Raw genomic sequence first — 57,671 nt, 5'->3', positions numbered from 1 at the left:
GCTGGGCGCCGGCACTGCCGATGCGAAAGGTGGAACTGCAGCGGAGCCTAAGCAAGCCGCGCCTGCGAAGGAATTCCCGATCGCATTTTTTCTAGCGCCAGATCTTATGCAGGCGGTCGATCAAGCCGAATTGCAAAAACATATTGGGCGCGTTTCGCTCCTGGTCACAGCCGATCTGGGCATTATCGTTCCTCGCATCCCTGTCTTGGTTGACGAGCAGCTGCCTGCATCGCAATTCCGGATTGATGTCGAGGGCGTGCCAGTCGAACAGGACGCCTTAGATCCAAACCAGATGACGCTCCGAGCCGATGTAGCGCACGTCGACTCGAGCGGTGTCCCCCTTAGACGTGAGCCGAAAACGGACAGACTCCCGGTTGAACATACCCCTGCAAAGGCCCTTACGGGCGCCGGCACGGAGCATAGGGCTCCCGGCGAACTCCTCGCCTTGCGCGTCCATGCAGCGTTGACCCGCTACGCACCGCGATTGGTGGGCATCCAAGAGACCCGACATTTCCTGGGCCGAATGGAGCAGGAATATTCTGAGCTTGTGAAAGAGGTGCTACGCACGACGCCGATTCCTCGGATTGCCGATGTTCTGCGCCGCCTCCTGGAGGAAGGTATCCCAATCCGCCACACCCGTCTCGTGTTGGAGGCATTGGCCGAATGGAGCGAGCGTGAGCAAAACGTTGCCCTGCTGACGGAATATGTCCGTTCTGGTTTGAAGCGACAGATCTGCCACCGCCATGCCAACACGGAGGGCATCGTGTCCGCCTTGGTCGTCGAGCGCGAGAGCGAGGATGTGATGCGTGGCGCGGTTCGAGATTCGGATGCAGGCCCCTATCTCGCACTGGAGGATCGGCAAAGCGAAGCGATGCTATCACAGATACGTCAGGTCCTTTCGAACGCAGAACCGGGTCAAACCCGCCCTATTCTGTTGACGTCGATGGATGTCCGACGTTTCGTCCGCGGCTTTCTGACGCGAAACGGGATTGATCTCGCCGTGCTGTCTTATCAAGACCTCGCCTCCGACTTTACAATTCGCCCCGCAGGATCCGTCACACTCCCGCACGGATCGAACAGCGGATTGTTAGAGTAGTCCCACCTTTCCTAACTGAACGCCACGCGCCTCCCCGATAACTGAGAGATAATATGAATAGTAATACAGTTTCTCCATCGCCTATGTTTCTGCGCCGGAACTCACTTCTTTTTGCCCTACTCGCCATTCTGCCTTTGGGCGGTTGCGCCAGCTGGCAAAAGCCGGCTCTTTCCGTGCAGGAGACATCTTCCCCCGAGTTGCTCAGCGCCGATCAAATCGATCCGGCTATGCGCGAACGCATTTTGCGCGAAGTTGGTCAGGATGTTCAAGAGCGGGCTTTGCGGGATGAGGTGAAGCAGCACCCGGACAATGTTGATGCGGCGATACGACTTACAAATGCCTTGGTGGGCCAGAAGCGCCCGCACGAAGCGGTTGAGGTGCTCGACAGCGTCTTGGTTGCAGCCCCAGGAAACGTACGTGCATTGAATGCGAAGGGCGTGATTTTGGACATTGAGGGGCGGCATGACGCGGCACAGGCCCTGTATCGGCGAGCTCTCGAAAACGAGCCAGGCAATCAGATGGTGCAGCATAACTTCAATCTGTCGCTTGCCTTTAACGGCAAGTCCGAACAACCAAGGTTAGCACGATCGCAATAGGTGGGCACAGCGCATGTGCAGCCTGTTCCCCCGCTCGAACACGCGCTCGGCTCCCATCATAGATGGCCCCCTGAAGAGAGCCATATCTATGCAAAACAGTTGCTCCAGATCTGGCCGGCAGAGATCGGCAGGAGAGCCGGATGACATCACGCGGCCACCCGCAAGGCCACCCGCCTCGCTTCGTTGCCAGAGCGCCCTCTCCCTCGCCGGTCACCGTCTCGCAATGCGGCGACCTGGCTTAAGGCGGTCGACCGAGCGCCCGATGCAGTAGCCATGAATACGTAACGCAGCGATGGACCCGCCGGATCGTGTCGCGCTTGTGCTGGCCGTCCCTGCCATTACAGCACGGTGATTGTAGCTGGATCCTATTCTAGAGGCATCGATGGTGCGGATGCCTTCGATCCAAACAATCGATTTGTTGAATTCGTCCGCCTGAGGAAATTAGCTGCGGCGATCCGACTTCCGACGCCTGCAGGCGCAAAACCAACAGCGTGAGCGCTGCGGGTCCGGAGGCAGGCTGCAAAGTGCAATCACCAGCGCTGATAAGCGGCAAGTGAAGAATGTATCGCTCGGGCGACTCCTGTGTTGTGCACGGTTGCCCCGCGAGGTGAACTGTAGCAGCTTGGCAGCTCAGCGTTCACGAAAGGAGAAAAGATTTGGGGCCAAGCAAAGACCGGCTTTTTTGATTGTCTTGCTGTATCGCTATGGTGGGGCGGGCGCGACCGCTCCCATAATTCAATACGCTGCCTTTAGCGATGGACGATGACGGGATGCGTCGCCGAGACTTCAATGGTGGAGGAGCAGCGCACCCGTCGATCCATTTGCTTTCAGCGGCAACCGCCACTATGTAGCGACACTTCGCCCAACTGTGTTTCAAGCTGCCCGGAGAAGTTTATGACAGAAGAACCCCACAAGACCGACATCCTCATCGAGCTCACTGCCGATGTTGTATCAGCCTACGTCTCCAACAACCCCGTCCCGGCGGGGGAGCTTCCTGCCCTGATCGCCCAAGTGCACGGGGCTCTAAACGGCACGGCTGGACTCATACCGGCAGAAGAGCCTGTGCCTGTAAAAAAACCTGCTGTCCCGATCAAAAAGTCGATCGAACCGGACTACATCATTAGCCTTGAAGACGGCAAGAAATTCAAATCGCTAAAGCGCCATCTGGCGACGCACTATGGTCTGACCCCAGACGAATATCGCGCCAAATGGGGTCTGCCGTCGGATTATCCCATGGTGGCGCCGAATTACGCCGCTGCGCGCTCCGCCTTGGCCAAGACCATGGGACTCGGCCGCAAACCGAAAGAGCCGGAAGCCCCCGCCCCGGCGCCGGCGAAACGGACCCGCAAGAAGGTCGCAGCCTAAATCCGTATCAACAGTCGTTCCGGACGCGCAGCAGCCGTAGGCCCAATCTGCGCGGAATCAAAGGGCGGGGATGAGCCCCGCCTTTCCCGTCCAAGAGCCTCATTTCCAGAGTAATTAATGATGGCTCCAGCAATCCCTGCCGCGGCATTAACTTGCATGCTCCGGCCCGGGTTTCGAGCCGTCAATGCGTTCCGGCGATGACGAAACCTTGCCAAGGCTTTCCCGGACCGTTAGCCAGCCTTGCTGAGGCTGCCTGCAGAGGACTTTCCCGTGCGGCGATCCTGTTCCACCTCGTAGTTGATCTTCTGGCCCTCATTAAGGGTCGACAGGCCGCTCGTTCAACAGCGGAAATGTGGACAAAGACATCCTGACCGCCGTTGTCAGGCTGAATAAAACCAAAACCCTTCGTGCTGTTGAACCACTTCACCGTTCCAGTCGCCATATCCATTCCTTTGTAATAAGTCGCACTTAGGCAGGCCATTCACGCCAGCCTGATTTGTACACGAGACTTTAGGCGCAGCAAAATCGGAAAATTGCAAGGCCCACTCGATCGCCTGATCTCCAGCAGCAACTGCAACATATGCGAGGCTCGTGCCAGACGAGGCGTATGCCAGACGTTTCGTCGTGCGCTGTCGCTCGAACGTTGACAGAAACAATGACACACCTTGCAAACTCGGCACATCTTGTGGACGTGCTCGGGTCGCTTCTCGACTGCGATACCCGCTCCTGACCGGGTATCGTCGGCCAAAATGAGGGTTTTTGTCATGTGCCGCCAGACCGAAAGATCAGGCGCGCAGCGACCTGCACACTCAAACCGGAACCCGCGAACCTCGATTAGCTTTTGCCTGCTCCGAAGGGCGGTAGCCTGCTCTGAGGCGGGCCACTGTCGGGTTGAAAACCAACTGTCGGGTTCGGAACCCCAGATTGTCGGCAAGGTACGCGCCGCCCACTGGTTGGCCAAAGGGGCACTGGCTCCTGATCCTGCCGCCATGCTCGCCCGATCTCAACCCGATCAAGACAGGTCTGCTCAAAACTCAAGGCGCGGCTGCGGAAGAAGGCGGCCAAAACTTTCGACGCTCTCTGCGGAACTCTCGGCGATATCTGCCAGCTGTTGGAGCCAAATCAAAAACCATTAATTGCGACAGGTGATTTTATGACATTCATTGCGAAGAGGCCAGAATGAACAGCGGAAGAGAGTAGCAGCTCTCTGGTCGCGGCGAGGTGGATCGTCGACACGATCGGCACCTGGCCCGTGCGGGGATCGCACCGCAGCCAGCACCAGAGCCAGACCTTGACCGCTTGCCTTGCTCAGGCGCCACAACAACGAGTGGCTGGAGCAGATCCACGTGAACTCAGCGATATCGATCAGACGATGCTTACCCTCATGAAAGCCGATCCCGACGCTGTCCAGCGCCGCGAAATCCTGACCAGCATATGGCGCCTCGGATGCCACCGCCTGCACACTCACCATCGACATGCCGGAACTCGGAACCAAAGGCCGCAAGCCTCGCCGGCCTCGGCAAAATGGAGCGGCCGCGCCTTCATCCGGGGCGGCCGGGCCAATGTTCGCCAGGCCCTCTACATGCCCGGCCTTCGCCCTGCGCTTCAACCCCGACCTCAAGGCAAAATACCAGGCGCTAAAGGCGGCAGGCAAACCCGCAAAGGTCATCATCTTGTTGCGAAAGCTCCTCATCCTAGCAAACGCTCTCCTCAAGGCGCAGCGAAAATGGCCCCTAAAACCCTTGACCGAAACGGATACCTTAGCCTTTCAGGTGAGGCGGGCCGACATAGACCAACCGCGGGTTTAACTTCGCGAGTTTAAGCTGATTATGCCGATGCCAACTCTAGCGCCTGCGCGACCGTTTTAGCTTCCATCAACAAGGCGGCAGGGTGGGAGGAAGTACCCTCCCCTGCCGCGAACAAGCTTTGGACAAAACCCCACCTTTTTTGTCCGTAATGTGATCGGGAGGCCGGGGCGCGGCGGTGCTCAGCGGATGTGACGCGCGAGATCTGCGACCCTACCCATCAGCACTTCCATCGGTCCTCGCTGGAAGACGCGCAGCCAAAGCACCGCAAAAGTGCTGATAACCACAACGAAGCCAAAGAGCGTGGACAGGCTCTCGTCTTTGAAAATGTTTATCTTCATAAGATAGGCTATTCCCGCAATGTGCAGCACATAGGCCGTCAAAGACATCGAGCCGACTGCGATTATTGGCCAGACCAGCTTTCGCAGACGCGGGAGCGCATCCACAGCGAGCATGCAAGCCGCCAAGATGATCATTGCGCAACCGGTGCTGCCCACGATCGAAAGCGTCGTTTCGCTATGAGGTGCGGCTATCCATGACGACTTGACTATCAATGACGACTTGGAAGGCTCAAAAACGCCGTCAACGTCAGACCACCACAAGGAGGTTTCAGTCAAAGCGCGGGAACTCAGCGCGAGCAAGGATCCCCCATGGCCCAACACGGCCAGCGCGACCCCCGCCAGACCAAGGCGCCAATGCGCTGCTAGCGTATTAAGATTAAGGCGCGCGATGGCCATGCCAGCGATGAGGAAAGGAACCCAGGTCACCGCGGGATAGTAGCCGTTGACCATGAGGTTGAAGACCGGGTCGAGGAGGTTGGGGGCAACCGACAGAAGGGAGGAACGGACTTGCGGGAGAACTAATGCCGTAGCGGCAGCGATCAAGCCCAGCTGATATGCGCTGAGCCGATGGAGCGGCAATACCAACAAGAAGCAAATTCCGTAGTATTCTAGGATGACTTCGACCTGGGTACCGAGGCAGCCCAGGATTGAGCCAAGCGCGAGCAAAACAAGGGCACGAATTGCGACTCTGGCGATGGCCTGTCTACCGGCTATCCCCGACTTCGGCGCCTTGCGACCTGTAATCAGGAGGATTGAAAAACCGGCCAATACGGCAAACAGGGCCGACGGCCGCCCATGGGTTAGTTCCATCAGAAACCCGACTAGTCCTCCTTCGCCGGGGTCGGGACCGAGATGGGCGGCATACATCCCGAAGACAGCCAGGCCCCGAGCGAGGTCGATGCCGACCAGCCGATCTACTACCGACCCATTCCTAGCGTCGGCAACCGGTGCCTTCATTACCATGGTAGATTCCCTTGTTGGGTGTGTGGATCGCGGGAGCCGCGATAGGAGAGCCGGTCGGCTGCTGCCGTCGCCTCGTGAAAGGGTTCAAAACATCGCGCCATCTGGCGCATCGAGCCGGCGACAGAGCTGTTCAGCCATTAGCCTGGGGTAAGAACAACAGATCGGCTCACAAAGCCTGTGTCACGGACCTGAAAAGTGGTGTCGCGGAACCGTCGTTTTTTGCATGATGGCTAAGCCGAGAGATCCACTGCACCGACGAGAGACTCAGCGACGTTGGATATCCGATCAGTACGCCGCGGCTCCGCCGGTGACGATCACCCCGGGTGTCAAGGCCAGGGCGTAAACCTGCCATAATCTGTGGTGGTGCGCCCGCGACCAATCCGTTCGACAAAGCTCGGCGCATGGTCGAGCCAATCATATTCTTCCATGTGGCTGTTGCCTGAAAAACCGAAGACGCCGTTCGCTGGTCCAGCTGTTCCAGACCTCGGCCTGCGTCGGTCGTTAGAACCGGCGCGCCTGTTTCCCAAATCAATTTGCTGATGCAGCCGCCGGGGGTCACATTGAGCAAAAGTGCCGAGGTCAGGACGGGTTTCATAGGGGCTCTTCGTTTGGCTTTGTTAACGACCCCTTTCTTGCAAGTTGTAGCTGACAGCAGCCTGAAAGCTCCCCAAATAATTCGCTGCCGCCGGTTCAGCCTATTGTCAGCTTCGACCAATAAGATGGGAGCCTTGCCCTCATACCGGAGCTCGGCAGCATGATGCGAATACTGCTCACTGAAGACGATAAGGACCTTGGAAGTGCTATGCACGATCATTTGGTGGCTGGTGGCCACGCGGTCGACTGGGCCAAGAACCTGTCCGAAGCGCGCGATTATGCAGCTGTGGTCGGCTACGACCTTATTTTGCTCGACGTTCACCTGCCGGACGGCAATGGGATCGACTATCTGCGGGAGCTGATCAAGGAACTTGAATCGGCACCGGTCATCATTCTGACAGCCTGCGATCGGATTTCGCATCGCATCGAGGGCTTCAACGCTGGAGCCGACGACTATTTGGTCAAGCCGTTCGATCTGGGGGAACTCTCAGCGCGTATCCATGCAGTGGCACGTCGCCATGGGCATTTTCCGGAGCCGCAATTTTCGGTTGGGACGCTTTCCATACAGGCAGCCGAGCGACGCCTCTTCCGCGACGGGCAGGAGGTCTACCTGACTTGACGCGGATGGGCGGTGCTCGACTACCGTCTGCCCCAGCCCTGCACGGTCGTTTCAAAAGGGAAGATCGTGGACGCGCTTTTCGGCAGACGGCGCTGATTCATACTCTAAAAGAAAATTCGGCTTCCAGTTGCCTTGGCCATGACTGCCCTTCCCGAGAGATGGGTGACATTTCATTCCGGATAGATGGGTTACACTTTCGGCCCTTTGCAAGGAGAGCAAGGTGCCTTGGAAGGAGTGTAACGTCATGGAAGAGCGGCTGAAGTTCGTCGCCCGGCTGCTGGACGGCGAGAAGATGGCGGTGCTTTGCCGGGAGTTCGATATCTCGCGCAAGACCGGCTACAAGATCCTCACGCGCTACAATGATAGCGGCCTGGAGGGGCTGACGGACCGATCGCGGCGGCCCTATCGCCACGCCAATCAGCTTCCGTTTCAAATCGAGAAGCTGATTGTGCGCCTCAAGCAAGACAAGCCGACATGGGGTGCGCCGAAGATACGCGAGCGGCTGGCCCGGCTGTATCCGGATGTGCACCGGCCCGCGATCTCGACGGTGCATATGCCGTGCTCGACCGCCACGGCATGGTCGAGCGCCGCAAGCGCAGGCGCAACAGGGCGACGGGGACACCACTTTCAAACGGCTGTCGCCCTAACGATCTTTGGTGTGCCGACTACAAGGGCGAGTTCGGCAGAGAACACGGCCGGGACAGGGGATCACAAACACTTGACCGTTCCAGACCCTGGCAGTGGCGCATCGATTGACCGTTGGCTCTGTTCGTGGGCACCGAAAATAGGGCCTTCTTGGTCCTCGGCAGAGAATATGGCCCGGACGGGGGATAACAAACACTTGACCGTTCCAGACTCTGGCAGTGGCGCATCGATTGACCGTCGACTGTGTTCGCGAGCGCCGAAAATACGGACGACCCCTATGGTCAAAGTGCACTTCTGACCTGCTAGGCACTGTTCGATAACTGGAGGCACCCGCTACGGTGCCCTCGTATTTAAGACACCTGTCAGTTTCAAGCCTGGACATTGACGCGTGGCGCGGCTGCCATTCGTTGACCGCCACGTCGAATTGCCCGCCAACCAGTGTACAGCCGCCGGTGGTCACATTGAGCAAAAGTGCCGAGATCAGGAGGGGTTTCATAAGGCCTCTTCGTTTGGCTTTGTTAACGACCCCTTTCTTGCAATTGTAGCTGACAGCAGCCTGAAAGCCCCCAGATATTCGCTGGCGCCGGTTCAGCCTACTGTCAGCTTCGATCAATAAGGCAGGAGCCTTGCCCTCATACCGGAGCTCGGCAGCCTGATGCGAATACTGCTCATTGAAGACGACGACGACCTTAGAAGTGCTGTGCACGATCATTTGGTGGCTGGTGGCCACGCGGTCGACTGGGCCGAGGACCTGTCCAGAGCGCGCGTTCATGCAGCTGTGGCCGGCTACGACGTTATTTTGCTCGACGTTCACCTGCCGGACGGCAATGGCATCGACTATCTGCGGGAGCTGATCAAGGGGCTTGATACAACGCCGGTCATCATTCTGACAGCCCGCGATCGGATTTCGCATCGCATCGAGGGGCTCAACGCTGGCGCCGACGACTATTTGGTCAAGCCGTTCGATCTGGGGGAACTCTCGGCACGCATCCGTGCAGTGGCACGTCGCCAAGGGCATTTTCCGGAGCCGCAATTTTCGGTTGGGACGCTTTCCATACAGGCAGCCGAGCGACGCCTCTTCCGCGACGGGCAGGAGGTCCACCTGTCTGGACGCGAATGGGCGGTGCTCGACTGCCTTCTACGCCAGCCCGGTTCGGTCGTTTCAAAGGGGAAGATCGAGCACGCGCTTTATTCATTCAATTCGGAGTTCGAGAGCAACACAGTGGAGGTTTATGTCAGCCGGCTCCGCAAGAAGATCGGCGGGGATAGAATAGCAACCGTGCGTGGCTTCGGATACAGGCTCGTGGTCACATGACGAACTCGAACAGCATGACGAGAAAGCTGATATCGTGGTTAGGCGGGGCAACGCTCCTGGTTTGGATCGCCGCCCCAACCATTGCTGCGTTCATTTTTTGCAATAATGTAAACGAAAGTTCGGATGACTTGCTCCAGGCGAGCGCAAAGTACAGACAACCAGAGCTGATCAAGGTCTTGAATGGAAAACACGTTGATCAATACAATAACCACTTGCCAACTTATGAAAAGTACTGGACCTATCGTGAGCAGGTTATTAATAAGTACGGGGTAGTGCTTATTTCTGAACCGGAAGAGGGTCAGCAGCCCTTCCCTGATGCTCCCCTGAGTAACGGCTTTTGGGGAAACGCTGATTACCGCGTCTACACAGAGCAGATCCAAGACGGCGTGTATCATCAGTTGGCCGAACCGCTTGATGGCCGCCGTACCACAATCGCGAAGGGCGCACTTTTTGTCTTCCTTCCGACACTCGTGCTCCTGCCCTTTAGCTTAGCTGTTTGGTGGATCGTGATCCGGCGCTCGCTGCGGCCAATCGAGGTACTGCGACAGCAGATCGGATCGCGCGACGGCGGCAATCTGTCACCAATGGACTTGAGCGATTTCCCGGCAGAGTTGGCTCCAATCGCGGCATCCGTCAATCGGCTTCTCGATCGTCTGCGGGCGGCTCTCGAGGCCGAACGCGAGTTCGCCGCAAACAGTGCGCATGAACTGCGCACGCCGATCGCAGGTTCAATCGCTCAGATGCAGAGATTAGTGGCCGAGCTCCCCAATGGGTCGGCCAAAATGCGTGCGCGCGGCATCGAGCAAGCGCTGTCGAGCCTTGGCCGCCTTGTCGAAAAAGTGCTTCAGCTCGCTCAAGCTGAATCGGGGGTTGGCATGGCGGATCACGCGATCGATCTTGTCCGATCGGTTCGGCTGGAAATCGACGACCTGAGGAAAAAGCCGCAATATGCCGGACGCCTGCATCTTAACGTCGACGGCTGCCCCACTTTGATGCGCAAAGTGGATGTCGATGCGTTTGGGATCCTCCTTCGTAACCTGATCGAGAATGCGCTGATACATGGACTGGCCACTGTTCCGACAACAGTTTCCGTCCAAACTGATGGAACCATCGCTATTGCAAACGCCGGACCGGTGGTGCCCCTCCCCGACCTCGAAGGGCTTACAAAGCGATTTAGTCGTGGTGCTACTCCTGCTGCGGGCTCAGGCCTTGGTCTACATATCGCTAACATGGTTATCCAGCGGATCGGTGGCAGTCTAGAGCTTGCGTCGCCCGCCCGCGGTCGCAATGATGGTTTCGAGGCGATCATACGAATTCCTCAATGACACCGGTGAATTCGACGACAGTTGGACACAGGGCGGATTGCTGGCAAGGCTGCTGACATGGCGAACTGTACGGCAGTATGTATACGGCGTAGAAATCGTACTTCACACAACGCATTTCGGCCGCGGCAACAATGCCGCTATCATCGTCTGGGCAGTTCGATCGAAGCGACACGACATGATCGGCAAAATCGAAGGCTCCGCCTCACCGCTCGCTCGATTTCGCCCGGGGAGAAAAAAGGCCATCCGAGAAAGTGCAAGCCGCCGCGCAAAGGCGACGTGTCCAATTGTCTGGGTGCCCCTGTGCGCCGGCCCGATCGGGTTGGCGCAGGTCCAGTAAGGACCCGGACCAACCATTCCATTTAGACGACCGGCAGGTTTTAATCGGCGTCCGGGTGGCCGTCCCAAAATGCCCCAAGTATACGGCTAGAAAGGTTGCCAACGATCGAGCTTTGGTCGGAGGCGTGCTTGTCAGCGTCTTGGGTGCTTGACCGGCCTTTGCAATGGCCATCGCCATCGCAAGTATCGTGCGTGGCCAGTGAGACCGCAATTTCATCAGCCTGGAGCCGACCGTATCGGTGCTTTTTTCTGATTTAGGGATTTTTCGTTTTCCTCTTGGATCATCACGGGTTTGGAGAGGATCTGGTGTTAAGTGCCATTCGGAGCGCCGGCGAACCGCCCGAAATTAATGTGGTCGAGTCATGAAGCCTCCCGAATGTCGTTAAACGAGACCCTTTATGGCGGCCCTGGCTGACAACAGCCTGAAAGCTGCAAGCGGCATGCGAAAATGGGGCGATCCTGAATGACGACAGATGCTATCAACATGAAAGAGGCTCGCCCTGAAAGCTGAGCACGCTTTATGCTCAGGCTGCTGACAAGGCCAAAGCAGCGTAAGTGCGGAGTGAAATCCAAGGTCCACATGGGTCGTCGCGCGTCCCGTGCGCCTGGGAAGGCGCCGGCCCGGCCAAGCTTTCCCAGATCGTCCGCATGATGCTTCGCTGAGCGTCAATGGACGTTGGCGCGAGACCAAGGCGTCGTGCGTTGCAATCCGGACGGTCCAGGGTATCAGGAGTTTCACGGCCTCGGCCCGCTTGGCTGGCCACAGTTGAAGCTCCAACGTACCGGCTGGCACCGGGAAATTGGGCTCTGCGCTGCCTCAACGCTGGTGGCACGGTCAATGCTTGCCTACCGATGGGGCCGCCCATGCCGTGATGCTGTCGGTCGACGTTCGCAAACCAGACCCTCGCGAGACCCCGCGAAGGGGCTCGCCGGTACGACGAGGGACCTTACCTCTTTATGCGCGGCATCATTATCGAGGATGACATGTTGCCTTACACGTCGTCCCTCGCGCTCGGGGCTTTGTGGGGCGGATGAAGTCCATCGCGGTGGCACTGCTGCATGTTTGCGTAAGACCCATCCAGTCACGATCGCGCTGTCCTTCGATGTCGCGGTGCTGATAGGCGGGCAGATCGGTGTGCGCGGCGCCCGCCAAAGGATCGTCGTCACGCCGGAGGAGGCGAGCGTCATAGCCGGCGCGCCGGCGAAAGGCGCTTTCTGTCGGATGCCCGACAATGTCGGATATCGCAAGTATCAAGGTTGGATCAAACCTTGCGAATCGGGGCTTTCTTACTTGGCACGGGGCATGCTCAGGTATCCGCAAACACCCAATGGATAACGAGCAGACTTCCCATGGCCTCACCATGCCGAAAGTTTCCCGGACGCATCCAAAGATGAGGCTCGCGTCAGGCCCAGCAACACGCTGACGGCTCATGTGGCTCGGCGTCGCGTGCCGATCCACTTTCTCCCAATAGGCGTTCGGGAGACATAGATCCTTCAAAATGAGGAACAGATCACTTTGCCAGGAACGCAGCCCATAACCCCACTCTCCCTATCAGAACTACCAAGCAAGCCCCGCACTCATGGGCTTCGCAGGACGTCCGTTGCGTCCGAGTTGGTCGGCGCGGGGCCGGCTCCGATCCCCGTCGCATGGGAGGACGGCAAGGCGAGGGATTTCGTGCTCGACAACGGCATGGAGGTGGTCGTCATTCCCAACCACCGGGCGCCGATCGTCACCCACATGGTGTGGTACAAGATCGGCAGCGCCGACGAGCCGCCGGGCAAATCCGGCATCGCCCATTTCTTCGAGCATCTGATGTTCAAGGCGACGACCAACCATGCGGGCGGCGAATTCGACCGCGCAGTGTTCGAGATCGGCGGCTCCAACAACGCCTTCACCTCCTCCGACTACACCGCCTTCTATCAGACAGTGGCGCCGTCGGCGCTCGAGCTGATGATGAGCTTCGAGGCCGACCGAATGCGAAACCTCATCCTGACCGACGATGTCGTCAAGACCGAGCGCGATGTGGTCATCGAGGAGCGCCGCTCAAGCACCGACACCAACCCGCAGGACGTTCTCCATGAGGAGATCGACGCGACGCTGTGGCAGAACCACCCCTATCGCATCCCGATCATCGGCTGGATGCAGGAGATCGAGCAGCTGAACCGCGTCGACGCCACCGTCTTCTATGAAAAGTACTACTGGCCCAACAACTCCGTGCTGATCGTGGCCGGCGATGTCGAGCCGGAGACGGTGAAGGTGCTGGCCGAGAAGACCTATGGCAAGGTGGCGCGCGGACCTGACCTGCCGCCGCGCATCCGGCCGGTTGAGCCCGAGCAGAACACCAGGCGCACCGTCACGCTCTCAGACGCCCGCGTCAGCGTGCCCAGTTTTTCGACGCAGTGGGTGGTGCCGTCCTACCATACCGCCAAGCCGGGCGAGGCCGAAGCGCTCGACCTGCTGGCCGAAATTCTCGGCGGCGGTAACCGCGGCCGGCTCTACCAGGCGCTCGCTGTCCAGCAAGGTATCGCTTCCAGCGCCCGCGTCTTTTTCCAGGGCACTATGCTCGACGACACCAAGTTCGCCATCTATGGCGCGCCGCGCGGCGATGCCAAGCTGGCCGATCTCGAAGCGGCGGCCGCTGCCGAAGTTGCCCGCATTGCCGAGGATGGTGTCAGCAACGAGGAACTAGGCAAGGCCAAGGACCACTATTTGCGCAATATGATCTTTGCCGAAGACAACCTGGACTGGCTCGCCAGCATCTACGGCTCGTCGCTGGCCACCGGCGGTACCGTGAAGGATGTCGAGGAACGGCCGAATCGCATCCGCAAGGTTACCCCCGAGCAAATCAAAGCAGTTGCCGCCCACTATCTCGCGTTCGACCGTTCGACCACGGGCTATCTCTTGCCCAAGACGCAGAATCAAGAGATGACGCTCGGCGCTCGGCCCCATGCTGCGATGAACATCCAGGAGGTGAAGTCCGAAAAGGGCATCATCGCCTGGCTGGTGGAGGACCACACAGTGGAAATCGTCAACATCGGCTTTGCCTTCAAGGGCGGCACCAAGCAGGACCCGGTCGGGAAGGAGGGGATGGCCAAACTGATGGCCGGCCTGTTCATCGAAGGCGCTGGCCATTACGACAGCGATGCCTTCCAGGTGAAGGTCGACCATTCCGGCGCCGAAATGAGTTTGGACGCGCAAAGCGACGACATCTACGGATCGGTGTGCATGCTTTCCAAAAAGCAGGACGCGGCGTTCGGCCTGCTTCGGCTCGCGCTGAACGCGCCGCGCTTCGACCAGGGGCCGATCGATCGCGTCCGCGCCGAGATTGTCTCCCGCATCGTCGGCAGCGAGCGAGACCCTAACGCCATCGCTCAGCGCAAATGGCTGCGCGCGATCTATGGCGCGCATCCTTGTTCAAGGCCGGGAGAAGGCACAAAAGAGAGCCTCCCCGGCATCACGCCGTCCGACCTCCGCGCCTTCCACCAGGCCATTTTCGCTCGCGACGGGCTCCATATTGCCGTGGTGGGTGACATTGACGCGAACACGTTGAGGGAAAGGCTTGACCAGCTGTTTGGTGATTTGCCTGAGCAACAAACCCTCGTCCCCGTCTACGATGTCGCGCCGAAACTCGGTCAACTGGTGGAGGAGAACTACGACCTGCCGCAGACTTCGCTGACGTTGGCCTGGCCTGGCGTGAAGCCTAGCGCGCCGGATTTCTACGCGGCCGTGCTGCTGAACGACATCCTTGGCGGCTCATACTTGACTTCCCGCCTTTACGAGGAGGTACGTCAAAAACGCGGCCTTGCCTATCACGTCAGCTCTGAACTAACCCTTGACTCGCTTCTGGTTACGACAGAGACACGCTCGGACTGCGCTGCCCAAACACTGAGCATCGTGCGAGATGTGGTAAAGCAGATGGCGCAGCAAGGACCGACCGGGGCCGAGCTCAAGGCGGCGAAGAAGCACCTGATCGGCGCCTATGCCATCGACCAACTGGGCTCGACCCGCTCGATTGCAGACCGGCTCCTGGATTTGCAGATTCACAAGGCCGACGTCGACTACAACCAGCGTCGCGCCCGCAGCATCGGTCGGGTGACGCTCAAACAGGTCAAGGCGGCGGCCAAAAAGCTGCTTTCGGCCGAGCCCGCCATTTTGGTGGTCGGCCCGCCGCTGGGCGGCAAGGATGAGTAAAGAAACTCATCTCACCTTCCTTCTTCATCGGGGCTTCTCGTGGGAAGAGCGAATGTGGAGGCCCGTGGGCCAAGCAGATCATGCAGACGCGCGGAGTCGTTTTCGCCGACCTTGCGCGGCATTGGCGGTCCGGCGGCCTCTCGCCGAAATGGCGCTCCTCAGCATGTATGCCGCCTTTTGCAGAATACACTCGCACGCCACCAGCAGGCAGCGGGTGGATGAAGCAAACATCCGGCTGCTCAATCCATCAACTGATGAACCGCGGGCACTCAAACTAACGGAACTGTTGTCGTATGTTTGGTCTACCAACTGCTTTGCCGAGGCCCTAGGACGAACCCGCTGGTGCAGAATACACACCGACGGCCTGTCGACCTGGATGTTCGCTGCGTTGAGGAGGAATCCGGTATTGCCCCTGTGCCTGCCGATGATCCGCCGTCTGAAATCCCCGCACCTGTTTGGAGCCATCGACCGCCTGCCGGCACTTGGCAGACCGGTTGGCAATAAGACGTTCGAGGTCGTCAATCCGTCGACCGGCGAAGTTTTGGCAGAGCTTCCCGATATGGGCGTGGAGGAGACACGTGCTGCGGTAGACAAGGCCTATGTTGCGCAGTCGGGATGGGCCGCGTTGACTGCCCGAGAGCGCAGCGACGTTCTTTGGCGATGGCATCAGCTGATCATCGACCATGCAGGCGATCTCGCCGCGATTCTGACTGCGGAAATGGGCAAGCCGCTTGCCGAAGCCATGTCAGAGGTATCGCATGCGGCGGCGTATCTGCAATGGTATGCCGAGGAGGCCAATCGCGTCTATGGCGAGACGATCTCGGCACCCTCGACAGACCGCCGAATGCTAGTGATCAAGCAGCCCATCGGCGTTGTTGGCACGATCACGCCATGGAATTTCCCGGCCTCCATGGTGGCGCGCAAGATCTCGCCGGCCTTGGCTGCGGGCTGCACGATCGTGCTCAAGCCCGCTGAACAGACGCCGCTCGTGGCTGGCGCAATGTTCGCCCTTGCCCATCAGGCCGGCTTTCCCGATGGCGTAGTCAACCTGATCTATGCGTCCGAAGGTGATCGCGTCGGCCGTGAACTCTGCACCAATTCCAAGATCCGCAAGATCAGCTTCACCGGTTCGACCGAGGTCGGGCGGCTGCTGATGCGTCAGTGCTCTGACCAGATCAAGAAGGTTAGCCTTGAGCTCGGCGGCAACGCACCTTTCATCATCTTCGATGATGCCGACATCGACGCTGCTGTTGACGGTGCGATCCAGGCGAAGTTTCGCAATGCCGGCCAGACCTGCGTTTCGGCGAACCGTATTTACGTCCAATCGAGCGTTCACGATGAGTTCGTCGAGAAGTTCGTGGAGAAAGTCCGGCACTTGTCGGTTGGCGACGGATTCGGTGCCGGAGTAGACATCGGACCGCTCATCGACAGGCATGCTCTGGCCAAGATCGAGTCTCACATCGCAGATGCCATTGCGAAAGGCGGCACAATACGATGTGGGGGCCAACGTATCGGCAAGAATGGCACGTTTTTCGAACCCACGGTCCTCACCGAGATTTCCAGCGTCATGGCAGTCGCGCAAGAGGAGACATTCGGGCCGCTGGCGCCGATCATTCGCTTCAACGATGCGGACCAGGTCGTGCGCGAGGCCAATGACACGATCTACGGCCTCGCCGCATACTTCTATGCCTCAAACCTGAAGCGGGTCTGGCGTGTGGCAGAGGCTCTGGAATATGGCATGGTTGGCATCAACACGGGACGCATGTCCTCGGAGGCGGCACCGTTTGGCGGTATCAAACAATCCGGCATCGGGCGGGAGGGTTCCCGCCATGGCCTCGAGGACTATCTGGAAATGAAATATCTTTGCATGGGCGGGATTTGAAACCTGCTGCACTGTCTCTCCGCCCACCGGGGGGCGGCCTGCGGTCAATGCCGCCACCTAATTTGAAGTTCAAACGCCGTTGACCTGAAACACGGATGCCCGGCAGGAGACTGAGCTCGCTGCCGGGCCGGACATGCCTTGGGAGGGCATAAGTCAGCGCTCCTAGGGCCGATGGGCCACTCAGTACGTGCGCCTTTTGCCGATTGCGTTGCATGTGCCGTGCCAAGGCAAAAAGCATCGATAAACAGCCGATGGATCAGCTTCTGCCCTGTCCGCACTCTACATTGTGGGATATTCGACAATGCCCAAGCCGTTGAATCGTCGTGTTGCAGATCCCAGACGGGTCATGATTGCTACTCGTAGGACAGTGCGCAGCAAGCGCTACCCGCTGGACTCCAGGCACACCATTTCCATAATCAAGCGGTGGGTGCGATGTCTGACCGAGCTGTCGGTCCAGGGGACAGTGTTAAGCTTTAAATCCCTCCATACAGTTGCACCTTCAACGATCGCCGGTCCAACAGGTCTGCATGCCCGGACTCAAAGGATCTTGGCTGCTATGGCGACATTGCGGTGCACGCTGCTTTCCGACCACTGATGTGGGTCCAGGTCGAGGCCGACCCTAATGAACCACCGCCTTGGCACCCTCGCCGATTCTCATTTCGGCATCGACAAGCTAGACACTAGAGCGCACCTTGCAAGGCGCCATGCAGTCCTCCTGTCGGCCGGCGAACTGTTGGTGACGGGTACAGCTGCGAGCGAACGTTCATCCACCGACGCACAAGCGCGGACTGTCGCTTTTCAAATTAGGAAATCTCTGTAACCACCATTCATGAGCGCGCGGCCACGCGAGACGGCCCGACGGATGCGGTCGCGCAGATGATCGCGAGGATCCGCCCAGTCGGCATGGACGCGCCGTTGACCGATGAGAACCCCGGCGAGCTCGCGATGTGGTGCTCCGGCGAGCGAACCGTCGAGCGCACGAAGAACGAAGGACAAACGGACGCCGCGCTTTTCCGGCGCAAACAAGCGGGGGGGCAATTGTTGCCCTAGACTGAGAGCATTGAGGCACTCCAGTCCCCTCAGTCGATGCTTTAAAAGCACCGCGGGCCAGATGGCTTGCGTATGCAGGCAAACAGGGTGGAGGATATTCGCGCCCGAGACGGCGAGCTGCAGCGCGTGGTCCGCATTGCGAAGAAGAACATGCTGGCTCTTGTCGGGCGCCAGAAGGACGGTTGCACGACAGGGCAATGCCGAGAGTTCGAACGGCGGTGTCGGCGACGAGGCAGGCAACCATTCCGCAATGACCGGCAGCACATGGACGCACCAGAGCGGACACCAGAATACGACCGAAGCGCGGCCACAAGACTCCGCGAAACAGAACACCCCAGCGTGACAGGTCGCCGGCCGACGCGACCATATCGAGAAAGGGCTGGAGAGACCAAGTCTTGCAATGCTGGCGCGCAGCGGTCAGATCGCGCTGGAACGCCGGGTTGCGGCGTAAGAACTCCCAAGCCCACTCCCGCAGCGTCAGGCCAGCGGTGTAGTCGTATGATCTTTCATCCCGCCAATCGGCCTGATCCGCGCCAGTCAGGAGATTCATGACTGACACCCCCTGCCCGCGCCCGCGTGCGTCGAAACATTATGCCACTTCGCAAAGCACCGGCGAAGGCAGCAGACGTCGAAGGCACCTTTTTGTTGAAGCGTGCGGCATCGGCACTGGCGACGACACAAGATGTGCCCAAATTGCCACCAGACCGTCGAACGGGCACAGCGACGGCCAGCGCGACCTGGGCACGCCAAGGGAATTGATTCCGTAACGGTCATCGGCTCCTGCGTCGCGATCCAGACGTCCCTTGAAGGCGCAGTAGCGCGGCAGTGGATCGCACGCTGCTTGTCGGCAAGTTGTCGTAGCGGCGGCGCCATAGGCACGGTCATCGGAGGGTCTCCTGCGGCAAGTTTTCGCCATTGGAGGCCAATCTCCCCGCTATGGCAGCCTGTGCAGTTGCACAGGTGAAGCGGACCAATCAGGGGGGAGCTATGGCGGAAACTGGGTGATGACGGTTTGAGGAGAGCGGCGTATCGAGGCGGGTGATGAAGCCTGCCAGTACCTCTCAAGGAGAGCGATACGCCATGAACGAGACTATCAACATTGTTCGCCTTCGTCAGCCCGACGAAATCGGTGATACCCTGACGGATGTACTTCGCAGCGGCGCGCGCAAATGCTTGCGCAGGCGATCGAGATGGAATCCGAGGCGTATGCTAAGGCGGTCGACTGCCTGACGAAAGATCAGAATGCGTCGCTGGCGTTCTACGATTCCCCCGCCGAACACTGGGATCATCTGCGAACGTCCAATCCCATCGAAAGCGTCTTTGCGACCGTTCGCCACCGCACGGTACGTACCAAGGGCTCGCTATCCTGGAAAATCGCCCAGCTGATGGTCTTCAAGCTGGTCATGGCCGCGGCCAGGACGTGGCGACGATTGAAAGGACAAAATCAGTTGCCGAAACTCATCGCAGGTGCCAGGTTCCTGGACGGAATCGAGGTCATCGAAACGAAGCCGCAGAGCGCCGCTTGATCAGCCTCGTCACCCAAATTCCAGCATAGCTCCATCGGAACTGCCAGCCTTCCTTGCCGATCAGGCGCAGATCAGCGCTGACGATACCGAGGACGGCGACGGCGATCACCTCCAGGCCGCCGAGTAACGACCCTCAAAACACCGCGCTGGGCCCGGCCGTCCCATCGGGCCTTTTCTGTTTCTGGACAAGGAGCAAACATATGTCCGCAAGCGACATTTACGAGAATGCCCCACTCGGGAAGCCTGATCAACTATGGCGATCGTGCCCCAAACCGCTCGCCCGACAGGACCGTCTCATGAACGCCCTTCCCGCACGAGCCGCCGGCATTCCGGCTGGCTTCCCCGATCAGACCGCGTCCGACCGGACCAGCCGCGCCACCCGGATTCTGCATGCCGCCGACCAGATCACGCCCTTTCTCGAACGGGGTCGGCCGATCGGCGCGAATGCAAGGGAGCGGGCTTTGCAAAGACCGGCAAGGCAGAATGGGATTCCTGGGAACTGGTCGAGGCCAACCTGAACCGGTATCTTGTGCCTGCCCTCGGGAGTCGCTCTATCCACCATGTGACCGACACCGACATTGCTAACATCACCAAGAAGATCGTCGCCGGGGGTCACCCGCAAGCGGCTAACACGGCCTTCTGGTATATGCGGGCATTTTTCAACTGGTGTCGCAAACCGCCGCAACGGCTCATCGCGGTTTCCCCGCGAGGGATTGGAAAATCCGGTATCCGGCCCCGATCGTCAAGCGCAAGCGAGTGGTGAACGATGCCGAACTGGCGGCTATATGGACGGGCGTGAGCCCGAACCGGGCGATATCGGCTATTCGTTCGGCTCCATCGTCAAGCTGCTCATGCTGACCGGACAGAGGCGTACGGAAGTTGCCGCGATGCGTTGGTCTGAACTCAACCTTGAAGCCGGAACATGGGAACTATCGAGTGACCGCACGAAGAACGAAGAGCCTACGCTTATTCCGCTGTCCACACTGGCGGTGTCGGTCCCCCAGTCGGTACCGAAGACCAATGACACGTTTGTTTTCCCTGCGAGGGGCAACGAAAGAAGCCACTTCTCAGGCTACGCGAAGGGCAAGAAGGCTCTAGACGGCAAGGTCAATATTGACGGGGTGGCTTTGGAGAACTGGACCCTTCACGATCTGCGCAGGACGCTCGCGACAAATCTCGGCAGGCGGCAGGTATTGCCACACGTCATCGAGCACATACTGAATTACAAGGCGGCGTCCCTGACACACATAGGCGAAATCTACAATCTCTATACCTACGTCAAGGAGAAGCGCGAGGTGTTGCAGATGTGGTCAAATCACATCGAATGGCTGATCAAGCAGGCGGCGGAAATGGACCCTCTGGCGGCGTAGCTACTGGCTTGGGCGGAAGATGCGGCGCAACAATCGTCAGAGCCTCATCGAATTGGAGATCATGCTTGACCAGCAAATGCGCGGCCAATGCTTCGATGGCCGACCAGTGATCGAGTACTAGCCGGGCCGTGCGATCTTCGATCCGCTTCCAACCGGGGCGGCGCGGCATCAGGAACCGCAACTCACCATAGATTCGCTTGGCCTCCGCGTAGTCGCTGCTTCCCTCATTCGCGTCGGACGCATTCATCGCCATATCGAACGGGTCCAGATAGCCTTCGAATGCGGATTCTGCAAAAGGACCTGCCAGATACGCAACTATCTGCCGGATCGCACGATCGCGTTCCAAATATCGATCCATATCGTCCTCGAAAATCGGCTTTCGCTTCGAGGTGAATCCTTGCGCTGAATAAAAAGCCTTGCTCATGACAACACCAAGGTAATCTCCGTCACCGGGGTCGGGGTAAATACTAACACTTGAGAAAGCAGGGAATTCACGGTCGTCGTCGAACATCTGACGCTTCAAAACGATGGCGGCCACCGCGTGCCCGGCTTCGTGGTGCGCCACAAGCGGGAGAGGTTCGGAGGCTACATTCATGGGGTGCGGCTCTCAGGTCTAGTTTGCTTTTGCGCATAGGACCGCAACCGTCGTGCCAACTGGGAAAATCGTTTCGGACAATGCGATCGCTCCGATAGCGTTGTGTCTCCTGTCTGACATGGTTGGGAAGTCGACACGCGCCCGTCGCAATGCGGTCGACCTTCCGCGCGAGTTGGGTGACCCGTGAAGGCGGCCGACCAGGACGATGTTGCGCTGATCGGCGACGAAGGCGCCGCCGGGCGAGATCGCGCATCAGGGGTTCGGTGACCGGCGTGTCGGCGAAGTCGAAGTCGTCGATGTCCTTGGCCAGCGGCAACTTGGCGACGGCGAGTGGTATTTGATGGAGCGGGCCTGCTTCTCCGATATCTCGGCTTGCAAGAGATCACCGACGATCCTGGGCGGCTCGTGCCGTCGCTTGATGGCGACGCCCATGATCTCGTCATAGGCGCTGCGCATCCCGTAGAGCTTCAGCGCCCCCATCAGTTCCAGAACCTCGGTGCGTTTCCGTTTGTCCTCCTGAGACTGTCATAGCGGGCGCAGTCGGCGACCGGCTCGTGAGCCAGCGTCAGGGCCTGGGGAATGGAAAGGATCGTGCCCGGCGCCGGATCGCGGCTGCGGGCCAGGATGTTGAGGATCACCGCCGCCGAACAGACGCCATGCTCGAGCGCTTCCTGGCAGGCGCTCTCGACCGCGCTCAATCCGTCGGTCAGGACGCAGGTGAGGATCGACACCATCTGCCGGTCGCCGTCATCGGCCGCCCCTAGCTTGCGGCGCACCTTCTCCATGGCTGATGGCAGAACCCATTCCCGGAAAGGCGCGCCGTTGCGCAGGCCGTCCGGTTTGCGGGCCAGCACCGGCACGTAGTGCCAGGGATCGTAGACGACCTCGTTGCGGCCGAAAGAGCGTGCGTGCTCGCCGACGACCGCGCGATCCTGGCGGATGACGATGCGGTCGGCATAAGCATGGATCTCGACCGGCCGACCGACGGCGCTCGACAGCACCGAGTATTTGTTGTTGTCGAAGCGCACCGTGCAGGTCTTCGACACCGACGCGGGAATGCAATGGTAGCCGTCGAAGCGACCGGCATAGGGAATGAAGCTCGCGCGTTCTTCTTCGAATACGTCCCAGATCGTGCGCTCACCCTGTTCGGGATGCCGACGCGCCTTGGCATTAGGCAACGCATTTGTCGTCCAGCCAGCCGTTGAGATCCTCCAACGTCTTGAAGCGCAGCCTCGGTGTGAAGAAGCGCTCGCGCACCAGCCCGACCTGGTTCTCGACTTGCCCCTTCTCCCAGCCGGCCGCCGGTGTGCAGGCCTCCGGCTCGACAAGGTAATGCCCGCACATCTGCGCAAAGCGGCGGCTGTAGCGGCGGTCCCTGCCGATGAAGATCGCGTCCACCGCCGTCTTCATGTTGTCGTAGATGCCGCGCGTGCAGGCGCCACGGAAGAAGGCGAATGCCCGGTCATGCGCGTCGAACACCATCTCCTGCGTCTCGCGCGGATAGGCCCTCACGAAGAACATGCGGCTGTGAGAGCCGCATGTGCGCGACCTTCACTGTCACCGTCACGCCGTCGAGCAGGACGATCTCGTGACTCCAGTCGAACTGGTAGGCCTCGCCAGGTGCAAAACTCAACGGAATGTAGGCCTCGGCCACGGCGCTGCCGCGATCCGCCGCCGAGCTCTGCGCATGCCGCCACCCCGAACTGTAGCTGCCGTCATAGCCGAGGCCGCGAAGCTCCTCGAAGATCCGGATCAGCGTCAGCCGCTCCCGCTCCGGCTTGGCCGCATTCGCCGACAGCAGCCGGTCCAGCGTCTCACGCCAAGCTCCCATGCGGGAATAGGGCTGGTGCTTGCGCTCGTAGCGGAACTCCGTCTCCTCAGAACGCAGGACCTTGCGCACCACCTTGCGCGAGATCTTCAGCTCACGGCAGATCGCTTTGATCGACTTCCCCTGGACCAGCGACAGCCGACGTATCTTTGCAATCGTCTCCAAAACCAACATCCAAAACACAAATGTCTCCGATCAAACCGGAGGCATCTTGATGACCCCATCGTTAAGGGGTCCCGTTTGGACGAAAATCACCCCTTAAACAGCGTCCTCATTCCACGAAAAATCGATGCACTACCTTCCAAAGCTGAGAGAGATCGCCACCGACCGCTTTGAAGGGGCTTTCGGCGGTCTCGTCAGCGAGGTTGTGGCATGAAGAAACATCAATCCATCGCATTGGGCCGAAGCATGCCACGGGCTCATGCCGCGGAGAGCGGGAAGATATTCTTGAAAGAAGCGGTCTCCGACATCAATACCGACAGGATCGGCAGCTTTCTCACGTCACTTGAGGTCGAGCGTGGCAGTTGCGACCCGCAATGCAAGGCTGGCGGCGATGCATACCTTTGCGCGGTTCCTGATTTCGGAGCACCCCGAATATATGGAACGCTGCAACTGGTGGTGACACTTCCCTTCAAGAGGGCGCGCGGGTGGCACCTGTCGAATATCTCGATGAGCCCGGAAATCAAGAGCGTCCTGGCGCGTATCGACCGCCGCACGCCTTCTGGACAGCGGGATTACGCGCTGTTCTCGCTGATGTTCAATACGGATGCACGAGTTCAGGAATCCTGAATCTCGATTTTGTGACCTTCGTCTGGTATCGCCCTGTCCCGCCGAGCAAAGCAACGCCCCCCCCCACACTGCTGACCCGGTTCGGTGTTCGATACTTGCTGCGCAAACATGTTGATATGGCTGCGGGCGAAGGAACCACCCTGGCGGAAAAAAGCATCCATCACTCTTTGCGGCACACGACGGCCATCCACCTCGTCAAGGCGGGTGTTGACATCGCCACCATCAGTCAATGGCCAGGCCACTCGGGCTGAACTAACGATGCGCTACGCCCAGGCCGGTATCGATATGAAGCGGCAAGCGCTCGAACAAGTCTTCCCCGACGTGATGTCATCGGCAAAAGATCAGACGATCATCGCTTTGATGGCGGGATGTTTGGCTGGCTGCACCGCTTGTAGACGCTCAGTTATGGGGAGTTGTATCGCGGGAAGTCGCGCGGTTTTGCGGTGTCAACTCCACATCTTTCCGCAGTGCACGTTGTCACTGTTGAAGAGCCGTTTGTTCATGTCTTCGTCCTGGCACGGCAAGGGTTGTCCATATTGTGGGCGTCTTGCGCTTGCCGAGCTTGTCCGAAATCCAGCGCCGGATCAGGCGTGAACACTGTTGCGTAGTTCGTCAGCCAGAGCGCGGAGAACGTCGGCGCTTCCTTCCAGCGCCGTAAAAGCGTAGGGATTGAGGAACTGTCGGCCCCAGAACAGATTGCGATCTGTGCCGGATAGCGTAGCTTCCTCGCTGACACGCGGCCAATTCTCCGCAATGCATCGGAGCTGGCCTTCAACAATCGCAAGAGCTTCCGGCGCGCTGAGCAGGAAGTGATGCGCGGCTTCAAGGCAGGACGCGATCCGGCTCATGCGGTTATTGCCGCTGATGAGCATGGCCTGGCTGGCCTCCTGGCCACTGCGGGCCTGCGGACAAATATCGTAAGCAGGCGCGAGGGTGAGCTTAGCCCCGTCCCAGAATGCCGCATGGTTGCGGGCATGATCGTCGGTGTTGCCGCAAAGTATGTTGAAGACAATGCGGCTGAACAACTCGCGCAGAGTTTCCGACGGCGCGGTGAATCGGTGGCGAATGATCTCCGCCAAATCCTGGTAGCTGGCGTAACGCGCCATCATCTCATCGAGCGCGAGCATCGTCAGCGCTGAGACCATGGATTTGCGTTGCCAGCCGCCCGTGACCTTGATCCGGTCGAATCGCTCGACGAGCAACACGTCCTTGCCTGCGGCGCGAACGAGCGAGACGGATGCCGCTCTGATGCCGCACAAGGCGGCAAGCCGCATGGCTATGAATTCTCCTTTGACGACGCTGTAAAGGTCGGCAGACGAGGAAAATTTCGCGACATGCTTGATGGCGTCGTCCTCGATCAGCGCCTTTGGCCTTGCGCCGCCGATCGAGCTGCCGTGATGCAGCGCCTGGTCTAATTCGGGGGTGAGCGGAATACCTTTCTCTACCCGCTCCGCCGATTGGACAAGCTCTTCGAGAGTGGCATTGGCCAGTGCGCGCGGCTCGTAATTCGTGGGCGAAAACTGAAAATCGAGCGCGCCGATGCGGTCCGAGCCTGATTCCAGCAGGAACGTCAGTTCTGAAATATCGAGCCGCGCGATTTCATCGCCCTTCACACCGAATTTGCGGTTTAGGATAACCCGTCGTCCCCAGGCATCGGGGGCAGCATCGCGGATGCATCCCGGCATAGTTAGGCCAGGAAGCAAAGGCAATTCGCCTGCCTTCAGGGGCAGTTCCGGGAGATAAAGCGGGATCGCGCTGCCCAGTTCACGAAAGCTCCTGCCATAGTTGAAGCTGACGAGTCCGTCATGGGCATATAGCCGCCCGGCGACAACCGGCGCGGTCTCGCCCGGCAGCCAGACCCAGACATAGGCTTCGTCGTACTTGGGGACCTTAGAACTCATCGACGATCTGCTTGCTGGCCTTGTAGACGTGCTTCGGCAGCAGCGCGATGCGATCGTCCATGCGGCCTGTGAGGGCTGTGATGCCCTTGCCGTCGGCATCGAACAGCTTCACACCGACAATGGCAGCAGCTTCGAACATCAGTCCGATTTCGACTTTGGGATCGCCCTTCTCGATGCGCTGCAGGGTGCTGCGTGAAACACCGATTCTCTCGGCTAACTCCTGTGCGGTTAACCGGTGCTGCATCCGGCCCAGCCGGATGGTCTTACCGAAAAGGCCAAGCGCTTCCATCGCGTAGCGCGAATAGGTGCGTTTATGCGCTGCCGTCATTCGGGTCTCCGTGACCTATGCATGATCCATATCACCATCTTTCGACCTTTATATAGGTAATGTCGCAGAGCGAATGCCAAAGTCAAGACTCCGTATCGTATGACCCAATCCCCCTGATTCGACTTTATATGCAGCAAGAGTTCGCATCACGGCTACGTTCGGAAAGCGAGGTAGAATGCGACGGGAGACGCAAGCGTTACACGTCCGAACAAGGTAGGCGAATATTGCCTACGGCTCCTGCACAACCGGCCAGCTCTGCGCGCCTCGGGCGAGGCGGAGATCTGGCGCTGGATCGCGGACAGCCTTGAGACGCCTCGCATGAGTCATTCGATGGGCGGTCCCTGGTGCGAGGCCGAGGCGCTCGACTGCTGGCCGACATCCTCGGCGGCGGGACTCGCAGCCGGCTATACCAGCACTTTTCGACCGCATACGCGCCCAGCTTCTCTCCGAAATCATTGCCAATGAGCGCGAACCTCACGCGATCGCCGAGCTGGCCTGGCGGCGCGGAATCTACGGCGTATTCGAGACCGCCCAAGGGAGCCTGACCAGCGTAACGCCCTCCGATCTAAGCGCCTTCCACAAAGCCGCTTTCGCCCGCGACGGGCTGCATGTGGCGGTCGTAGGCGACATAGATGCCAAGGCCCTGAGAGCAAGGCTCGACCAGCTGTTCGGCGATTTGCCTCAGAAACAGGCGCTCGCCCCCGTACCTGATGTCACCCCGAAGCGCCGAGCGGACGCAGGTCGCATACGCCCTCCACCAGACTTCGCTCCAGCTGGCCTTTCCCGCCATTGGACGCAACGACCCGGAATTCTACGCGGGACAGCTGATGAACGATATAGTCGGAGGCTCACGATTTACCTCACGTCTGTTCCAGGAAGTGCGCGAAAAGCGCGGCCTTGCCTACGGTGTCTCGTCCAGCTTGGAAGGCTACCAGCATTCCAACATGCTTGTCGTGACGACGTCGACGCGCGCCGACAGGGCGGCCGAGACGCTCGACCTGATAACACAACTAATCAACGAGCTGGTGGACACAGGCCCAACAGCGGCCGAACTCGAAGCGAGCAAGAAGTATCTGATCGGCGCCTATGCTATCGACAATCTGGGTTCCTACAGGTCGATTTCCGCCACGCTTGTCGGGTTGCAGCTCGACAAACTCGGCATGGACTACATCCAGCGCCGCCCGGCCCTCATCGAGCAGGTGATCCTCGACCAGGCAGGGCGGCGGCGAAGAAGCTGCTTTCGGCCGGGCGTTGGCCCGTGACAGCGAATAATCCCACGCTCTACAATAGCTGAAGGACTCGCCGAACTACGTGTGGCTGATCCGATTATGGTGTGGCAGAATGAACGCCTTGAGACTGCCTGCGCGCCCTCGCAGACCAGGTTCTCTCCCGTGATTCGATTCCCGCCCCGAAGAATGCCGTCGTTCCGAGAAAGTATTCTAACTTTTGCGTATACCAAATACGGGAAAGTTAGAAACTCTTGAATATGATGATTATGCTAGCTTTCCCGTATCTCAGATACGGGAACTTTAGAAATGGCCCTTCACCTCGTTGGGAAAACATCGATAAAACCCGCAGCCACTATCAGGCTGAAACGGGCAAGCTCGTCCAGTTAATGCGCGGCATCTATCTCGATGCCGGGGAGGATATCGAGGCCATGATACTCAAGCACGCCATCGCCAAATACCTGTATCCCAACGCTTACCTCTCGGCGGCGAGCGCTGTGCTTCTCGGCCCGACCCGGGATGGCCGCCTGTTCCTGAGCGGGCGACGAATACAGCGCACGCGCTTGCGCTTGCTGGAAATCATTCAGAACGCAGCTCCCGACCACCCATCAGTCGCTCAAGCGGTTGTCGATGATGGAATGGGAGAATTCCGGATCGACGTCTCCTCGATGCGCCAGCGCTTCCTCGAAGCTTTCCGCCTGCGCAGCGAACACGCGGCATCCATCGGCGAGACGATGCGCGAGGCAATCGCGAACCGCCTCATAGAACAATACGGCAGCGCCCAGGGCGCTGCCGACGCGACATGGGCGCTTGCCGGCGCGAACCAGCGGTATCGCGAGGGCGAGCACGCCGAGCGCTTTTTCCTCCGCCCTCCACTGACCACAGAACCCGCACGCAACGAAGCCGCGCTCGATCTGATCGTGGCGTGGCACGGCTTCGCGCAGCAAGCCGGCTTTTCCTGACGTCGTCGTCAACCTGGTCTATGCGACCGAAGGTGGTCGCGTGGGGCCGCGAACTCTGCTCCAATGCCAAGGTCCGAAAGATCAGCTTTACAGGCTCCACCGCGGTTGGCCGACTGCTCATGCGCCAGCGCTCGGACCAGATCAAGAAGGTCAGCCTCGAGCTCGGCGGCAATGCGCCCTTCATCGTCTTCGATGACGCGGATATTGACGCTGCGGTTGACGGCGCGATCCAGGCGAAGTTCCGCAATGCCGGCCAGACTTGCGCGTTTCATCGAACCGGCTTTACGTCCAATCGAGCGTTCACGATGAGTTCGTCGAGAAGTTCGTGGAGAAAGTCCGGCACTTATCGGTTGGCGACGGCTTCGCTCCGGGAGTGGACGTCGGACCACTCATCGACATGCATGCTTTGGCCAAGATCGAGTCCCACATCGCAGATGCCGTTGCCAAAGGTGGGATAATTCGATGCGCGGCCGAACATATCGGCAAGGATGGCACCTTTTTCAAACCCACAGTCTTCACCGAGATCTCCAGCATCATGGCGGTTGCGCAAGAGGAGACTTTCGGGCCGTTGGCGCCGATCATCCGCTTCCACGATGCGGATCAGGTTATCTGTGAGGCAAACGACACGATTACGGGCTCGCCGCCTATTTCCATGCCTCGAACCTGAGGCGTGTCTGGCGCGTGGCCGAGGCATTGGAATATGGCATGATTGGCATCAATACGGGGCGTATGTCTTCGGAAGCGGCGCCCTTTGGCGGCTTGAAGCAGTCCGGCATCGGGCGGGAGGGTTCCCGCCACGGGCTCGAAGACTACCTCGGAATGAAGTACCTCTGCATGGGTGGAATCTAAATGACGTCGCCCCGAGTTTCTCCAGTTTTGGGTTCGTTTCCGGCGTGGGTTGTGCGCTGCTGGGCGGGTGAAGCGACGGGCGCTGGCGCGGAACCTTTCGCATAGCGCAGCGCGAGCGACCGTCGCGGGTTGAAGGTGGTGGCGAACTCGGCCGGTGTCTGCCAGGCGATTTGGGAGTGCGGCCGCGCGGTGTTGCAGTCGGCGCGCCACAGGCGATAGCGATGCTTGCCATGCGCATGGAATGCCATTCGACCGGTTCTGATCCGCGCAGGAGAGGATGGCGTTCGAGATGAACTCGCTGGCATTGTCACTGACCAGTGATGAGCCGGTTCAATTCCCGGGCAACCAAGTGCCCTCGACCGTGCTGAATAGCGCGCCTTTGCCATACCGGCGGATTAGCGCGGCCGACCTTACTTCGGCATGATGCGAGCAATTTCTGCACCAGGCGCGCAACGTATGCCACTCCCTCAGATCGCCCAGCGATACGTCTGGGCCTGCATGTTTGCTGCCTTCTGCGATGGCTTGCCGACACTTTCGGCTCGCCGGTGTGATGATCTTCTTCTGCGTCTTTCCCTCTCGGCGATATTGCCGTTCGGCCGTCCCGACCAAGGCCAAACCTCGGGCCGTTTTCCCGTTCCCGGGTCGAGCTTGAACGTCTCGTCGATGATGTCTCTGGCGTGCTGCGAGCTCAACGCCGAGGCGCTTGGCATCGATGCATGGCGCGACATGATTGCGGCGGTGTCGCACGGGTTCGACGGTTTGGGCTTCAGGATCGTGCGGATGGGCCACGCTTTTCTGGCGGCGCGAAACACGGGCAATGCGCGTTCAAAACCTGACAAAGGCAGAAATTTGTCAGGTTCAATCCAACCGCCATCCGGGCACTACGGAGGTTTTTCAAAGCATATTCATGCACTTGCGCGCTGAGCCCGCTGGCATGGACCTTGCAACGCTTGCAGCAGGACGGTATGCAATGGAGCAGACGAGGATGTTCTCTCCCCTGAACCGTGTGCCGTCTCTGAGAGGGAAATAAGCTCGTGCAGAAAATCCCACAACCTTTGACAACGGCTTTGGAGAACAACGTGGTGTTGCAGATCGAGTCCCCGGCTCCTTCGATTCAAGCGGAAACCTGGCTGCGTGGCGAGCCCCTCACCAGCTTCGAGCCTGGCAAAGTGTACATCGTCGAATTTTGGGCAACTTGGTGCGGTTCGTGTGTGGACGGGATGCCCCATCTGATGCAGCTGCAGGAGAAATACAGGGAAAGCGGCGTTGAGATCGTAGGAGTCGCGGCTAGTGAACGCGCTCCAACGGCCGATGAGGCCCGAAGCACGTTGGACGCTTGGTTGACGGAAAAGTTCCCGAATCTGAACTATCGGATCGCATTCGACTCGACAGGCGAAATGGACAAGCTTTGGATGGAGCCCAGCTTTTCTTTCTGGATTCCCACCAGTTTCGTGGTCGACCGAGACGGCTGCATCGCCTTTATTGGTGCACCGACGGAACTCGATGAGGTCTTGCCGAAGGTGCTTAACGGCAGCTGGCGCACCAGCGATAAAGCAAAATCCGCCGATGCGGAGCGGATCGCGGAAGGCGAACCCATAGCGCGCGAACAAGCGCTGAAGAAGCCGATCAATGACAGATATCGGGCGGCGGTGGAGAAAAAGAATTGGAGGACGGCGCTCTCGGCGATCGAAGAATGCATCGCCTTGATGCCGGACAACCTCGGTTTCCGCCGTTCTCATGTGAATCTGTTGCTTCACAAAATGAAGGACATGCAGGTCGGCTTGCCCGTCATGCGCCAATTCGTTCGCGACGCGATCAACAGAAACTCCGAGAATTGGATGGTTGCGGCGTTAGACGAGCTCTTCTTTCCGAACTATGACCATTCGCACTTTCCGTCTGCTGAGCGCTTGGCGATGGGAAAACAGCTGTCCGAACACATCCTGGCACTGAATCCCCCGGAAAGCGACAAACGTAAGCTCCTGCCCTATCGTTTGGCAGCCCTCTACTATCACGAGAGCGGCAACAAAGATCGGGCGATCGAGTTGATCGAGCTGGCACTGAAGTCGCAGGGCGGTCCGGAGCTTATCCGGGACGAAGATGAACAGCGCGAAATATCGCATTTGCTGCAGTTCCTGGCCTACTTCAAGGGTGAGAAGGTTTGTTACGGCGCTCTGTGTGCGGTTCCAAACAATGGCCGATTCGACAGCTGGTATACCGTTTGCGGCTGACCGCCAGCTTATGTGAGGGACAGAATTGGCCGGGCGGACAGCTCTTGATGCGAACGGCGCAAACCCCGCCCGGCTTGCGAAATCACCTGGGCCGCCCTTTTGGACCTAAGTCCGAAGGACTGCGGCCTTGTACGATGCCCGCCTTTGTTTAGGCGGGCTATGAGCTGAGCTACGGGTTTTGCCCGCTACTAACCGTTCGCCAGCCTGGCGCAGGTGCCTCTCAACACCTCCACCACACCAAGGTTTCATGCCGGTAGCGAATTCGATCTTGGCGGCATGGCCATTAAGCACATGGGAGGGCCTCGCTGGCGGCATGCCTGTGATCTGGTACTGCAGCCCACGCTTGCCTCCGCCAGCGGTTCGATGAGGCAGCCTGTCGCACAATTGATATGAGGACTTCAATGCCGGAACACCGGCGCCACCCTCAATTCAATAAATGAGGTGTCGCGTACCACGGTTGGCTGCTTGATCCAGGCAATTCAGGCCGCCGTCATCCTCAATGAGGTGACCTCGACCAGAGCCTCGGCCTTGAATGGCATGATGCAGGTGCATGGGATGCGGCCACCGTCATTTTCGTCTTGCGACCGCTTTGCGGCTTTATCCAACACGCCAAGGACCACACTGTCGACAGGCGGGCGCGAGCTTGGCGCCTAGGCGTCCACGTCAACAGATTCTTCTGACAATCGGGACTTGTACGATCACCCCAGGGGGGGCGAGAGCCCATGACGATCATCGTCGCGCCGGCCGCGATCTGAAGCAGGCGTCGGCGCGCCTCCCACCTATCTTCAGGCGAGGCTTCGGTGAAAGACGCCGATGGCGGAACGACAAGAAGGCGACGGATGTAGGGATCGCCTTGCTTGCTGATCCGCCCGAGCCGATCCTTTCCTCCCACAGCATTTCTAAGTTTCTCAGCTCGCCGGAACACGTCGGCGGCCGATGTCGCGCTCCGGGGGAGCTCTATTCCTTTTTCGAACAATATCAGATTTGTCGCAGAACTGAGTGAATAGGATCTCGTCCACAAATCCATCATCACTCTTCGCATCGGCGATCACTTGAGAAATCTTCTTTCTTCTTTCTTCTTTCGGCGCTAAGCTTCTCCAGCCAGCGGCCCGGCGTTTCGAAGCGTCTCCCTATCGCATCCGCCATGGACATCTCGAATGCTGTCACGAGAGCAAAGAGCGCTGCTCGCACTGGCAATTTCTGCATGTCTGAAATGCTGACGAGACCTTCGATCTGGCGTCAGGAAACAACTAGGGTCAGGACCCATTAAATTGTTGAGTTGAAGGAGCGATGATGATTCAAGGTGGCTGGAGGTGGCCACCATGGGTGATTTGTTACTGCTGTCGCCGACGCAGATGCGGCGGATCGAGCCATTCTTTCCACGCTCGCACGGGGTACCTCGGGTCGATGACCGACGGGTGCTGAGCGGGATTCTGTTCGTGATCCGTAATGGGCTGCGCTGGCGGGATGTGCCGGCCGGCTATGGTCCGCACAAGACGATCTACAACCGGTTCATTCGCTGGAGCCGGCTGGGTGTGTTCAACCGCATTCTGGCCGAACTCTCGGCCCGGGGCGGCGGCACAGACAAGCTGATGATCGATGCCACCCATCTCAAGGCGCATCGCACGGCAGCCAGCCTGCTCAAAAAGGGGCTCTACCCCGATGTATCGGACGGACCAGAGGCGGTCTGACCACCAAGCTGCAGGTGGTTTGCGACGACCAGGGACGTCCGTTGCTGCTGCACCTGAGCGAAGGCCAGGCCAACGATCACAGAACCGCCGCTGCCGTGCTCGACGAACTGCCACCTGCCCGCCATCTGCTGGCCGATCGGGCCTACAGTTCCACTGGCTTCCGCGAGGCGTTCATCGGCAAGGGCATCACACCCTGCATCCCGCCTCATGCCAAGCACCGTGTCCAGCACAGCTATGATCCGCTGCTCTACAGGCAGCGCCACAGGATCGAGAACATGTTCGCCCGCCTCAAGGACTGGCGACGCATCCACACTCGATACGACCGATGCGCGCACACATTCTTGTCAGCAATCGCCTTCGCTGCAGCGTTCATCGTCTGGATCAATGAGATGCTGTAACGGGGCCTGCGTCGTGCGCTGCCCGTTACCGATTGCATGCTGACCGGTTGCCGCCGACGCTCCCGTATCTGATTCTGACAGGAGGATTACGGGATGAAACTGTTCATTGGGTTGGATGTCTCACTCGCCGAGACTGCGGTCTGCATTGTCAGCGAGCACGGCAAGATCGTGAAGGAGGCTGAGGTCGGCAGCGATCCCGCGGCGCTGACGCAATTCGCGCTGGAGCAACAGGGCGAAATTGCGATGATCGGGATGGAAGCCGGGCCGTTGTCGCAATGGCTGCACCGTGGGCTGACCGAAGCCGGCCTGGAAGTGGTTCTGATGGAAACCCGGCAAGTGAAGGGTGCTCTGAAAGCCATGCCGATCAAGACAGACCGGCGCGATGCTGAAGGTATTGCCCGGCTGCTACATTTGGGCTGGTTCCGGCCAGTCCATTGCAAGTCGGTGTCTGCCCAGGAGATCCGCGCACTACTCGGGGCGCGCAAATCCATCCAGCAGGGCGTGATCGCTCTGGAAATGTCCTTGCGCGGGTTATTGCGGAACTTCGGCTTGAAAGTCGGCGCAATCTCCAAAGGACGGTTTGATGCTCGCATTCAGGAACTGGTTGCCAGCAACACTACGCTGGTGGCGGCAACCGAGCCGATGCTTCGCGCCCGTGCCACCCTCCGCCATGAACTGGCGCGACTGGAGCGGCATGTGCGCAGCCTAGCACAGGACGACCTGACCTGCCGCTTGCTGATGACCATAGCCGGCCGTTCGCGCGGTGGTCGCATTGACCTTCAAGTCGGCCGTGGATGATCCGGCTCGGTTCTCGTCGTCGAAGAAAGTCGGCCCGTGGGTCGGCCTCACCCCTTCACGGCAGCAGTCCGGCGAGCGCGACGTGACAGGCGGTATCACCGAAGCCGGTGACGCCCATTTACGCCGCGCCTTATGCCAGGCCGCAACCGTCATGATGAACCGGGGCCGTGGGTCGTGGTTGCGGACATGGGCCTCGCGGGTCGCGAAACGGCGCGGCACCAAGCGGGCCATGGTGGCCTTGGCGCGTCGGATCGGTGTGATCCTGCATCGGATGTGGCTGGACGGAAGAAACTTCCGCTGGGAAGGAGCGCCAGAGCCGATCCATGCATGAGCTAATCTCCGTGTTGATGTCTGCCTGAGCGCAGACCTGCGAGGTCCCCGACCCGGGACGTGGTCCCGATGACGCCGCGGTCTGGACTGATGCCGCCCCGCCGGGCGAGCACGCCAATGAGATGGGCGCATCGGAACCATATTGGACAAGCATCATGTTGGCGGCCGCCGCGCCGACCACGGACCGAAGCATGAACCCGGGCAGAACCTCATACGGCAGGAAAGCAGGCGATATAGCACAACCAAAATGCAATCACGCTCTCCGCACACCCGGATGGGCGATCCCTTCTTGCATCAAATTTGCCTTGACGAGGACGGCCCCGTTACCGAAGTCCTGACCCTAGCCGACACGGCCTTTGGTCGGCGTCTCGGATGAAGTCTAGAATGCTTGCGTCGGCTCCAACCAACGTCTCTTCTGGAGCGGAAACACGCTCAGAAATTTTTCCACTCGGCGGTGTCGCGTCGAAGAAGCGTTCTGCAAAGAATAGTCCCCCGAAACCACCGTCATGAACCACAGGGACATAGCTGTGACGATTGATATTTCGCGTAGTTACATCGGAAACCGACTCGCAAGTCATAAGATGAGCTCTAGGTGTCATTATCATTCCACCCGTAAGGCCTGCCTGTACGTGCCAATTTCCGGACTTACGTCGGCGAGTTCTTGATAATCGTTTTTCCGCACGAAACTTAAGCTCCCATGGGAGAAGGCGAGGAAATCAATGCACGGTAGCAACGACGAGCCTGTCTCTCGAGTAATTGTAGAAGCGAGAATCAATTCTGAGTTCCACGTTTGAAGGACGATTCCCAGTGCAGCGTCTGGACCCGGAGGCGTCTAGGAATCCAACAGCAGCATTCAACCAGAACCGAAATTCACCCACGTCGAAATGCGCAATGTTCGAGCGTATGGTCTCAGCGGCATGCTTTTCATGGACCCGCGCCAGCTTGCAGATTGTCATTGCCAGCATGATTGGCTGGTCGTTAGCCCGCTCCCACAGGAAGTCGTCGTCTAGAAATGATGCTTCGTCAGCATCCGAAAACTCGAATCCACTAATGTCCCGTACCTCGGCAAGATTTTCATAGGGATGACTGTGGAAATCACCGATGAGCGTCAAGTGTGGTGCCCTCGAACCATCAGTTCGCTCTTCAGGCGGACAGCCTGATCGTTGGGCTTCACGCTGTTCCGTGATCGCTTGGCTGAAATGCTGAGACTCATAAGATCGACATGGAAATGGGTCGTTCCTTTCGAGTCCTCGCGACTGAAGCCCCAAAGATACCCCAGCGTTTCCAGCTTTGTTCGGCGCGGACGACCATCTCCGAGAACATAGGCTTCCAGTGTGGCAAGCGTAATAGTGTGACGAGCTGCATCAGAAAGGGAAATGGTGAACTTCATCGTCCGTTACCTGAAGGTGCCTCCGATTCGTTTCCGATCAACGGCCAGCCACGATCCTCACTGGGGCTTCGCTGGTCCAAATCGCGATATATCCGACCTAGTCGGCCCGAATCCTGACCTTGATCAGGATCTCGCACGCGAAGTCCTGACCAAGAAGCCATCGCTGGTACGTCGGGGGCTTTATCGTTCCCGCCTACGACGGTGTTGCGCCTGTGATACCTGACGGCGAGGAAACCATCGAAGAAACCGCCGATGACCTTCTCGCCAGTGAGACGCTGGACTCCGCTGTCGAGGAGGAGCTCGATGAGAAGGATTCGACTGACCATCCACCGCGGGACAGGTTTCTTCCGTCGTCGATAGGGTTGACGGTGGTTCTTCCGGAAACGGTGAGTCAAGTCACGCTGCGCGCAACATGGGGGAACTATAAGACGGAGCCCCCATTGCCCGATGCGCTCCTCATTCCCGAAGAGTCGGGAAAGGGCAAGCCAAAGCCAGAAAAGCCCGAGAACCTCCGTTGGGTTCGGGTTCCGGCGAAGCCGCGATCGTCCTCGACGTCACTCGGAACCAGTCCGGGATCCCGCTGCCGGAAAGCGCTGCGCCTCACAGGCCGGGCGGCGGCATCGAAGTCGCCGTTCACACCGTGTGCTCCGTCAAAAGACTCCGGAAGGGGCTGAAGAGCGTCTGCGCGTCATCACCGTCTTCTTGGTAAACCGTCGACGGAGCACAAAGGCTCCGTACAAGGACGTGGCCTACGCGTTCCAGACCCGGATCGAGCTCGAATGTGCGGATGGATTTTATCCGCGCAGCGACCTGTCCACCTACCAGTCCGATGATTTCGAACTTAGGCTGGGCGATCTCCATTATCGCGATGTCCGCGAATATGCCGTTGGTCGCAACACATCTGCAGGCTGGCAAGAACGGCGTGACGCGACGAACGATCCGCTCCCCGTGACGCGTGTTTGGACCGATTTCCTTCCGCAGCAGGAGGTGGAGCGTGTCGTCCGGCAAGGAGCGATGGCGTCGAGTTCGGCATGGAGGCGCTCGCTCGGGCTGCCGTTTCCGGAGCCGAAGCGGTCAGTGCAGCCTTGGATTCACTGCCTGAACTTTACGCCGAGTGGCGGCGGGGTCAGGAAGGAATGATGACAGGGCTTGCGCCGAGACGGCTAAAGACGGGCCAGGCGCTTCTGGAAAATGTTGACACCGCCGGCAGCAGGATTCGCGATGGGATAGATCTCCTTAAGCGTGATACGGTGGCGCGTGAAGCATTCGGCCTGATGAATACGGCGATGGCGATGGCCAACCGCCGGCGCGAGGCAGTGATCCAGAAGAAGCTGCCGGGCGATGTAGACCCGCCAACATGGCGGCCGTTCCAGCTGGCCTTCGTCCTCCTCAATCTCGTTGGCGTGACCGACCGAAACAGTGGTGAGCGCGAGATCGTCGACCTGCTTTTTTTCCGACCGGCGGCGGCAAGAGCGTATCTTGGACTTGCCGCCTATGCGATTGTGCTGAGGCGGCTCCGCGGATCTGGCGTGCTGGGTGCGGGCATCAGCGTCATCATGCGCTACACGTTACGCCTGCTCACGCCGCTGGTCTCGTCTGCGCGCTCGAATTCCTGCGGACCCATGATGACAATGGCCGGAACACGCTTGGCGAATGGCCGATCGAGATTGGACTCTGGGTGGGCGGCGCAGCCTCACCGAACAATCCAGCCGCGAAATTCTTCCGACAAGGACGCCGCGACGACCTGGCTGAAGCGGTACCAGAGCAGACCTAAGACGAAATCCCCGGTGCCACTGAAGGCATGTCCGTGGTGTGGTGAGCCCTTCAAGCCAGAGAGCTTCCACTTCACGCCCAACAGGACGGCTCCGCAGAATCTAGTGCTCAAATGCGAGAACGCCGAATGCGACTTCACGCGGGATCGACACCTGCCGGTGCTCGTGGTGGACGAGCCAATTTACCGCCGTCTTCCCGCATTTCTCATCGCCACGGTGGACAAATTTGCCTCCCTTCCATGGATTGGCAAGAGCGGCGCATTCTTTGGACACGTAGACCGGTATGATCCGGACAAGGGGTTCTTCGGCGCGTATGAGCCAGGCGAAGGTCGCCCCTTCGGAAACGGGCATCGGCTCGATCCGCCGGATCTTGTCATCCAGGACGAACTGCACCTGATCTCTGGCCCGCTTGGAACGGTGGCCGCACTCTACGAAACAGCGATCGACCTGCTGTCGTCGCGGCCGGGTCTTCATGGACTCATTCGTCCAAAATCGTCGCTTCGACCGCGACCGTCCGAAGGGCGGAGAAACAGATCGCAGCCTTGTTCGATCGTTCGGAGACGGCCGTATTTCCGCCACCCGGCATCCACCGTACCGACAGCTTCTTCGCCAGGACTGTGCCATCGACACGAGAGCCCGCCCGCCTCTACGTCGGTGTGGCGAGTCAGGATCGCGGGCCTAAACTCCTCTTTCTTCGGAGCATGCAGACCCTGCTGGCAGGCGCGCAGGCACTGACTTCCAGCCCGACGCAAGAAGGGGAAGATCCCGCCGATCCGTATCTGACAGTGCTCACGTATTTCAATGCGCTTCGCGAGCTTTGGGGGCGCTCGTCGCATCTCCTCAGAACTCCGCTGCTTCCAGCTGGCGGCTGAAACCCACAGGCGCAGCCAGCTTGGTCGCTAACCGCATCGATCGCCTCATGGTGTCTGCCATGAATCCGTGTGCGTGAAGCGCTCCAGAGCGAAGATGTTGGGCGTCAACCAAGTTCACCAATGAGCTTCACTGCTCGAGTTCTGCACGGTGTCACCGACTGGCGCCGGAGGTTGATCCGGTGATTAGGAGGAGCACTCGTTATCGGATTCTCGACGATGTCAGACATGTGACACAACGCTTCCAGAGCGATCGCATTGTTCCGAAACGATTTTCCTAGTTGGCACGACGGTTGCGGTCCTATGCGCAAAAGAACTACGACGCCGCACCGACTGGAAGAACTCATCAATGATCACGCTTTTCGAACATGTGGGCGCCGCTACCAACACTGAGCGTTCCCGAGCCGACGGAAGCCTCTATCCCTTCTTTCTGAAGGCTGTCCGGACATGAACGCATTTGATGTCCGTCCAACGCTGGATGCTCCCGACGACGATCCCTATCTCTGGCTTGAAGATGTAGAGGGCGAGCGGGCACTTGCCTGGGCCGCCGGCGAGTCGGCAAAGACCCTGAAGCACTTCGGTGGAACGCAGTTCGAGCGCGACCGGGCGGCTCTGACAGCCATTTTCGACAATCGCGACAACCTTCCCCTGATCGCGCGCCGTGGTCAGTACCTCTACAATTATTGGCGAGATGCCGGAAATCCACGCGGACTGTGGCGCCGGACCACCCTTGCCGCCTACATGAAGGCGGATCCCCAATGGGAGCTACTGCTCGATCTAGATGCTCTCGCGGCTAGCGACGGAGAGGATTGGATCTGGGACGGCGCGTCCGTCGAGCCGGAGAGACGGGAAAGAGCCGTTCTGCGCCTGTCGCGCGGCGGCAGCGACGCGGTCGTGCATCGCGAATTCGACCTGATCTCTCTGAGCTTTGTGGCCGACGGTTTCAACCTCCCCGAGGCCAAAGGCTACGTTAGTTGGCTGGACCCTGACACGCTTCTGCTTTCCAGTGCGCTTGGTAATGGCATGGCCACCCGCTCCGGCTATGCGCGCACCGTGCGACTGTGGAAGCGTGACGCGGATCCCCTCACCACGCCGGTAATCTACGAGGCCGGGTTCCAGAGCCTCAAGGTGTCTGGTCATTCGGACCGCACCGGCCGCAGCGAGCGCCTTTGGTTCATCGAGCAGCCGGCCTTCTTCGAGAAGATCAGCTGGATCGGCGACAGGAGCGGGCCGAGGAGGCAGATCGATCTTCCTCGCGACGCGTCGCGGCAGGTCTTCGGCGACTGGCTGGCGGTAAGGCCGCAAAAGCCCTGGACGGTGGGAGGCACCACCCATCCCGCCGACGCGCTGATCGTCATCTCGCTTTCCTCTTTTCTCGCCGGCGGTCGCCGTTTTGAGACCCTGTTTCAACCAGGGGAAAGGCGCTCCCTGCAGTCATTCTTCTGGAATGACGGGAAGCTCATTATCTCTTACCTCGTCAATCTCGTACCGCGTTTCGAGATGTTCACTCCCGGCCACCAGGAATGGACGCGCCGAGTCCTGAACACCCTGCCCGCCGAAGGGACTGTCGACGTCTGGTCATTCGATGCGGCAGTTCACGAGACCAATGGAGAGGTCCTGGTCTGTGCTCAGGATCCGATCACACCGCCGCAGCTCTTGCTGTTCGATCTCAATGCCGCGCCGTCTCTCAGCGCTTCAGCAATCCTGAAGCGCAGCCCGGAGAATTTCGATGCATCCGGACTGGTGGTCACGCGCCACGAGGCAATCTCTATCGATCATGAGCTGATCCCCTATACGCAGGTTGGCCCGGCGAACGGGAACGGAGATGCTCCGATTCACCTTTCCGCTTATGGCGGGTTCGGCGTATCACTCCTGCCCTACTACAACTCCCCGCTGGGCAAGCTGTGGCTCGAGCGCGGCGGCACGTGTGTGGAGGCGAACATCCGCGGCGGCGGCGAGTTCGGCACCCGCTGGCATGATGCCGGGCGCAGGGAGGGCAAGCGTCTGGCCCATGACGATTTCGCCGCCGTTGCCGCCGACCTCGTGCGAAGGGGCATCACCCTGCCGAGGCGGATTGCCGCCGAGGGCGGCTCAAACGGCGGCCTGCTGATCGCCAACATGCTGACCCGCTATCCTGAGCATTTCGGGGCTCTGTTCTGCACAATTCCGCTTATCGACATGCGTCGCTACACCAAGCTCTTAGCGGGCGCGAGCTGGATCGACGAATATGGCGATCCGGACAAGGCTCACGATTGGGCTTTCCTGAAGGAAATCTCCGCCTATCACGCCGCGGCGCCGGGACAGCCCTATCCGCCTATCCTGATCGCCACCACGAAACGCGACGACCGCGTCCATCCGGGCCATGCGCGCAAGATGGCCGCAAAACTGCAGGCTCTTGGCTATCCCGCTTACTTCTACGAGGCCAGCGCAGGCGGGCACGGCTACGGCAAGGACAATCGGGAGCAAGCCGCATTCATCAGTCTAGGCACCAATTTTCTCCGCAGCGCAATCGGCTTCAACGATCACCTTCCGGAGATGGCGGTACGCGTTGCAACGCAAGAGGAGCATTTGAGCTCCATCAACGATTCATTCGAGCAGGAGACGAAATAGTGCAGTGCATCCTTTCTGAACATCAAGGAGTGAATATCATGGCGAGAACGCGAATGGGCGTAGCGCGGGCAATAGCAGCGGCGGTGGCCCTAATCATGGTGGGACAGCAGGCCGTCGCCGCGGAGCCTTCGCAAGCAGAGACCGTCCTGGCGGAGACGGGAGCCTCGGTCACCGAAGCGCCAAGCCCTTGGCAGGTCCGCCTGCGGGCGTTGGGCGTCGTTACGAAAGATCTGGGCTACGTTGATACGCTTCCCGGCTCCGGTCTTTCCTATTCGGACACGGTGACGCCGGAACTCGATATCTCGTATTTCTTTAACGACAACATCGCCGCCGAACTCATACTCGGTACCACCTATGCCAACATCGCGGGCCAAGGGACGATCGGTGGGTTGGGCAACATCGGCAAAGCTTGGCTGCTGCCGCCGACGCTCACGTTGCAGTACCATTTTACCGATCTCGGCGCGTTCAAGCCTTATGTCGGCGCCGGCGTGAACTACACGATCTTCTATAACCAGGACACCGGCAGCGCTGACGCTCTCAAGGTGAAGAACACGTTCGGCACGGCGCTGCAGGTCGGATTCGACTACATGGTGGACCAGCACTGGGGCCTCAACTTCGACGTGAAGAAGCTTTTCCTGAGGCCGGACTTCGACGTCACGGTGGCCGGCGCGAAGCTGACGGGGAAGGCGGAGCTCGATCCCTGGCTGATAGGCGCAGGTGTCACCTACCGCTTTTGAATATCAGAGTGAAGTCTGCTTCCCGACTGCCGGTTTAAAATGAAGGGCGCCTCGCGCGCCCTTTTTTACGGTCGACACTGCAGCGCAAGACCTCATGAAGCTATTGTCGGGCGGGGTTCTCTTCCGGCGGACCAAGAAGATGCACTGGCCAACCGGCCTTGCGCCTGAGGTGGAGTGCTTAGAAGCGCTTTGGATCGGGACGGGCTTTGGTATTGTGGGTGGAATGCTTCAGCCAGACCATTTGCCAGCATCGTCTCCCGGACGTCATGTGTGAGCTTCTTTGTCAGCGCAAGGCGAACACGGATCTCCTAGCAGGCCGTTGAAGAAGTGTCCCGTTTGGCCTTGAGGATTGCCTCGTCGCCGTTGTGATAGAGGAAGGTGATCTCGATGGAGCCGTCGTCGAGCAGTTCAGCATGGCCGTCGCCTGTGACCTCGTCCATTTCGTCGAATCCGACCCATGTGAAGAAGACCGTCGACGGGCCGTAGCCGAGTTCGAGGGTTAGATGAGCCAAACGCCAGTGGGGCGTCCTGGGGACGACGCGCGCGAGATTCTGGTCGTGGTGGCCAGCCCAATACGATGTGAGAAGTTGCTGCCGGTGCGGGTACCGGAGGTCGCCGATAGTGACAGCCGATGTTCGACAGCGGCAAGGACATGCTCAGCCGTCAACGCGCCGAGGGCTTGGCCGGGAATGGTGGTGATGGAACCAATCCAGAAAGCGGCGGCTGCCCAGGAGAACGCCTTCGCGGGACTTTGACTCCAGTCCGCACACCCTGCTCAGATAGTCCGAAAAAGAGGTCAGAAGCGGAGCATCCGGATTATTATCTACACTGGGAACAGAAGCAAGGAAGCGTTCTGGAGCCACTCGCCGCGCGTTTACCAGTGCCGACACTGCTCCAAGCTGACTATCTGCCATGACCACCTGCCGAACGTAGTCCGTTGACGCCACCGGTACCCTTCGCGGTCTGCTCCAGCGGGAAGATCGGGTCTGAACGACCCTGCTGACCTGTGCGGCGGCCTCTCTCGCTAGGGCGTCCCCCTTCCTGTCGTCCTCCTCCGCCGCTTTCGGCTGCTTTCGGCCCGCCGCCCTCGCCAAGGCGTCGTAGTCGGTAAGCGCGTCCTCCGTCTCCTTTAGGGGCTTCATCGCGTGACTAGAGTTTAGCGCGTGTTTGTAGGCGGCGGACCGAATGGTCGTCGAAATGCCACTCAGCGCCACCGCAAGATGCCCTAGGGCTTCCGCCTCATGATCTGACAGCGGCACGTCACGATTAGAGCCGATTGCCCTGCCTTCTTCCAGTTTCAGAATGTTTGTAGTCATTTCCTGCTCCATCGCGTTGACTGAGATACGATGGAGACGGAAGTGGAGAACAAATTGTTACAAGCAACTAAGATGATATTCTCGTCAACGGGACAATAGTGGACGTTGAGGGCGGCGAACAGGGTGGTGGTGCCGTTGCGCTTGTAGTCGTGCCTCATCGTACCGAGCCGCCCCTTCTTCATCGGCAGGCCGGGTGGGTGCGGTCGAGCGCCTGGATCTGGCTCTTTTCATCGACCGACAGAACGATGGCATGGGCCGGCGCATCGAGATAGAGGCCGACGACGGCGCGCAACTTGTCGACGAACTTCGGATCATTGGAGAGCTTGAACTGGCGCCAGCGGTGGGGTGCGAGACCATGCGCCTTCCAGATGCGCCTGACGGCGCTGGCGCTGATTGCGGCGGCTTGCGCCATCATGTCGGCGGTCCAGTGGGTCCTCTCGCCCGGCGGATCGGCAAGCGTCAGTGCCACGACGCGCTCGCCGACATCGGGACCGAGCGGCGGAATGCGCCACTGTCGCGTCTTGTCGCGCAGCAGCCCGTCACAGCCTTCCGCGGCAAAGCGCTCCTGCCAGCGCCAGACGTCGGTCTTCGACTTGCCGATGCGGCGCATGACCTCGCCGGTGCCGACGCCGTCGGCGGGCAAAAGCACGATCTCGGCGCGCCAGACATGCTTTTGCGGGGCGTTGCGATCCCTGATCAGCGCCGTCAGACGGACGCGATCGGCCGACGAAACGGTGAACGATCTTCCTGTGCGCATGCGCCAGACTCGCACGCGCAGGCCAGAAAGGGAATCTCTGATTGGACTCCCATGTCAGGCGGGAACCACTAGAGGCCGAGACCGCCGATGCAGACATGTTTGGTGTCGAGATAATCCACGATGCCCTGGAGGCCGCCTTCCTTGCCGAGGCCCGATTCCTTGACGCCGCGGAACGGCACCTCCGGCGTGGTGATCAGGCCTTCATTGACGCCGGTACTTCAGTCCTTCCATCACGCGGAAGGCGCGACCGAGATCGCCGGTGTAGAAGTAGGCCGCGAGGCCGAACTCGGTGTCGTTGGCGAGCGGCGTGCCCGACCTGAGACATGGGTGACGTTTTGTACCGGACACGGATGAAGTGCACCCCTCGGGTGAGCGTTTGCTCGATAATATCCACTGCAGTGAAGCAGTCGGTCTTAATGCTGGAACTCATGCCACCCGACCGACCCGGGAATTCGCAGCAGCGGCGCCGTCGAGCGCAGAACGAATGCCGTCAACCAAGGCGTCGATCTCGCTTTCGGTGATTATATAGGGCGGACAGATTGCAAGCACGTCTCCCATATTGCGGATCATGACGCCGTGCTCGCGGCACCGCCGCTCGACATCGCCGATCCTCAGCTCGGGCGCGAAGACGCGACGGGCGCACGATCCTCGACGATCTGAACCCCCGCGATGAAGCCGCGGCCGCGGGCTTCACCGACAAGCGGATGGTCGCCGAGCGCGTCCGCGAGGGCTCCATGCAAGTGATCGCCGAGACGACGCGCCTGGGTCACGAAATCGATCTCGCGGTAGATCCTGATCGCCTCGGCGGCGACGGCCGCTATCACCGGATGACCGGAGTAGGTGAAACCGTGACCGAACACGCCGACCTTGTGTGCCTCGTCAGCGGCGCATTGATAAATCTTGTCGAGATAATGACGCCGCCAATGGGCAGGTGACCGGATGAAAGCCCCTTGGCGATCGAGAGCATGTCCGGTTCCATGCCAAATGTCTGGCTACCAAACCAGTTCCCGGTGCCTCCGAAGCCGCAGACCACCTCGTCGGACAGCATGAGGATAATTTCTCACTTTCTTGCGAAGATCGGGGGTGTCCACGGTCATTCGTATTACGCGAGATCCGCGAGGCCAAAAACCATCATACCAGAGGAGGCGAAACTGCTATCTAGGTGTTTAGATGCAAGAAATTAATCCTGCATTGTTCCCGCACCAGGAACACCCGAGAGGATACCAAGCAGTATTGAACCTTGTTGAAAATGCTCTCGGCGCGCTGGGCGTTATAATTTCTCGAAGGCGATCACAAGGACGTCGCGATAAGCGTACGGCATTTTCAGGTTTTCGGCCACAATCGACGATACATCGTGAAAGGTTTCGCGGTCGTTGCAGATCACAAAATCATTCGGGGAGTTCATTTCGACCTCGCCGAGGAACTCCTTTGAGGCGTCGGTGATCATGCTCATGCCGCCGGTGACGTTGACCCGCCCAATCATATAGCAAGCAATGAAGTCCACCCCGTCCTGGTGAAGGCCCTCGGGTGCCGGTTTGCCGTTTACACCATCGCGCGCGACAATCCGGTAGGGATGGATCTTGATATTCCAACGATCATGTCGGGCGGCTTCACATAGAATTCTGCAGAAACCTGTCAGAATCTTTTCTAAGACGGGATGGTCTATAAAGGAGTTTTCAAGGGGCTCGAAGTGGCGCTTGAAGCCGCCATTCAGATGATTGACACCTTTTGATTGTTCGTAGGGGGCGTGGGGTAGGAGCCTAAAGATTCCGTCAGTTGCGTCATATTCAAAAGCGCTATAGCGCCGGTAACGATATGTTCCGCCGTCACGCATGTATTCATCGAGAAGAAGTCGATTCCAATGGTCAGCAAAGTTCTTCCAGGCTGCATCAATTTCGATGCCAAAGCAGGCTTCGGCGCGCTCGCCTTTTGAAAACCACCATCCATTTGTCACCAGACCGTCAGTGCATTGTTGACTGAGGTTGGCCGGCGCCTGGGGTGCGTTGTTTTCCACGGGTGTCTCCCTTTTGGCGACTTGGCGAGGACGGAACGCTTTGGACAACGCTATGTGGGTTGCGGCTTGGTATTCCCAAAGGTGGCGGTCCCTAATGTATCTCGGCGTCCTGGCTCGGATCGACCGAGGTAAAAAGCGTGTGTGATCGACTATGTAGCTGACGCTCCCGCTAACGCCCTCGAGGGCGGATGCAATGGCCCGTTCGCACATCTGGTGAATAGTACTGCCCCATGCACCTGAAACCGCCTCTTGGGACCAGGCTTGCTCAAGCCCTTGCTTCAAAACGATTGATGCCACGTCAAGAGAAGCGGTTTCGAGGTGACGCAGCGCGTCGAAGATAATGGCCGCCGCAGGGGCCTCGCGGACTTCGAGAACCTTTTGGCCGGTTGTGATGTGTTCAAGCCCGACAAAGCGGCCGTGCCCGAATTTGCCGACCGTGTTATTCAGGAACGGGATTGCGTCGACCAATGCAACATCACGGTCATCAATTGACACGAGACTTCCGTCTGCAAACCCGAGTTTGATCTCTACCGGCTGCTCTGCGGGAATGTTGCGCGTCCAAGCAAATGCCTCCTCGGGGATGGAAAAGTTCTCGGGATCTTCCAAAGGCCCCGACTCGAATTCCCGACACCAGAGGTTTTCGTCCGCGCTCCACGTACGGTCCGCCACAAAAGTCGCTCCACACTTGGACAGGTCGGAGGTCTTCTGTTGTCGGGATATCACAGAGCATTCATACGGACTGCCGAAGTTGCCGGAAAATCCTGAGCGCTTAATGCTATTGTTAAGGCGCGGAAGACTGTTTTGAGAAAGGTTTGCTGTATGAAGAACCAGCCGTGAGCCGATTGACCTTGCATGATTAACAACCAAAGATGCGATTATGGGACGGCTCAACGAACTGCTCAACGGATAGATGCCAAGGTACTTGGCGTGGGCTCGAATGGCTGATTTCACGCCTTGTTCGACAAAGGCATCCCGCCCTTCGAGGCAGACAAAGCGCGCGCCGAACATGGCTGCCGTCCGTTCCAACAAAGGCTGATCGATGCGCGTTCCGACATCCGCTGCGACAGCTTCAATGTTCGCAAAGCCAAGGCTTTGCAGCTTGTAGAGAAGATAGGTGCTGTCGAGACCGCCGCTGAACATGGTTGCAACTGGTGCGGTTCGGTCCGGAAAAGCCTCCAGATCTTCAAAACTCGAAATGCCGCCGAAGGCGGGTTTGGTGGAAGCCAAGATGGGGTTCATTTGGATGTCCTGCTCTCAAACCAGATGCCAGCAAACGTCCCAGCGAGGACGAGGCCTGCGCCTATCAAGCTCGGTACTGTCAAAGGCTCATTCAGAAGAAGGTGCGCTAGAACGAAACCAAAAAAAGGTTCTGTTCCCATCAAGAAGCCAACCCGTGTCGGTGTGGATTTTCTCACTGCGGCATTTTGAATGTAGAATGCAGCGAGGGTGCAGAAGAGTGCAAGGAAGGCAACAGCGCCCCAAAACTGAAGGGTGGCCCTCACAACAAGGCCTGAAATTCCGAACTGAGCGACGGCCAAAACGAAAGTAAGTGTTGCCACCGTCGATCCCTGGATGGCCGTCAGGGCTGCAGATGAAATCTGCCGGCCGGCCAGAAGGCGTTTGGTGGAAACGACCATAACCGCTCGCAGAATCGCGGCCCCCAAGACAAGCGCGTCACCCGGGCTGAACCTGCTGATCCCGCCAGTGAGAATGCCGACACCGATGCACGCTATGGCAGCACTTGCCAAAATGCCCGTAGGTGGAAGTCGCCGTGATAGCCCATAGTCGATGATCGGCGTGAAAATCACACAAAGCGATATGATCAAGGCCGTGTTCATTGCGCTTGTCGATGCAACGCCGTAAGTTTCAGCAATAAAGATGCAAAAAAGTATTGTTCCCAATGCGAAGCCGCGGATGAAATCGCCCCAGGAGACCAATGCGATCTCATGTCTTGCAGCCACTGCCGTAATGATCGTAGTAATCAGGAAGCGATAAAGAACAAGTATCGAAACCGGCGCGTAGAACAGTGCGCCTTTCCCGACCGGATAGCTCGCCCCCCAAACGAATGCGACTCCCAGCAAGGCTAGATCCACCGAGAAAGATGGCGTCCGTGTTTTCCTGACAGGTATTGGAGAACTTTCGAAAACGTCCACCTTCAAAGTTTCCTTTGTGTTAGCCATCCACCCTGCTGCGAGGGTCAAACAGATCAGGTCGTTCAGCCTCTTGGGCGATCCGTGCCGCGGCGTACTTGTTTTTGGTAACGCAAGTGCCGTGCCGATTCGGAAAACCATTGCTAGACAACAACCTGGTCGCCTTGATAGTTCGGCGGTTCATGTCCATCGTTGTCAGAATGCCGACAATGACTTCAACTGCAGGGATCCTACCGGCAGGGCCCCAAGGCGAACACGCGGCTCATAGATGCCGACAAGATGGCTGGTTCAGCCATGCTGCGACAGTTGCCTGTTTTTTTCAGTTCCTTTGCTGTTCGTGCGCTAACCGCAACGCTCCATACTAGTCTCGCGTGCCTGTCCCCGTGGGGTGGGCGGCAGAAAGCGATTAGGCCCGCTGAAAGAGGCGAACCGCATCCGAAGGACCGTAACCAAGAGAAGGACCTGAAGCGAGAGCGAAGGTTGCGGGAGGCCGCGGCGGGCCTAAAAGGCAATGCCGACCGCCCCAGGAAAGGCTGACAAAAACCGCAGCGGCCGACTGTCCAATAGGGTGCGCCGCGCCAGGGCGAGCCAAATGGCAGGGGCTGCCGGGGGGCCCTAAGAAAAGCGTGGGTTCACGAGCACCCGGCGCGCGCCATCAGGCCGCCAGCTACTTGGAGGGCGGGTGTATCAGGCCTGTTTGTCGGGCCGAACCAGATCCATGTGGCTGACGCCGAGGGCCAATGCCAGTTCATAGATCGTGATAATTGTCGGATTTCTTCGGCCTTTCTCCAAGCCGCTGATGTACTGCTGACTGAACCCGGAAATCTCCGCAAGCTGCTCCTGCGTCAGACGCTTCCTTTGCCTGATCCTCTGCACATTCCGTCCGACCAACTTGCGCATATCCATGCACGCAAGCCAGCGGATCAGGCGGCTTGAGTTTATCAACTATAATATAATATGTAATCCACATTTAGCAGCCAGAGGGCTTCGCCGGTCCATTCTCCGGAGATAGAATTAGCGAATGTTACAGCCCAAATCGAACACGCCGTTTGCCGACGAGGTCCCCTGGTCGGACCGCATTACAGCCTACGACAAGGACCACTTTACAACCTATATGAGGCTCCTGGACGCCTCAGCCGACAACGCCACTGAAGAGGAAATGGCCCATGTGATCCTCGGCATTGATCCGGCACGCGAACCGGAGCGCGCACGGAACGTCCTTCGCAGTCATCTCGACCGTGCAAACTGGGTGGTGACGAGCGGCTACAAGGATTTGTTCGCCAGTTGACGAAAGGGCGGTGCGGTCGCTTCGCTTGAAGCAACGAAGTCGCATAACCACCATGCATCGACGCATCACCACAGCGCGAATGCGCTCGAAGATGATCGCGAGGACTTCCAGTCGGCGCGGATGGCCCAGCCCTTCGCTGTCTCATCGTTTTGTCCTCCGCTCGCCAATGGCTGCTTCCCAGGAAGCGGTGCGGCGGCGAGTCATGACAGGAACGGGCCCGCCGTCTGAGCCGCACCGCATCCGAAGGACCGGATGGACAACCTACTGAAAGCTCACACCTAGCTAAGGGTTGCGGGACGCCGCGGCGGGCCTAGAAGGATGCGGCGCCACCTGCTGGGAAGGGCACAACAGAGAGAATTGCGAGAGTCTAACGACGCGCTAGGAGGAGGCGCAGCGGAATGGTCGAGACGCCCTGAGCCAAGAAAAGCAGGGATCGACCCACCGGCACCCGGCACGCGCGGTGATGGGCGCGGGCGCCCACTACGTCCGCAGGCTCAACAGAATCTCACACGGATCAGCGTCGAGGGCCGCAGTTACGTCGAGAAACTCAATGATATCGAGACGCCGCTCTCCACCCTCATATTTCGCCACGAAAGATTGCGGACGGCCAAGCATCTCAGCCACCTGCGCCTGCGTCAGCCCTTTGACCTTGCGCAGTGAGATCAACTGGGCCAGAAACCGCTGGTGGCGGGGAGATCGAAGAGATTTTGGCATTTAGGTGAACCGGTCAGGTAGAGACCGGCTCAGCGACTAATCCCCGTTTCGGATTATCCCATTTTGGGATATTCTGCCTTGAATCCAGCGATCAACATGCGAGGTTCGCGGCAGACATGAATCGATCAACGGGAACAGATAGGATTCAAAGCCCAACACTGCTCGACGAAGTCCCTTGGTCTGACCGTCTTACCGCCTACGACAGGGCGCACTTTACCACCTATATGAGGCTCCTGGACGCCTCAGCCGATGAGGCGCCCCAAGAGGAAATGGCCCATCTGATCCTCGGCATTGATCCGGCACTTGAACCGGAGCGCGCCAGGAAGGCGCTTCGTAGTCATCTCGACCGTGCGAACTGGATGGTGACGAGCGGCTACAAGGAATTGTTCGCCAGCTGACAAATGCGCAGTGCTCGGTCATACAAGTAGGCAGTTCCTGTGGCAGCCAGTGGTCAGGCTGATCGGGACCTGCACCACAGACGCGCCGGCAAAATGGACTCGGTGGCGAGCACAATTCAGTTCCCAGGAAATCGGGGTTTTGGCAATTGTCCGAGCGTCTGACGTGATAGAAGGTTCCGCTCTGTCTGGATGGGTAATAGCCCGGAGCAGCACTCCATATCGTGCCGGCGCTCGACGCAGAATGGTCCACCTCTTCGCTTTCAAGCCGGATAACCGAAAGCCATCGCCCTAAGTCAACGGTTAGAGATTACCGGCAGGCAGGTATGCAAGCGGGCCATTCTCGGAAACTATAAACCGCACGACTAGCTCGTCAGCGACGAAACACCCGCTCGAGCACCGGTAGACTAAGATCACCGGCGCGGACTGGAAGGATACGGCTGCATCGCCCTGACCGAGCCGGCGGAACAGAAGATCTCGGCATCCAGTCAACGCTCGATACAAAGCGCGCGATCGAATGGACCAAGCACAACCGGATCAAAAAGCTTCTCAGAGAATTGAGGACCCTTCGGACCCCAAAAGGGCTATAGCCTGATTTTGGGTTCGCACGCCTAGCTTCTTCTTGGCATTGTCCAAATGAAAAGCGATCGTGCGTGGCTTGATGCCCAAGATGCGGCCGGTCACCCAGGCTGAATTACCCCGCGCTGCCCACCGCAGGCACTCATATTCGCGGGATGTCAGCGAAATCCCATCCACTGTTCGATCGCTCGGCAGTTTGCGGCGAACGCAACGATGAAAGCAGGCCGCCATCAGCTGAAGAGCTTGTTCGTACCGCTCAGCGACCCGAAGAAATACTGGACGAGGCTCATCGGCGGCAAAAGTAACCGCAGCGATGCGGCCGCGGAGATCGACAATTGGGATCGTCAAACCGCAGCAGATGCTGAATTGAGCCGCCTCATCGAATAGCTGCTGTTGAGCCGGCGACATTTTATCGCCTCCCAAATTCGATCCCCAGTGAAACGGGCAGCCGCCATTTCGAGCACGCAAGACCACAGGATCGAGTTTCTCATACTGATTTTCCAGATACTGTCTGGTCCAGCGGGGTGGATAGTTCGAAATTAGCCTCGGTTTGCCGGAAGGCCGTGCTGGCAAGGAGAGGTAGGCAAAGGAGATTAGGTCAAGTCGTCCGGCCGCCTCAGCCATGGCATCCCGGAAATCTGCCTCATCGATACTCTGTGACAGTCTTTCAAGGAATGTCTCGAAAACAAGTGGCAGGTCCCTCGTCATCGTCGCGCTCGATTCTTCCTCTTTCTGCACGCCTTCCGGCTGCGTCGTGTATGTCCCGACAAACGCGATTGACTTCGCGGGCGTCGCTGCGCTGACCAGGCTCCAGAATGCTGCCACACTTTCGATCTTCGCCGGTCATCCCAATCATGCTGGGCTCGCCCGTTGGGCGTCTGGCAGACGCCTCTTGATCTTTCAACAGCTCAATCAGAGAATCTCCATGCATTAAATCGTGACCGCCCCTGCACCGTCCAAATCAGGAGAAATCATCCTGCGCTGACCAAAAGCCATCATTGACCCAGCTTTTGCAGGAATTTGGGTCGGCACGAGCATAACAATTCGGATAGCCGCTCATCCCCCACCCGGGGCGCCGTGATCCGGAACGAAGTGTTGCGATGCTTTCTTTTCTTTGATAGGCAAATCGTCTCAACAATATTAAAATGCCTTTTCCTTGTGAACGGGATGGGCGTGTGAGTATCGTCCTTTTATATACCTGACGTGATAAAATTCACCGCAATGATTATTCTGCTCTTTGTGATGTGAAGGAAGATATCTTCGGCGTTGCCGCACTTTGGAACCGGCGACCGTGGCCCGCTGCAATGATGTAAAGGGCGCGTCTAAGCTCAATCTGCATCGGAACGTGCAGATGACCTTTACCAGACCCTCGATTCCGGACGGGCCATAATGATTCTGATTACGTGGGTCAAAAAGGGCGCCCTGCCGGCGGGGAGGTACACCCGCAGGGCGCGCCGCACAGAGGTCCTGGTCGTTGGGCAACAGGACAGCGGCGGCAGAACTGATTCGGTTCGTGACTGAAATAGTCCGGAGCATGCTCAAGATCAGATATCTGGAATTCAACAGTTTTGGGTCTGCTCGGCGCAGTAGCGCGCAGGGACATGCCTGCCTCCGGACTCACTCCTTCGCGATCGCAAAATCATACGGCACCCTCGGCCTTCAGCGCGCGATAGGTGGTATCGACCGACTTTACCGTCGCGTCGACAATGATATCGATCTCTTTTCGGGTAATGATCAGGGGGGGTGCATAACCGAGGATGTCGCCATGCGGCATGGCCCGTCCGATGACACCATTCTCAAACAGAGCAGCTGCAGTGCGCACCCCGACCTGAAGGTCGGGTTCGAATGGTATCCTTTGTTTTGGGTCCCGCATCATCTCTACGGCCGACAGGATACCCACTCCGCGAACTTCACCAACGATGGGATGTCCCGCCAGCTCGGCCTTCATCCGGTCTTGCCAATACGGTCCAACATCGCGGACATGCTCCAAAATATTTTTTTCTTTTAAGCAGTCGAATATTGGCGAGCGCGGCTGCGGCACAAAGCGTGTGCCCCGAATATGTCCAGCCGTGGCCGAGTGCGCCGTGCTTCTCAGTTCCTTGTTCCAAAACCGACCAGACACGGTCGCCAATGATTGACCCGGAGATGGGGAGGTAGGCGGAACTCAAACCCTTTGCGATCGTCACGAAATCCGGACGCATGTTATACAGGTGGGAACCGAACTGACCAGCAATGTCAAACACGACAGACGATCTCCTAATCTCGATCAGCAACGAACTTACGACGTAAAAAGGCGATGGAGCGATCTCCGAATATCCGCAGGCGTCGAGGGCCGGTTTGGTCGCCAAGGCCGAGCGGGCCAGCTTGCACTCCCGCTACCCCGTCGGCTTGCCAATTCCTCGCTGTAGATTTCGCCCCCTACACGGATGCGCTGACCGCGACTAAGCTCAATCGCCACTGATCGCCAATCCAGGGCGAAGCCCCCCCTTGAGGTAGCTGTAGAGGCACTTTTCGACACTTCGCATCTTAGATATGGACCCTCCTCCACCAGGCACGATCCGGTTTGGCTTCTCGCCGCAACCGTGCTGGCCAAGTGCGTCCGATGGCTGCTTCGATCCGTCTCCTGGAATTGATCGGTTCCAGATTGCTCAAGCGCATCGTCCTTCCTCGCCATCAACTGGCGGATAGCGCTCGGCCACCTCTTTCCAGCAATTAGTATACCGCAAATGTCCCTTGAGTTTCGTCGGAATGGGTGCTTTTTGCCGACGAATCTACGGGATCCGGGCCAAACGCCGTTGAAACTTAAGCTTTTCGGTTTTACCGTTGCCTCAGGGCGGACAAGGGTATCGGTGAATTGGACTTCACTGGTTTCGTGACGACAAGGCTATAGTATTGATCAATCCCCAAGCCTGCCTGCAGCAGTCCCTCCATGAAATCCTGATAGGCGGCCATAGAACGAGATGCGACCCGCATCAGATAATCGACGCGCCCCCCAATTGCCCAGCAGTCCAGGATTTCCGGAATCTCTTCGATTGCAGTTTCGAAGTGTCGTTGGTCCTCAAGACGATGACGATCCAGCACGACCTCCACCATCACAAAGATCATGCCGCCGATGAGGGCAGGACTCAGTCGCGCATAGAATCCCTCAATAATCCCTGCGGCCTTGAGTGCTCGGAGCCGCTCCGAACAGGCCGACGCCGAAAGATGAACTCGTTTTGCAAGCTCACTTTTTGAAATCCGACCGTCTGCCTGAATTTCGGAGAGAATTCGGAGGTCCCAACTGTCGAGTTGCACGGGATCGGGTTTCGACTTCATAACCTGTTGCTCTCAAGCAGCGATCGACAGCGCGTCGTGTGCCGATCAATTCTAACATCAATTGAAACGACCGAATGTAGTAGTGGAAGGCATCCGTTCCAGGCCCGAGATGTGCTAGAATGGGTACGAAAATCAACTGAGGGAGAGTGATCCGCTGAGAAAAGCTGCAGAAGTAATTTGGCTATCGCCCCGACGCCTAACGGGGCAATGATGCAGCTGGAGAGGATAGTCCGCGGCGGCGGAGACCTCCTGATAAATAGATAACCCTTTCTTGAATCTCCGCTACCCGTACTTGATAGATGCGCGACTGCAATCGAGCCTCGATCGGGTGGACGGCATACTCAATGCAGTATTCACTGGCACATTCAGCTATTGGGGTGAATTGAAGGCCTTGCTCGTCCGGCTCGCCGAGGCGCAGGGCACCGCAAATGCCACTCGTCTTACGGCTTCCCCGACAATTTGGCGCTGGGGTCTGGCCGAAATCGCCCAACCGGAAAGACTCAAACACCGATGTTGCGGGCGATGCTGTCGGCCGCCATACGCTTACGCCACTCAAGAGGCCCGGAATTGTGAATGGAGTTTCCCTCAACATCGACAGCCATGATGACGGGCATGTCCTGCACATCGAATTCATAGATGGCTTCCATGCCCAGGTCTTCAAAGGCGACAATCCGCGCCGCCTTAATCGACTTTGAAATCAGGTACGCAGCGCCACCCACTGCAGCAAGGTATGGCGTTTTGTGTCTTACAATCGATGCGATGGCCGCCGGTCCCCTCTCCGCTTTGCCCACCATCGCGAAAAGGCCGGTTTCGGCGAGCACCTTGTCCGTAAAATCGTCCAAGCGGCTGGAGGTTGTTGGACCGGCGGGTCCAACGACCTCATTCCTCACTGCCCGGACGGGACCGACGTAGTAGATCACGCGTCCCCGCAGATCGACTGGAAGCGGCTTGCCGGCATCGATCAGTTCGACCATTCGTTTGTGGGCAGCGTCACGGGCCGTCAGCATCTTTCCAGACAGCAGGAGCGTTTCACCGCAGCGCCACGATGCCGTCTCTTCCTTCGTCAGCGTATCTAAATTGACCCGCCGGACGCCGGCTGGGTTCAATTCGTCGGCTCCGATGTCGGGCCATTCGCGCAAATCGGGCGGCTGGAGGCTGATGGGTCCAGAGCCGTCCAAAGTAAACTTCAGGTGCCGGTTGGCGGCGCATTGCGGGATGAGCGCCACAGGCTTGGACGCCGCATGAGTAGGATAGGTCGCAACCTTGACGTCAACGACTGTCGTCAGACCACCAAGGCCTTGGGCGCCGATACCAAGCGCGTTGATCCGCTCATACAGCTCAATCCGCAGCCCCTCCTCTGCGCTTGACGCCCCCCTTGCGATCAGTTCCGCCATATCGATGGGCTCGTTCATGGCCTCCTTGGCCAGCAGCATCGCCTTTTCAGCGCTACCACCGATGCCGACAGAGATCAGTCCAGGTGGACACCACCCGCTGCCAAGGGTCGAAACGGTATTGACCACCCAGTCGGAAACGGAGGCGCTGGGATTGAGGGTGGTAAAACGTGCCTTGTTCTCCGACCCGCCGCCTTTTGCGGCGATGGTGACCTCAATCTGGTTACCTTGCACCAGGTCGACATGGACAACTGCCGGCGTGTTGTCGCGGGTGTTGACCCGTCTGGCGAGGGGATCCGCAACGATCGATGCCCGAAGGGGATTGTCCGGATCGAGATAGGCTTGACGTACGCCCTCATTCACAAGATCAGCGAAACTGGCCGTTGACTTGATGCGGGCATCCATGCCGACCTTTGCGAAGACAACCACAAGTCCGGTGTCCTGACAAATCGGGCGCCGACCAAAGGCCGCCATGCGGGAGTTCAGCAGAATCTGACCTATGGCATTCTTCGCCGGCGGGCTCTGTTCTCGCGTGTATGCGTGAGAAAGAGACCGGATATAATCTGGAGGATGATAGTACGAGATGTACTGAAGGGCGTCGGCGACGCTCCTTGTGATGTCGCTACCGGCGATGGTCCGTGTTCTATTTCCCACCGGATTTCATCCAAATGAACCGAGGCCATTGACCATTTTTAGAATCTGGAAGCTTCGCACCCCCTGCTCGCCGCCTTCATATCCATAGCCGCTTTGCTTGACTCCTCCATAAGGGGCATCAGCGGAAACCCCTTTCAGGTAATTCACACTAACAGCGCCCGCAGAAAGACCATTGATAAGCTTCTGTTGCGTATCGGCAGCGCCAGTGAACAAGTAGGCGGCCAGCCCGTACTCGGTGGCGTTGGCTTCCTCGATCGCCTCTTCGATCGTATCGAAAGGCGCCACGGTGAGAATCGGTCCGAACGGCTCTTCATGAAGCACTCTCGCTTCCTTCGGTACGCCCGTCAGGATGGTTGGCGGCCAGTAAAACCCCGGTCGGTCAAGGGGGGTGCCACCGGTCTCGATGCGGGCGCCGCCCTCTACCGCATCTTTGGTCAGGCGTTGCATGGCCTCGATTCGCCGCGCGTTTGCCAGGGGCCCCATCTGCGTTGCAGGGTCATCCGGTGGACCGATCCTGATTTTTCGGACAGCCTCCGTCATCCGGAACAGGAATTCCTCATAGCGGGATCGGGCGACAAGAATCCTGCTGGGCGCATTACAGCTCTGGCCCGCGCACTCGAACTTGTATTCCGAAATAGCCGGTATCGCCGTTGCCAGGTCGGCATCTTCGCACACAATAACCGGTGAGTGTCCCCCGAGTTCAAGGATGCAGCGCTGCAAATTATTCGCGGCGAGCGTGGCGAACTGTTTTCCAACAGCGGTTGAACCCGTGAAAGT

46 protein-coding genes and 13 pseudogenes (1 of these 59 only partly in view) are annotated in these 57,671 nt (G+C 58.8%); 28 read left to right on the top strand and 31 right to left on the bottom strand.

The annotated features are described in order from the left end of the window. The 3 genes from sctV to E5W87_RS00665 all read left to right on the top strand — a co-directional run. Nucleotides 1-1,096 carry the 3' portion of a type III secretion system export apparatus subunit SctV gene (gene sctV / locus E5W87_RS00675; RefSeq protein WP_127294597.1) on the top strand. Its footprint begins 968 nt before the window's first position, so only the last 1,096 of its 2,064 coding nucleotides appear in the window; its start codon lies beyond the left edge, outside the window; it ends in the stop codon at nt 1,094-1,096. Nucleotides 1,097-1,149: 53 nt separating this feature from the next. Beyond that, nucleotides 1,150-1,692 (top strand): tetratricopeptide repeat protein, encoded by a 543-nt coding sequence (locus E5W87_RS00670; protein ID WP_245463404.1) that lies wholly within the window; start codon nt 1,150-1,152, stop codon nt 1,690-1,692. A gap of 894 nt (nt 1,693-2,586) precedes the next feature. Continuing rightward, a complete protein-coding gene (locus tag E5W87_RS00665) occupies nt 2,587-3,057 on the top strand; it encodes a MucR family transcriptional regulator (RefSeq protein WP_127294595.1) in 471 nt (156 codons plus the stop codon). A 230-nt stretch (nt 3,058-3,287) separates the two neighbouring features. Here E5W87_RS00665 and E5W87_RS00660 read toward each other — a convergent pair. From E5W87_RS00660 to E5W87_RS00650, 3 genes and pseudogenes are all read right to left on the bottom strand, one after another. Continuing rightward, nucleotides 3,288-3,499, bottom strand: a pseudogene (locus E5W87_RS00660) (cold-shock protein). A 690-nt stretch (nt 3,500-4,189) separates the two neighbouring features. Continuing rightward, entirely contained in the window at nt 4,190-4,729 is a 540-nt protein-coding gene (locus tag E5W87_RS00655) for a hypothetical protein (protein ID WP_128242923.1), read from the bottom strand. Nucleotides 4,730-5,044: 315 nt separating this feature from the next. Continuing rightward, entirely contained in the window at nt 5,045-6,166 is a 1,122-nt protein-coding gene (locus tag E5W87_RS00650; protein WP_292317987.1) for a DUF418 domain-containing protein, read from the bottom strand. Nucleotides 6,167-6,920: 754 nt separating this feature from the next. On the opposite strand from E5W87_RS00650, the gene E5W87_RS00645 reads away from it, so the two are divergent. The 7 genes and pseudogenes from E5W87_RS00645 to E5W87_RS00615 all read left to right on the top strand — a co-directional run bounded on the left by E5W87_RS00645 (nt 6,921) and on the right by E5W87_RS00615 (nt 17,074). Then, nucleotides 6,921-7,379, top strand: coding sequence for a response regulator transcription factor (locus tag E5W87_RS00645; RefSeq protein ID WP_224570033.1), 459 nt, complete (start codon nt 6,921-6,923; stop codon nt 7,377-7,379). Between the two features lie 244 nt (nt 7,380-7,623). After that, nucleotides 7,624-8,060: pseudogene (locus E5W87_RS00640) on the top strand (helix-turn-helix domain-containing protein); the annotation flags it as partial. A 619-nt stretch (nt 8,061-8,679) separates the two neighbouring features. After that, entirely contained in the window at nt 8,680-9,339 is a 660-nt protein-coding gene (locus tag E5W87_RS00635; RefSeq protein WP_127294589.1) for a response regulator transcription factor, read from the top strand. After that, on the top strand, nt 9,336-10,664 hold the full coding sequence (locus tag E5W87_RS00630; RefSeq protein ID WP_128242925.1) for a HAMP domain-containing sensor histidine kinase: 1,329 nt from the start codon (nt 9,336-9,338) through the stop codon (nt 10,662-10,664). The genes E5W87_RS00635 and E5W87_RS00630 overlap by 4 nt, the downstream gene beginning before the upstream one ends. A 1,948-nt stretch (nt 10,665-12,612) precedes the next feature. Then, nucleotides 12,613-13,917: pseudogene (locus E5W87_RS00625) on the top strand (M16 family metallopeptidase); the annotation flags it as partial. A gap of 9 nt (nt 13,918-13,926) precedes the next feature. Beyond that, nucleotides 13,927-15,192: a pitrilysin family protein gene (locus E5W87_RS00620; protein ID WP_245467689.1), complete on the top strand. Its 1,266-nt coding sequence runs from the start codon at nt 13,927-13,929 to the stop codon at nt 15,190-15,192. Nucleotides 15,193-15,598: 406 nt separating this feature from the next. Continuing rightward, nucleotides 15,599-17,074, top strand: a complete 1,476-nt coding sequence (locus tag E5W87_RS00615) for an NAD-dependent succinate-semialdehyde dehydrogenase (protein WP_292393054.1) — start codon at nt 15,599-15,601, stop codon at nt 17,072-17,074. 798 nt (nt 17,075-17,872) lie between these two features. Here the strand turns inward: E5W87_RS00615 and E5W87_RS00610 are convergent. Both E5W87_RS00610 and E5W87_RS36000 read right to left on the bottom strand, forming a co-directional pair. Beyond that, complete coding sequence (locus E5W87_RS00610) at nt 17,873-18,388, bottom strand: DUF2285 domain-containing protein (RefSeq protein ID WP_292393019.1); 516 nt, start codon at nt 18,386-18,388, stop codon at nt 17,873-17,875. A 115-nt stretch (nt 18,389-18,503) separates the two neighbouring features. Beyond that, nucleotides 18,504-18,674 (bottom strand): annotated as a pseudogene (locus E5W87_RS36000) (DUF6499 domain-containing protein); the annotation flags it as partial. Nucleotides 18,675-19,293: 619 nt separating this feature from the next. Here E5W87_RS36000 and E5W87_RS00605 point away from each other — a divergent pair. Further along, complete coding sequence (locus tag E5W87_RS00605; protein WP_292393018.1) at nt 19,294-19,650, top strand: transposase; 357 nt, start codon at nt 19,294-19,296, stop codon at nt 19,648-19,650. A gap of 713 nt (nt 19,651-20,363) precedes the next feature. Then, a complete protein-coding gene (locus E5W87_RS00600) occupies nt 20,364-21,020 on the top strand; it encodes a site-specific integrase (RefSeq protein WP_292393016.1) in 657 nt (218 codons plus the stop codon). On the opposite strand, the gene E5W87_RS00595 is transcribed toward E5W87_RS00600, so the two are convergent. The 3 genes and pseudogenes from E5W87_RS00595 to istA all read right to left on the bottom strand — a co-directional run bounded on the left by E5W87_RS00595 (nt 20,983) and on the right by istA (nt 23,617). Next, a complete protein-coding gene (locus E5W87_RS00595) occupies nt 20,983-21,615 on the bottom strand; it encodes a hypothetical protein (RefSeq protein ID WP_292223182.1) in 633 nt (210 codons plus the stop codon). The two genes, E5W87_RS00600 and E5W87_RS00595, sit on opposite strands and share 38 nt — an antisense overlap. A gap of 192 nt (nt 21,616-21,807) precedes the next feature. After that, nucleotides 21,808-22,095 (bottom strand): annotated as a pseudogene (locus E5W87_RS00590) (ATP-binding protein); the annotation flags it as partial. Then, nucleotides 22,055-23,617: pseudogene (gene istA / locus E5W87_RS00585) on the bottom strand (IS21 family transposase). The pseudogenes istA and E5W87_RS00590, both read right to left, overlap by 41 nt. 273 nt (nt 23,618-23,890) lie before the next feature. Here istA and E5W87_RS00580 point away from each other — a divergent pair. Together E5W87_RS00580 and E5W87_RS00575 are read left to right on the top strand one after the other, a co-directional pair. Beyond that, on the top strand, nt 23,891-24,232 hold the full coding sequence (locus E5W87_RS00580; protein WP_292223184.1) for a hypothetical protein: 342 nt from the start codon (nt 23,891-23,893) through the stop codon (nt 24,230-24,232). 95 nt (nt 24,233-24,327) lie between these two features. Continuing rightward, on the top strand, nt 24,328-24,483 hold the full coding sequence (locus E5W87_RS00575; RefSeq protein ID WP_292223187.1) for a tyrosine-type recombinase/integrase: 156 nt from the start codon (nt 24,328-24,330) through the stop codon (nt 24,481-24,483). A 333-nt stretch (nt 24,484-24,816) separates the two neighbouring features. Here E5W87_RS00575 and E5W87_RS00570 read toward each other — a convergent pair whose 3' ends face one another. After that, the gene (locus tag E5W87_RS00570; protein ID WP_292223190.1) at nt 24,817-26,133 is read right to left on the bottom strand and encodes a type II toxin-antitoxin system HipA family toxin; all 1,317 of its coding nucleotides are present in this window, start codon (nt 26,131-26,133) and stop codon (nt 24,817-24,819) included. Further along, complete coding sequence (locus E5W87_RS00565) at nt 26,123-26,461, bottom strand: helix-turn-helix transcriptional regulator (RefSeq protein ID WP_292393013.1); 339 nt, start codon at nt 26,459-26,461, stop codon at nt 26,123-26,125. The genes E5W87_RS00570 and E5W87_RS00565 overlap by 11 nt, the downstream gene beginning before the upstream one ends. A gap of 325 nt (nt 26,462-26,786) precedes the next feature. Here E5W87_RS00565 and E5W87_RS35995 point away from each other — a divergent pair. From E5W87_RS35995 to E5W87_RS00550, 4 genes and pseudogenes are all read left to right on the top strand, one after another. Then, a pseudogene (locus E5W87_RS35995) lies at nt 26,787-27,122 on the top strand (hypothetical protein); the annotation flags it as partial. 49 nt (nt 27,123-27,171) lie between these two features. Beyond that, on the top strand, nt 27,172-27,723 hold the full coding sequence (locus tag E5W87_RS35990; protein ID WP_367118781.1) for a M16 family metallopeptidase: 552 nt from the start codon (nt 27,172-27,174) through the stop codon (nt 27,721-27,723). Between the two features lie 218 nt (nt 27,724-27,941). Next, nucleotides 27,942-28,649, top strand: a complete 708-nt coding sequence (locus E5W87_RS00555; protein ID WP_292393011.1) for a hypothetical protein — start codon at nt 27,942-27,944, stop codon at nt 28,647-28,649. After that, nucleotides 28,642-29,498 (top strand): annotated as a pseudogene (locus E5W87_RS00550) (aldehyde dehydrogenase family protein); the annotation flags it as partial. The gene E5W87_RS00555 and the pseudogene E5W87_RS00550, both read left to right, overlap by 8 nt. Here the strand turns inward: E5W87_RS00550 and E5W87_RS00545 are convergent. Further along, a pseudogene (locus E5W87_RS00545) lies at nt 29,495-29,816 on the bottom strand (hypothetical protein); the annotation flags it as partial. The pseudogenes E5W87_RS00550 and E5W87_RS00545 overlap by 4 nt on opposite strands. A gap of 180 nt (nt 29,817-29,996) precedes the next feature. On the opposite strand from E5W87_RS00545, the gene E5W87_RS00540 reads away from it, so the two are divergent. Next, nucleotides 29,997-30,422: a hypothetical protein gene (locus E5W87_RS00540; protein ID WP_292393009.1), complete on the top strand. Its 426-nt coding sequence runs from the start codon at nt 29,997-29,999 to the stop codon at nt 30,420-30,422. Between the two features lie 110 nt (nt 30,423-30,532). Then, on the top strand, nt 30,533-31,726 hold the full coding sequence (locus E5W87_RS00535) for a TlpA disulfide reductase family protein (RefSeq protein ID WP_292393007.1): 1,194 nt from the start codon (nt 30,533-30,535) through the stop codon (nt 31,724-31,726). An 820-nt stretch (nt 31,727-32,546) separates the two neighbouring features. On the opposite strand, the pseudogene E5W87_RS00530 reads toward E5W87_RS00535, so the two are convergent. Together E5W87_RS00530 and E5W87_RS00525 are read right to left on the bottom strand one after the other, a co-directional pair. After that, nucleotides 32,547-32,630: pseudogene (locus E5W87_RS00530) on the bottom strand (transposase); the annotation flags it as partial. Nucleotides 32,631-32,755: 125 nt separating this feature from the next. Continuing rightward, nucleotides 32,756-32,932, bottom strand: coding sequence for a hypothetical protein (locus tag E5W87_RS00525; RefSeq protein ID WP_292393005.1), 177 nt, complete (start codon nt 32,930-32,932; stop codon nt 32,756-32,758). A 116-nt stretch (nt 32,933-33,048) separates the two neighbouring features. On the opposite strand from E5W87_RS00525, the gene E5W87_RS00520 reads away from it, so the two are divergent. Further along, a protein-coding gene (locus E5W87_RS00520) for an IS5 family transposase (protein ID WP_292393052.1) occupies nt 33,049-33,815 on the top strand; the annotation gives its coding sequence in 2 pieces (ribosomal slippage) (nt 33,049-33,382 and nt 33,382-33,815; 768 coding nt in all). A gap of 93 nt (nt 33,816-33,908) precedes the next feature. Then, a pseudogene (locus E5W87_RS00515) lies at nt 33,909-34,944 on the top strand (IS110 family transposase). 715 nt (nt 34,945-35,659) lie between these two features. Here the strand turns inward: E5W87_RS00515 and E5W87_RS00510 are convergent. Together E5W87_RS00510 and E5W87_RS00505 are read right to left on the bottom strand one after the other, a co-directional pair. Then, entirely contained in the window at nt 35,660-36,055 is a 396-nt protein-coding gene (locus E5W87_RS00510) for a hypothetical protein (RefSeq protein ID WP_292393003.1), read from the bottom strand. Further along, nucleotides 36,052-36,333 carry a hypothetical protein gene (locus E5W87_RS00505; protein WP_292393001.1) on the bottom strand — a complete coding sequence of 94 codons (282 nt, stop codon included), beginning with the start codon at nt 36,331-36,333 and terminating at the stop codon, nt 36,052-36,054. The genes E5W87_RS00510 and E5W87_RS00505 overlap by 4 nt, the downstream gene beginning before the upstream one ends. Before the next feature lie 744 nt (nt 36,334-37,077). On the opposite strand from E5W87_RS00505, the gene E5W87_RS00500 reads away from it, so the two are divergent. The 4 genes from E5W87_RS00500 to E5W87_RS00485 all read left to right on the top strand — a co-directional run bounded on the left by E5W87_RS00500 (nt 37,078) and on the right by E5W87_RS00485 (nt 42,321). Then, a complete protein-coding gene (locus E5W87_RS00500; RefSeq protein ID WP_292392999.1) occupies nt 37,078-37,473 on the top strand; it encodes a hypothetical protein in 396 nt (131 codons plus the stop codon). Next, nucleotides 37,470-38,840 (top strand): hypothetical protein, encoded by a 1,371-nt coding sequence (locus E5W87_RS00495; protein WP_292392997.1) that lies wholly within the window; start codon nt 37,470-37,472, stop codon nt 38,838-38,840. The genes E5W87_RS00500 and E5W87_RS00495 overlap by 4 nt, the downstream gene beginning before the upstream one ends. Before the next feature lie 581 nt (nt 38,841-39,421). Beyond that, on the top strand, nt 39,422-41,584 hold the full coding sequence (locus E5W87_RS00490) for a prolyl oligopeptidase family serine peptidase (protein ID WP_292392995.1): 2,163 nt from the start codon (nt 39,422-39,424) through the stop codon (nt 41,582-41,584). Nucleotides 41,585-41,622: 38 nt separating this feature from the next. Beyond that, nucleotides 41,623-42,321, top strand: coding sequence for an OmpW family protein (locus E5W87_RS00485; RefSeq protein WP_287172802.1), 699 nt, complete (start codon nt 41,623-41,625; stop codon nt 42,319-42,321). Between the two features lie 308 nt (nt 42,322-42,629). Here E5W87_RS00485 and E5W87_RS00480 read toward each other — a convergent pair whose 3' ends face one another. From E5W87_RS00480 to E5W87_RS00440, 9 genes and pseudogenes are all read right to left on the bottom strand, one after another. Further along, nucleotides 42,630-42,833 carry a hypothetical protein gene (locus tag E5W87_RS00480; RefSeq protein WP_287310941.1) on the bottom strand — a complete coding sequence of 68 codons (204 nt, stop codon included), beginning with the start codon at nt 42,831-42,833 and terminating at the stop codon, nt 42,630-42,632. A gap of 144 nt (nt 42,834-42,977) precedes the next feature. Next, on the bottom strand, nt 42,978-43,637 hold the full coding sequence (locus tag E5W87_RS00475) for a hypothetical protein (RefSeq protein ID WP_292392993.1): 660 nt from the start codon (nt 43,635-43,637) through the stop codon (nt 42,978-42,980). 101 nt (nt 43,638-43,738) lie between these two features. Further along, nucleotides 43,739-44,394 (bottom strand): annotated as a pseudogene (locus tag E5W87_RS00470) (IS630 family transposase); the annotation flags it as partial. A gap of 68 nt (nt 44,395-44,462) precedes the next feature. Continuing rightward, a pseudogene (locus E5W87_RS00465) lies at nt 44,463-44,697 on the bottom strand (aldehyde dehydrogenase family protein); the annotation flags it as partial. Between the two features lie 308 nt (nt 44,698-45,005). Further along, nucleotides 45,006-45,254, bottom strand: coding sequence for an aminotransferase class III-fold pyridoxal phosphate-dependent enzyme (locus E5W87_RS00460; protein ID WP_292392991.1), 249 nt, complete (start codon nt 45,252-45,254; stop codon nt 45,006-45,008). After that, on the bottom strand, nt 45,215-45,442 hold the full coding sequence (locus E5W87_RS00455) for an aminotransferase class III-fold pyridoxal phosphate-dependent enzyme (RefSeq protein ID WP_292392989.1): 228 nt from the start codon (nt 45,440-45,442) through the stop codon (nt 45,215-45,217). Before E5W87_RS00455 ends, E5W87_RS00460 begins: the two co-directional genes overlap by 40 nt. A 222-nt stretch (nt 45,443-45,664) precedes the next feature. Next, complete coding sequence (locus tag E5W87_RS00450) at nt 45,665-47,647, bottom strand: argininosuccinate synthase-related protein (RefSeq protein ID WP_292392987.1); 1,983 nt, start codon at nt 47,645-47,647, stop codon at nt 45,665-45,667. Next, a complete protein-coding gene (locus E5W87_RS00445; protein WP_091597904.1) occupies nt 47,644-48,588 on the bottom strand; it encodes a DMT family transporter in 945 nt (314 codons plus the stop codon). The genes E5W87_RS00450 and E5W87_RS00445 overlap by 4 nt, the downstream gene beginning before the upstream one ends. Before the next feature lie 657 nt (nt 48,589-49,245). After that, nucleotides 49,246-49,464 (bottom strand): helix-turn-helix transcriptional regulator, encoded by a 219-nt coding sequence (locus E5W87_RS00440; RefSeq protein WP_029354714.1) that lies wholly within the window; start codon nt 49,462-49,464, stop codon nt 49,246-49,248. Between the two features lie 115 nt (nt 49,465-49,579). Between E5W87_RS00440 and E5W87_RS00435 the strand changes: the two genes are divergently transcribed. Continuing rightward, nucleotides 49,580-49,846: a DUF2285 domain-containing protein gene (locus E5W87_RS00435; protein ID WP_029354712.1), complete on the top strand. Its 267-nt coding sequence runs from the start codon at nt 49,580-49,582 to the stop codon at nt 49,844-49,846. A gap of 480 nt (nt 49,847-50,326) precedes the next feature. On the opposite strand, the gene E5W87_RS00430 is transcribed toward E5W87_RS00435, so the two are convergent. Continuing rightward, nucleotides 50,327-50,560 carry a helix-turn-helix transcriptional regulator gene (locus tag E5W87_RS00430; RefSeq protein WP_091597910.1) on the bottom strand — a complete coding sequence of 78 codons (234 nt, stop codon included), beginning with the start codon at nt 50,558-50,560 and terminating at the stop codon, nt 50,327-50,329. 116 nt (nt 50,561-50,676) lie between these two features. Between E5W87_RS00430 and E5W87_RS00425 the strand changes: the two genes are divergently transcribed. Further along, nucleotides 50,677-50,958: a DUF2285 domain-containing protein gene (locus E5W87_RS00425; RefSeq protein WP_091597912.1), complete on the top strand. Its 282-nt coding sequence runs from the start codon at nt 50,677-50,679 to the stop codon at nt 50,956-50,958. A 546-nt stretch (nt 50,959-51,504) separates the two neighbouring features. On the opposite strand, the gene E5W87_RS00420 is transcribed toward E5W87_RS00425, so the two are convergent. From E5W87_RS00420 to E5W87_RS00395, 6 genes are all read right to left on the bottom strand, one after another. Further along, the gene (locus E5W87_RS00420; RefSeq protein WP_127248563.1) at nt 51,505-52,242 is read right to left on the bottom strand and encodes a LuxR family transcriptional regulator; all 738 of its coding nucleotides are present in this window, start codon (nt 52,240-52,242) and stop codon (nt 51,505-51,507) included. A gap of 931 nt (nt 52,243-53,173) precedes the next feature. Next, nucleotides 53,174-53,524: a hypothetical protein gene (locus tag E5W87_RS00415; protein WP_292392985.1), complete on the bottom strand. Its 351-nt coding sequence runs from the start codon at nt 53,522-53,524 to the stop codon at nt 53,174-53,176. Further along, nucleotides 53,445-53,735 (bottom strand): hypothetical protein, encoded by a 291-nt coding sequence (locus E5W87_RS00410; protein WP_292393049.1) that lies wholly within the window; start codon nt 53,733-53,735, stop codon nt 53,445-53,447. The genes E5W87_RS00415 and E5W87_RS00410 overlap by 80 nt, the downstream gene beginning before the upstream one ends. Before the next feature lie 616 nt (nt 53,736-54,351). Continuing rightward, nucleotides 54,352-54,849: an Lrp/AsnC family transcriptional regulator gene (locus E5W87_RS00405; protein WP_127248552.1), complete on the bottom strand. Its 498-nt coding sequence runs from the start codon at nt 54,847-54,849 to the stop codon at nt 54,352-54,354. A gap of 500 nt (nt 54,850-55,349) precedes the next feature. Then, on the bottom strand, nt 55,350-56,894 hold the full coding sequence (locus E5W87_RS00400) for a fumarate hydratase (RefSeq protein ID WP_292392982.1): 1,545 nt from the start codon (nt 56,892-56,894) through the stop codon (nt 55,350-55,352). A gap of 6 nt (nt 56,895-56,900) precedes the next feature. Continuing rightward, a partial coding sequence (locus E5W87_RS00395; protein WP_292392980.1) for an aldehyde dehydrogenase family protein occupies nt 56,901-57,671 on the bottom strand: 771 nt, incomplete at its 5' end.

This window comes from Mesorhizobium sp. (assembly GCF_004962925.1).
Taxonomy (GTDB): Bacteria; Pseudomonadota; Alphaproteobacteria; order Rhizobiales; family Rhizobiaceae; genus Mesorhizobium.
The sequence above is the reverse complement of the archived record's forward strand: the minus strand, read 5'-3'. Positions and strand labels throughout refer to the sequence as shown.

Bases quoted from the DNA above. Each gene is read 5' to 3' on its own strand.
- E5W87_RS00475 (WP_292392993.1), bottom strand. From the start codon at position 43,637: ATGACTACAAACATTCTGAAACTGGAAGAAGGCAGGGCAATCGGCTCT.
- E5W87_RS00665 (WP_127294595.1), top strand. From the start codon at position 2,587: ATGACAGAAGAACCCCACAAGACCGACATCCTCATCGAGCTCACTGCC.
- E5W87_RS00445 (WP_091597904.1), bottom strand. From the start codon at position 48,588: ATGGCTAACACAAAGGAAACTTTGAAGGTGGACGTTTTCGAAAGTTCT.
- E5W87_RS00405 (WP_127248552.1), bottom strand. From the start codon at position 54,849: ATGAAGTCGAAACCCGATCCCGTGCAACTCGACAGTTGGGACCTCCGA.
- E5W87_RS35990 (WP_367118781.1), top strand. From the start codon at position 27,172: ATGTCACCCCGAAGCGCCGAGCGGACGCAGGTCGCATACGCCCTCCAC.
- E5W87_RS00440 (WP_029354714.1), bottom strand. From the start codon at position 49,464: ATGGATATGCGCAAGTTGGTCGGACGGAATGTGCAGAGGATCAGGCAA.
- E5W87_RS00425 (WP_091597912.1), top strand. From the start codon at position 50,677: ATGAATCGATCAACGGGAACAGATAGGATTCAAAGCCCAACACTGCTC.
- E5W87_RS00435 (WP_029354712.1), top strand. From the start codon at position 49,580: ATGTTACAGCCCAAATCGAACACGCCGTTTGCCGACGAGGTCCCCTGG.
- E5W87_RS00630 (WP_128242925.1), top strand. From the start codon at position 9,336: ATGACGAACTCGAACAGCATGACGAGAAAGCTGATATCGTGGTTAGGC.
- E5W87_RS00670 (WP_245463404.1), top strand. From the start codon at position 1,150: ATGAATAGTAATACAGTTTCTCCATCGCCTATGTTTCTGCGCCGGAAC.
- E5W87_RS00595 (WP_292223182.1), bottom strand. From the start codon at position 21,615: ATGAATGTAGCCTCCGAACCTCTCCCGCTTGTGGCGCACCACGAAGCC.
- E5W87_RS00455 (WP_292392989.1), bottom strand. From the start codon at position 45,442: ATGCTGTCCGACGAGGTGGTCTGCGGCTTCGGAGGCACCGGGAACTGG.
- E5W87_RS00645 (WP_224570033.1), top strand. From the start codon at position 6,921: ATGATGCGAATACTGCTCACTGAAGACGATAAGGACCTTGGAAGTGCT.
- E5W87_RS00650 (WP_292317987.1), bottom strand. From the start codon at position 6,166: ATGGTAATGAAGGCACCGGTTGCCGACGCTAGGAATGGGTCGGTAGTA.
- E5W87_RS00490 (WP_292392995.1), top strand. From the start codon at position 39,422: ATGAACGCATTTGATGTCCGTCCAACGCTGGATGCTCCCGACGACGAT.
- E5W87_RS00420 (WP_127248563.1), bottom strand. From the start codon at position 52,242: ATGACGAGGGACCTGCCACTTGTTTTCGAGACATTCCTTGAAAGACTG.
- E5W87_RS00485 (WP_287172802.1), top strand. From the start codon at position 41,623: ATGGCGAGAACGCGAATGGGCGTAGCGCGGGCAATAGCAGCGGCGGTG.
- E5W87_RS00605 (WP_292393018.1), top strand. From the start codon at position 19,294: ATGCTTGCGCAGGCGATCGAGATGGAATCCGAGGCGTATGCTAAGGCG.
- E5W87_RS00495 (WP_292392997.1), top strand. From the start codon at position 37,470: ATGATGACAGGGCTTGCGCCGAGACGGCTAAAGACGGGCCAGGCGCTT.
- E5W87_RS00430 (WP_091597910.1), bottom strand. From the start codon at position 50,560: ATGCCAAAATCTCTTCGATCTCCCCGCCACCAGCGGTTTCTGGCCCAG.
- E5W87_RS00635 (WP_127294589.1), top strand. From the start codon at position 8,680: ATGCGAATACTGCTCATTGAAGACGACGACGACCTTAGAAGTGCTGTG.
- E5W87_RS00450 (WP_292392987.1), bottom strand. From the start codon at position 47,647: ATGAACCCCATCTTGGCTTCCACCAAACCCGCCTTCGGCGGCATTTCG.
- E5W87_RS00410 (WP_292393049.1), bottom strand. From the start codon at position 53,735: ATGCGTCCGGATTTCGTGACGATCGCAAAGGGTTTGAGTTCCGCCTAC.
- E5W87_RS00540 (WP_292393009.1), top strand. From the start codon at position 29,997: ATGTTTGCTGCCTTCTGCGATGGCTTGCCGACACTTTCGGCTCGCCGG.
- E5W87_RS00620 (WP_245467689.1), top strand. From the start codon at position 13,927: ATGACGCTCGGCGCTCGGCCCCATGCTGCGATGAACATCCAGGAGGTG.
- E5W87_RS00570 (WP_292223190.1), bottom strand. From the start codon at position 26,133: ATGAGTTCTAAGGTCCCCAAGTACGACGAAGCCTATGTCTGGGTCTGG.
- E5W87_RS00505 (WP_292393001.1), bottom strand. From the start codon at position 36,333: ATGAAGTTCACCATTTCCCTTTCTGATGCAGCTCGTCACACTATTACG.
- E5W87_RS00655 (WP_128242923.1), bottom strand. From the start codon at position 4,729: ATGATGACCTTTGCGGGTTTGCCTGCCGCCTTTAGCGCCTGGTATTTT.
- E5W87_RS00525 (WP_292393005.1), bottom strand. From the start codon at position 32,932: ATGCAGAAATTGCCAGTGCGAGCAGCGCTCTTTGCTCTCGTGACAGCA.
- E5W87_RS00565 (WP_292393013.1), bottom strand. From the start codon at position 26,461: ATGACGGCAGCGCATAAACGCACCTATTCGCGCTACGCGATGGAAGCG.